Annotated in this window: 48 protein-coding genes (2 of these 48 running past the window's edge); 21 read left to right on the top strand and 27 right to left on the bottom strand. The window is 49.6% G+C overall.

Annotation, left to right across the window (positions count from 1 at the left end; genetic code table 11):
• From FPG75_RS00710 to FPG75_RS00745, 8 genes are all read left to right on the top strand, one after another.
• On the top strand, window positions 1-366 hold the final stretch of the coding sequence (locus tag FPG75_RS00710; protein WP_073078293.1) for a rod shape-determining protein. It extends 657 nt beyond the left edge of the window; 366 of the gene's 1,023 nt are visible here — the last part of the coding sequence; its start codon lies beyond the left edge, outside the window; it ends in the stop codon at window positions 364-366.
• A gap of 101 nt (window positions 367-467) precedes the next feature.
• Entirely contained in the window at window positions 468-1,355 is an 888-nt protein-coding gene (gene mreC, locus FPG75_RS00715; protein ID WP_161596619.1) for a rod shape-determining protein MreC, read from the top strand.
• The gene (locus FPG75_RS00720; RefSeq protein ID WP_143304579.1) at window positions 1,352-1,861 is read left to right on the top strand and encodes a rod shape-determining protein MreD; all 510 of its coding nucleotides are present in this window, start codon (window positions 1,352-1,354) and stop codon (window positions 1,859-1,861) included. The genes mreC and FPG75_RS00720 overlap by 4 nt, the downstream gene beginning before the upstream one ends.
• A gap of 60 nt (window positions 1,862-1,921) precedes the next feature.
• The gene (gene mrdA, locus FPG75_RS00725) at window positions 1,922-3,850 is read left to right on the top strand and encodes a penicillin-binding protein 2 (RefSeq protein WP_143304580.1); all 1,929 of its coding nucleotides are present in this window, start codon (window positions 1,922-1,924) and stop codon (window positions 3,848-3,850) included.
• Window positions 3,851-3,886: 36 nt separating this feature from the next.
• Window positions 3,887-5,173 carry a rod shape-determining protein RodA gene (gene rodA / locus FPG75_RS00730; protein WP_143304581.1) on the top strand — a complete coding sequence of 429 codons (1,287 nt, stop codon included), beginning with the start codon at window positions 3,887-3,889 and terminating at the stop codon, window positions 5,171-5,173.
• 16 nt (window positions 5,174-5,189) lie between these two features.
• Window positions 5,190-5,936: an MBL fold metallo-hydrolase gene (locus FPG75_RS00735; RefSeq protein ID WP_201747861.1), complete on the top strand. Its 747-nt coding sequence runs from the start codon at window positions 5,190-5,192 to the stop codon at window positions 5,934-5,936.
• A 12-nt stretch (window positions 5,937-5,948) separates the two neighbouring features.
• A complete protein-coding gene (locus FPG75_RS00740; RefSeq protein ID WP_143304582.1) occupies window positions 5,949-6,779 on the top strand; it encodes a helix-turn-helix domain-containing protein in 831 nt (276 codons plus the stop codon).
• Between the two features lie 52 nt (window positions 6,780-6,831).
• Complete coding sequence (locus FPG75_RS00745; RefSeq protein WP_143304583.1) at window positions 6,832-7,185, top strand: nuclear transport factor 2 family protein; 354 nt, start codon at window positions 6,832-6,834, stop codon at window positions 7,183-7,185.
• Between the two features lie 91 nt (window positions 7,186-7,276).
• Here FPG75_RS00745 and FPG75_RS00750 read toward each other — a convergent pair whose 3' ends face one another.
• The 8 genes from FPG75_RS00750 to FPG75_RS00785 form a co-directional block, all read right to left on the bottom strand.
• Window positions 7,277-7,762, bottom strand: a complete 486-nt coding sequence (locus tag FPG75_RS00750) for a hypothetical protein (protein WP_143304584.1) — start codon at window positions 7,760-7,762, stop codon at window positions 7,277-7,279.
• 3 nt (window positions 7,763-7,765) lie between these two features.
• A complete protein-coding gene (locus FPG75_RS00755; RefSeq protein WP_143304585.1) occupies window positions 7,766-8,485 on the bottom strand; it encodes a hypothetical protein in 720 nt (239 codons plus the stop codon).
• Window positions 8,486-8,588: 103 nt separating this feature from the next.
• Window positions 8,589-9,140 (bottom strand): RNA polymerase sigma factor, encoded by a 552-nt coding sequence (locus FPG75_RS00760; RefSeq protein WP_143304586.1) that lies wholly within the window; start codon window positions 9,138-9,140, stop codon window positions 8,589-8,591.
• A 132-nt stretch (window positions 9,141-9,272) separates the two neighbouring features.
• On the bottom strand, window positions 9,273-10,235 hold the full coding sequence (locus tag FPG75_RS00765) for a transketolase family protein (RefSeq protein WP_143304587.1): 963 nt from the start codon (window positions 10,233-10,235) through the stop codon (window positions 9,273-9,275).
• Window positions 10,236-10,288: 53 nt separating this feature from the next.
• Complete coding sequence (gene galE / locus FPG75_RS00770) at window positions 10,289-11,317, bottom strand: UDP-glucose 4-epimerase GalE (RefSeq protein WP_143304588.1); 1,029 nt, start codon at window positions 11,315-11,317, stop codon at window positions 10,289-10,291.
• A gap of 31 nt (window positions 11,318-11,348) precedes the next feature.
• On the bottom strand, window positions 11,349-12,221 hold the full coding sequence (gene rfbA / locus FPG75_RS00775) for a glucose-1-phosphate thymidylyltransferase RfbA (protein ID WP_143304589.1): 873 nt from the start codon (window positions 12,219-12,221) through the stop codon (window positions 11,349-11,351).
• Between the two features lie 123 nt (window positions 12,222-12,344).
• Window positions 12,345-13,346, bottom strand: coding sequence for an inorganic phosphate transporter (locus FPG75_RS00780; RefSeq protein WP_143304590.1), 1,002 nt, complete (start codon window positions 13,344-13,346; stop codon window positions 12,345-12,347).
• 41 nt (window positions 13,347-13,387) lie between these two features.
• Complete coding sequence (locus FPG75_RS00785) at window positions 13,388-14,038, bottom strand: DUF47 domain-containing protein (RefSeq protein ID WP_143304591.1); 651 nt, start codon at window positions 14,036-14,038, stop codon at window positions 13,388-13,390.
• Between the two features lie 183 nt (window positions 14,039-14,221).
• Between FPG75_RS00785 and FPG75_RS00790 the strand changes: the two genes are divergently transcribed.
• Together FPG75_RS00790 and FPG75_RS00795 are read left to right on the top strand one after the other, a co-directional pair.
• The gene (locus FPG75_RS00790; RefSeq protein WP_143304592.1) at window positions 14,222-15,043 is read left to right on the top strand and encodes a UDP-2,3-diacylglucosamine diphosphatase; all 822 of its coding nucleotides are present in this window, start codon (window positions 14,222-14,224) and stop codon (window positions 15,041-15,043) included.
• A 202-nt stretch (window positions 15,044-15,245) separates the two neighbouring features.
• A complete protein-coding gene (locus FPG75_RS00795; protein WP_143304593.1) occupies window positions 15,246-15,617 on the top strand; it encodes a hypothetical protein in 372 nt (123 codons plus the stop codon).
• 145 nt (window positions 15,618-15,762) lie between these two features.
• Here the strand turns inward: FPG75_RS00795 and FPG75_RS00800 are convergent, their stop codons facing one another.
• The 3 genes from FPG75_RS00800 to FPG75_RS00810 form a co-directional block, all read right to left on the bottom strand.
• Entirely contained in the window at window positions 15,763-16,038 is a 276-nt protein-coding gene (locus FPG75_RS00800; RefSeq protein WP_143304594.1) for a YHS domain-containing protein, read from the bottom strand.
• A gap of 25 nt (window positions 16,039-16,063) precedes the next feature.
• Window positions 16,064-16,279 carry a hypothetical protein gene (locus FPG75_RS00805; protein ID WP_143304595.1) on the bottom strand — a complete coding sequence of 72 codons (216 nt, stop codon included), beginning with the start codon at window positions 16,277-16,279 and terminating at the stop codon, window positions 16,064-16,066.
• Window positions 16,280-16,367: 88 nt separating this feature from the next.
• Complete coding sequence (locus FPG75_RS00810) at window positions 16,368-18,425, bottom strand: M13 family metallopeptidase (protein WP_201747862.1); 2,058 nt, start codon at window positions 18,423-18,425, stop codon at window positions 16,368-16,370.
• 155 nt (window positions 18,426-18,580) lie between these two features.
• Between FPG75_RS00810 and FPG75_RS00815 the strand changes: the two genes are divergently transcribed.
• The 3 genes from FPG75_RS00815 to FPG75_RS00825 are packed head-to-tail and all read left to right on the top strand — an operon-like array spanning window position 18,581 to window position 20,808.
• Window positions 18,581-19,102, top strand: coding sequence for a hypothetical protein (locus FPG75_RS00815; RefSeq protein WP_143304596.1), 522 nt, complete (start codon window positions 18,581-18,583; stop codon window positions 19,100-19,102).
• 11 nt (window positions 19,103-19,113) lie between these two features.
• Window positions 19,114-19,545: a group III truncated hemoglobin gene (locus FPG75_RS00820; RefSeq protein WP_143305364.1), complete on the top strand. Its 432-nt coding sequence runs from the start codon at window positions 19,114-19,116 to the stop codon at window positions 19,543-19,545.
• A 6-nt stretch (window positions 19,546-19,551) separates the two neighbouring features.
• Window positions 19,552-20,808 carry a replication-associated recombination protein A gene (locus FPG75_RS00825; RefSeq protein ID WP_143304597.1) on the top strand — a complete coding sequence of 419 codons (1,257 nt, stop codon included), beginning with the start codon at window positions 19,552-19,554 and terminating at the stop codon, window positions 20,806-20,808.
• On the opposite strand, the gene pbpC is transcribed toward FPG75_RS00825, so the two are convergent.
• The gene (pbpC, locus tag FPG75_RS00830) at window positions 20,805-23,210 is read right to left on the bottom strand and encodes a penicillin-binding protein 1C (protein WP_143304598.1); all 2,406 of its coding nucleotides are present in this window, start codon (window positions 23,208-23,210) and stop codon (window positions 20,805-20,807) included. The two genes, FPG75_RS00825 and pbpC, sit on opposite strands and share 4 nt — an antisense overlap.
• 174 nt (window positions 23,211-23,384) lie before the next feature.
• Between pbpC and FPG75_RS26290 the strand changes: the two genes are divergently transcribed.
• Window positions 23,385-24,452, top strand: a complete 1,068-nt coding sequence (locus FPG75_RS26290; protein WP_143304599.1) for a PDDEXK nuclease domain-containing protein — start codon at window positions 23,385-23,387, stop codon at window positions 24,450-24,452.
• Here FPG75_RS26290 and FPG75_RS00840 read toward each other — a convergent pair.
• Complete coding sequence (locus FPG75_RS00840) at window positions 24,444-25,307, bottom strand: AraC family transcriptional regulator (RefSeq protein WP_143304600.1); 864 nt, start codon at window positions 25,305-25,307, stop codon at window positions 24,444-24,446. The two genes, FPG75_RS26290 and FPG75_RS00840, sit on opposite strands and share 9 nt — an antisense overlap.
• 85 nt (window positions 25,308-25,392) lie before the next feature.
• Between FPG75_RS00840 and FPG75_RS00845 the strand changes: the two genes are divergently transcribed.
• Window positions 25,393-26,490 (top strand): alkene reductase, encoded by a 1,098-nt coding sequence (locus FPG75_RS00845; RefSeq protein ID WP_143304601.1) that lies wholly within the window; start codon window positions 25,393-25,395, stop codon window positions 26,488-26,490.
• Between the two features lie 149 nt (window positions 26,491-26,639).
• On the opposite strand, the gene FPG75_RS00850 is transcribed toward FPG75_RS00845, so the two are convergent.
• Window positions 26,640-32,120, bottom strand: a complete 5,481-nt coding sequence (locus tag FPG75_RS00850; RefSeq protein ID WP_236652688.1) for an alpha-2-macroglobulin family protein — start codon at window positions 32,118-32,120, stop codon at window positions 26,640-26,642.
• A 180-nt stretch (window positions 32,121-32,300) separates the two neighbouring features.
• On the bottom strand, window positions 32,301-33,803 hold the full coding sequence (locus FPG75_RS00855) for an ATP-binding cassette domain-containing protein (RefSeq protein ID WP_143304603.1): 1,503 nt from the start codon (window positions 33,801-33,803) through the stop codon (window positions 32,301-32,303).
• A gap of 92 nt (window positions 33,804-33,895) precedes the next feature.
• Here FPG75_RS00855 and FPG75_RS00860 point away from each other — a divergent pair, with 92 nt between their 5' ends.
• Window positions 33,896-35,245 carry a M28 family metallopeptidase gene (locus FPG75_RS00860; RefSeq protein WP_143304604.1) on the top strand — a complete coding sequence of 450 codons (1,350 nt, stop codon included), beginning with the start codon at window positions 33,896-33,898 and terminating at the stop codon, window positions 35,243-35,245.
• 10 nt (window positions 35,246-35,255) lie between these two features.
• Window positions 35,256-35,726, top strand: a complete 471-nt coding sequence (locus FPG75_RS00865) for a GNAT family N-acetyltransferase (RefSeq protein WP_143304605.1) — start codon at window positions 35,256-35,258, stop codon at window positions 35,724-35,726.
• A 146-nt stretch (window positions 35,727-35,872) separates the two neighbouring features.
• Here the strand turns inward: FPG75_RS00865 and FPG75_RS00870 are convergent, their stop codons facing one another.
• From FPG75_RS00870 to FPG75_RS00890, 5 genes are all read right to left on the bottom strand, one after another.
• Window positions 35,873-36,661 (bottom strand): DUF6048 family protein, encoded by a 789-nt coding sequence (locus FPG75_RS00870; RefSeq protein WP_143304606.1) that lies wholly within the window; start codon window positions 36,659-36,661, stop codon window positions 35,873-35,875.
• Window positions 36,624-37,100: a DUF6452 family protein gene (locus FPG75_RS00875; RefSeq protein ID WP_143304607.1), complete on the bottom strand. Its 477-nt coding sequence runs from the start codon at window positions 37,098-37,100 to the stop codon at window positions 36,624-36,626. Before FPG75_RS00875 ends, FPG75_RS00870 begins: the two co-directional genes overlap by 38 nt.
• A gap of 24 nt (window positions 37,101-37,124) precedes the next feature.
• Complete coding sequence (gene uvrA / locus FPG75_RS00880) at window positions 37,125-40,007, bottom strand: excinuclease ABC subunit UvrA (protein WP_143304608.1); 2,883 nt, start codon at window positions 40,005-40,007, stop codon at window positions 37,125-37,127.
• 182 nt (window positions 40,008-40,189) lie between these two features.
• Window positions 40,190-41,452 carry a beta-ketoacyl-ACP synthase II gene (gene fabF / locus FPG75_RS00885; protein WP_143304609.1) on the bottom strand — a complete coding sequence of 421 codons (1,263 nt, stop codon included), beginning with the start codon at window positions 41,450-41,452 and terminating at the stop codon, window positions 40,190-40,192.
• 194 nt (window positions 41,453-41,646) lie between these two features.
• On the bottom strand, window positions 41,647-42,717 hold the full coding sequence (locus tag FPG75_RS00890; protein WP_143304610.1) for a fatty acid desaturase family protein: 1,071 nt from the start codon (window positions 42,715-42,717) through the stop codon (window positions 41,647-41,649).
• A gap of 261 nt (window positions 42,718-42,978) precedes the next feature.
• Between FPG75_RS00890 and FPG75_RS00895 the strand changes: the two genes are divergently transcribed.
• From FPG75_RS00895 to FPG75_RS00910, 4 genes are all read left to right on the top strand, one after another.
• On the top strand, window positions 42,979-43,995 hold the full coding sequence (locus tag FPG75_RS00895) for a LacI family DNA-binding transcriptional regulator (RefSeq protein ID WP_143304611.1): 1,017 nt from the start codon (window positions 42,979-42,981) through the stop codon (window positions 43,993-43,995).
• Between the two features lie 171 nt (window positions 43,996-44,166).
• Window positions 44,167-46,458 carry a GH92 family glycosyl hydrolase gene (locus tag FPG75_RS00900; protein ID WP_143304612.1) on the top strand — a complete coding sequence of 764 codons (2,292 nt, stop codon included), beginning with the start codon at window positions 44,167-44,169 and terminating at the stop codon, window positions 46,456-46,458.
• Window positions 46,459-46,664: 206 nt separating this feature from the next.
• A complete protein-coding gene (locus FPG75_RS00905; RefSeq protein ID WP_143304613.1) occupies window positions 46,665-48,947 on the top strand; it encodes a GH92 family glycosyl hydrolase in 2,283 nt (760 codons plus the stop codon).
• Window positions 48,948-49,094: 147 nt separating this feature from the next.
• On the top strand, window positions 49,095-49,394 hold the full coding sequence (locus FPG75_RS00910; protein ID WP_143304614.1) for a hypothetical protein: 300 nt from the start codon (window positions 49,095-49,097) through the stop codon (window positions 49,392-49,394).
• A 106-nt stretch (window positions 49,395-49,500) separates the two neighbouring features.
• Here the strand turns inward: FPG75_RS00910 and FPG75_RS00915 are convergent, their stop codons facing one another.
• From FPG75_RS00915 to FPG75_RS00945, 7 genes are all read right to left on the bottom strand, one after another.
• Window positions 49,501-52,911 carry a ThuA domain-containing protein gene (locus FPG75_RS00915; RefSeq protein ID WP_143304615.1) on the bottom strand — a complete coding sequence of 1,137 codons (3,411 nt, stop codon included), beginning with the start codon at window positions 52,909-52,911 and terminating at the stop codon, window positions 49,501-49,503.
• A gap of 11 nt (window positions 52,912-52,922) precedes the next feature.
• Window positions 52,923-53,639: a ThuA domain-containing protein gene (locus FPG75_RS00920; RefSeq protein ID WP_143304616.1), complete on the bottom strand. Its 717-nt coding sequence runs from the start codon at window positions 53,637-53,639 to the stop codon at window positions 52,923-52,925.
• Window positions 53,640-53,729: 90 nt separating this feature from the next.
• Entirely contained in the window at window positions 53,730-54,446 is a 717-nt protein-coding gene (locus FPG75_RS00925) for a 3-keto-disaccharide hydrolase (RefSeq protein WP_143304617.1), read from the bottom strand.
• Window positions 54,447-54,473: 27 nt separating this feature from the next.
• The gene (locus FPG75_RS00930) at window positions 54,474-54,884 is read right to left on the bottom strand and encodes a c-type cytochrome (protein WP_143304618.1); all 411 of its coding nucleotides are present in this window, start codon (window positions 54,882-54,884) and stop codon (window positions 54,474-54,476) included.
• Between the two features lie 115 nt (window positions 54,885-54,999).
• Window positions 55,000-56,055, bottom strand: coding sequence for a sugar phosphate isomerase/epimerase family protein (locus tag FPG75_RS00935; protein ID WP_143304619.1), 1,056 nt, complete (start codon window positions 56,053-56,055; stop codon window positions 55,000-55,002).
• A 24-nt stretch (window positions 56,056-56,079) separates the two neighbouring features.
• Window positions 56,080-57,243 carry a Gfo/Idh/MocA family protein gene (locus FPG75_RS00940; RefSeq protein WP_143304620.1) on the bottom strand — a complete coding sequence of 388 codons (1,164 nt, stop codon included), beginning with the start codon at window positions 57,241-57,243 and terminating at the stop codon, window positions 56,080-56,082.
• 20 nt (window positions 57,244-57,263) lie between these two features.
• A protein-coding gene (locus tag FPG75_RS00945; RefSeq protein WP_143304621.1) for an MFS transporter crosses the window boundary here: on the bottom strand, window positions 57,264-57,671 show its final stretch. The gene runs 867 nt beyond the window's last position; 408 of the gene's 1,275 nt are visible here — the last part of the coding sequence; the start codon falls outside the window, past its right edge — the gene reads right to left on this strand; it ends in the stop codon at window positions 57,264-57,266.

A 57,671-nucleotide genomic window follows, 5' to 3' on the forward strand; every position in this document is an offset into this window, starting at 1 on the left:
CTGAAAGAACTCGACAACCCGCCAGATGATATCCCGGTAAATGGCCGTGACCTGGTAACCGGTATTCCGAAACAGATCATGGTATCCTACCAGGAGATCGCGGAAGCACTGGATAAATCCATCTTTAAAATCGAGGAAGCCATCCTGAAAGCGCTGGAAACAACGCCGCCGGAACTGGCATCGGATATCTACCGCAGAGGACTGTACCTGACCGGCGGCGGCGCCTTGCTCCGCGGTCTCGACAAACGCCTTGCCCAAAAGATCAAACTGCCCGTACATGTAGCGGACGACCCGCTGCGCGCCGTGGTAAGAGGTACTGGCATCGCCCTCAAGCATGTAGGTAAATATCCGTTCCTGATGCAATAAACCTATTTTGATTTTCGGATTTGTTGATTTACGGATTTAGGGATTTAAATCCGTAAATCAATAAATCCGAAAATCTAAAAATTTTAAATCATGCCGCGCTTGTGCGAAACCTGATCATTTTCTTAAGGCGATATTTCAACTTCTTCTTATTTCTGCTGCTGGAAGTGATTTGTATTGTGCTGGTTTTCCAGAATAATAACTACCAGCGTACCGCTTATCTTAACTCCGCCAACAACGTCAGCGGAAAACTCTACGACAAGTATAACAACGTACAATACTACTTTCACCTGAAAGCTACCAACGACAGTCTCGTCGCAGAAAATACACGCCTGCATAACGCGCTCCGTACCAGCTTCGATAGCATGGTTACCAGGAACGGCGTGAAAGTAGATACCATCCGCAGATACAGCGATGATACCGCCCGCAAGGTGACATCCACCGAAATCCGCCGCTATCAATACTTTGAGGCCAAAGTGATCAACAACTCACTCAACAAGCCGATGAACTATATCACCATCCACCGCGGCAGCCTGCAAGGCATACGCCCCAACATGGGCGTGATCAGCCCCAGCGGCGTAGTAGGCGTGGTGAGAAGCGTCAGCGAAAACTACTCGGTGATCCTCTCCATGCTCTCCAAATCCAACTCGGTATCTATCAGTGCCCGCCTCGGACAAGGAAAAGAAATGGGCTCCGTACACTGGGATGGCGATGACCCGGCCTATGCCACCCTCCGTGATATCCCGCGCAGCGCCAAAGTAATCAAAGGCGATACCGTGGTCACCAGCGGATTCTCCGCCCTCTTCCCGGAAAATATTCCGATCGGTTACGTAGATAAAGTGACCGTTAGCGATAAATCCAGCACCTCACTCAATATCCGGTTGAAACTGGCTACCAACTTCTTCAACCTGCAATATGTATATGTGATTGAGAACCTGCTGAAAGATGAACAACAACGATTGGAAGACTCGACGTATAAGCTGATTAAATGAGTATCTTATTAAGAAATATCATCCGCTTCGTGCTCCTGCTGCTGATACAGGTATTCGTGCTCAACGAGATCCTGATCCACCAGCTGATAAGCCCATATCTCTACATGCTGTTCATCCTGGCGCTCCCGTTTAACCTGCCTCGCCCCGTACTCATGCTACTGGGCCTGCTCACGGGCCTGTCGCTCGATATGTTCATGAACACCATGGGTATGCACGCCGCGGCCTGCGTATTCATCGCTTACCTCCGGCCTTTTGTGATCAACATCCTCTCGCCGCAAGGAGGCTTCGAAACCACACAAAAAACACCTTCCATGACCAGCATGGGCGTGTCGCAGTTCCTGATCTATGCAGCTATACTGGTATTTCTGCATCATACCGTTTACTTCATACTCGAAGTATTCGGCTTTGCCAACCCGCTTTACCTGCTGCTCAAGATCATCCTGTCAACGGCCGCCAGCCTGTTTCTGATCGTATTGTATGAATTACTTTTCTTCTCGAAGAAGTAATGCCTGCTTTGCGCTTTTTCTTGTAGGTTTGTAAATTAAAATATATCCGTCCTCAATAGCATGTCTGTATATAATCAGCCCAGGAGAAGAGTAATTCAGTTGATTATACTTGGGATGGTGATCATCATCGTTTCCAGGTTATTCTTTCTGCAGATCGTAGAGAAGAAATATGCCAAGCTCGCGGATGCCAATGCCGTGCTGAGGAAAGTCATATACCCCAGCCGTGGCATCATCTACGACCGCAAAGGCCGCAGCATCCTCGGCAACGACGTACTGTACGACCTCGTGGTAACACCCCGCAGCGTAAAAAATATCGATACCGCCTATCTCTGTAATATTCTTAAAATAGATAAAGAAGAATTTCTCAAGAAGATGGCAGATGCTGTGAGAAAGAACGGACCGGTAAGACAATCCGTTTTCTCCGCATTGCTGCCGGCAGAAGTGTTCGGACAATTGCAGGAAAGCATGTACCTTTTCCAGCCCGGGTTTGAACTCGTGCCCCGCCAGATCCGCTCCTATCCTTATGCCGCAGCCGCCAACATCCTCGGGTATATCGCGGAAATATCGCCCACCATGCTCAAAGACTCGGCCTACTTCTCCTATAACTCCGGCGACTACCTCGGTATGACCGGCCTGGAAAAGACCTACGAGCAAGTGCTGATGGGCCAGCGCGGTATCCAGTATCTCGTGAAAGATAACCTCAACAGGCCGCAAGGACCTTATGAGAACGGCGAGTTCGACAGTGCTGCCATCGCAGGTAAAAACCTGCGACTCTCACTGGACATCGACCTGCAAATGCTCGGCGAGAAACTGATGAAAGGAAAGATAGGCAGCATCGTGGCCATCGACCCGCAAACCGGCGGTATCCTCTGCATGGTGAGCGGCCCCAGCTTCGATCCCAACCTGCTCACCGGTTCTTACCGCAGTGCCAACTTCAGCAAATTATATGTAGATACCACCAAACCGCTCTTCAACCGCGCGATGCAGGCTACCTATCCGCCAGGATCTACCTTCAAGCCGATGATCGCGCTGGTAGGACTGGATGAAGGCGTGATCACGCCGAGCTTCGGCTATCCCTGCGGTGGCGCCTACTACGGCTGTAGCAGGCCTATCAAATGCGAGCACCACGATGCCGGCCACGCCGCCAACCTGCGCCTCGCATTGTCGCACTCCTGTAACTCTTACTTCTCCCACGTATACCGCCTCAGCGTGGATGCTGCCAAATTCGGCGGCATCCGGGTAGGCGGCATGCAGAAGTGGGCCGACTATATGAACAACTTCGGCTTCGGACACCGCGTAGGCGTGGATATCCCATCCGAAGCAAAAGGCCTCGTGCCCGATAAAAAATATTATGATGTGAGATACAAAGGCAGCTGGAACTCCTGTACCTCCGTGTTCCTCGGCATCGGCCAGGGGGAACTGCTGCTTACGCCGCTGCAAATGGCCAATGCCATGTGTATCGTGTCTAACCGCGGTTCCTATTATATCCCGCACTTCGTACAAAGCATCGATAACGACGATACCCGCCTGCTCGCCAAATACAAGGAAAAACACGTGGTGGCCAATATCTCCGATACGGCTTACAGCGCGGTGATCCACGGTATGACAGATGTGGTGGAAAGCGGTACCGGCCGCGTGGCCCAGATCGAAGGGATCACCATCGGCGGTAAAACCGGTACGGCAGAAAACTATGGTATTGTGAACGGCAAACGCACTAAATTGCAGAACCACGCATTGTTCGTGGCCTTCGCTCCGGCAGAAAAACCACGTATAGCCATCTCCGTTATTGTGGAAAACTCCGGCTTCGGCGCCAAATACGCCGCTCCCATCGCCAGCTTGATGATAGAACAATTCCTGAAGGATTCTATCTCCAGCAAACGCCAGCCTTTGCTGAAAACAGTGATGGAAACAGTTACTATCCCCGAAGCAATGAGGGCTAAATCCAAACTGGATTCACTGAACGGCAGCGCTATTCATAAAAGACCATAACAATTACCAATAAACGTATAAACCGAGAAACCAATAATGAACCGCTCGCAAGCCAAACTGACACAAGGGATCGACTGGCCAATCGTGGGGCTGTACCTGGCATTGGCGATCATAGGCATCTTGTCTATTTTTGCTGCGGAATACCGCGGAGATGACAACGTTTGGCAAAATATCATCCACCTCAACAAGAACTTCGCGAGGCAGATGATGTGGTTCGGTATATCGCTGGTACTGGCTTCCGTCATCTGGTTAATGGACAGCAAGGTGTTCACCGCCACGGCCAACCTGTTATATGCGGGCGGCCTGCTGCTATTGCTATTGGTATTGGGTATCGGTAAAGATGTTAAAGGATCGCACTCCTGGCTCGTGATCGGCGGCTTCCAATTCCAGCCGGCAGAACTCACGAAACTGTGTACCAACCTGGCTTTGGCCAAGTATCTATCCTCTCAGGAAACAGACTTCACCAAACTGCGATCGCGGTTGATCGCCGCCGCCATCGCCTTGATACCTGCCGGTATCATCATCCTGCAATCTGAAACAGGCCTGGCACTGGTATATTTTTCTTTCTTCCTCGTTATGTACAGGGAAGGCCTGCCCGGCGTATTGCTGGTGATCGCCTTTTCCGGCATCGTGCTGGTGCTATCTGCATTACTGGTAGATAAATATGTGTTATTGGGCATCTTCACAGCCATCACCGCGCTGGTCATCTATTTCAGCCGGCGGGAGATCAAGCGGAAGCGATCGCGGCTCGCGCTCATACTGGCGATATACGCATTCTGCTCCGTGTTCGTAATGGCCGTAGTACCTTTCGCATTCACCAAAGTGCTGAAAGATTACCAGGTGCGCCGTATCGAGGTGATGCTCGGTAAAGAAAATGATCCTAAAGCTACTTACAATACCCGTCAGAGTATGATCGCGATCGGCTCTGGTGGCTTCTGGGGAAAGGGTTACCTCAAAGGCACCCAAACCCGTTACGACTTTGTGCCAGAGCAAAGTACCGACTTCATCTTCTGTACCATTGGTGAAGATTTCGGCTTCTTCGGCAGTGTGATCTTCCTCGGCCTTTATGTGGCCCTGCTCTTCCGGATCATCTTTGTGGCGGAGCGACAGCGATCGACCTTCACCCGCGTGTATGCATATGGGGTAGCCAGCATTATCTTTTTCCACCTGGCCATCAATGTGTCTATGACCATCGGCTTGGCGCCGGTGATCGGTATCCCGCTGCCACTGATGAGCTATGGCGGCTCTTCCATGATCTCATTCACCATGCTCATCTTCATTATGCTCCGCCTGGATGCCGACAGGCAGATGGTGTTGCGCTAACAGTTATCTTTGCATAATGGCACGTATTATTCCATTATCAGAAGGTTCATTTACAGTAGACGGGACCAAGAAATTCACGCCGTTCCATATCGGCGCCGATAACCTGCAAGACAGGCCCCACGGCTCTTTGCTCGTGGAGATACAACCCTTCCTGGTGATCACAGACCGCGATTTTATCCTCTTTGATACCGGCCTCGGCTTCCGTAACAAAGACGGCGTATTACAGATACACCAGCACCTGATCGATCATGGCATCAATCCTATGGAGATCACCAAAGTGCTGATGAGCCACTTGCATAAAGACCACTCTGGTGGCGTATCTGCTGAAGATCCGATCACCGGCGAGCGTACCCTTACTTTCCCCAATGCCACCTACTATGTGAATAATGAGGAAATGTTGTATGCCATGGAGCATGCAGGCAAATCCTATCATTCAGAAGATATTGTTCTCCTCACCCAGCGCGATAATGTGGTATTCACTACCGGCAATGGTACCATCGATGATTATATCCATTACGAAGTAACAGGCGGGCATTGTCCGTATCACCAGGTGTTCCTGGTAGATGATGGTGCAGACAAAGTATTTTTTGGGGGAGATGTGGCGCCGCAGCTGTCGCAGATGAAGAGCCGTTTTGTAGCGAAGTATGATTATGATGGCAAGCGCAGTATGGAGCTCCGCCAGGAGTTCATGGAGCGCGGTCAGCGCGAGGGCTGGAACTTCCTTTTCTATCACGATACCAAAGAACCTGTAATCAAATTCTGATGTACGTATACCATGTACGCTTTGTATGATAATTTCTCGCTGAAAGGGCAATGCCATATCAGCACCTGGAGCCGGGATGGCCGCCAGTGGGCTGCTTTCAGCCGTTATCAACAACAAGCCGCACATGAACTATACCTGCCGCATACGGTGTTGAACCTGGTGCTGCGCGGACAGAAACGCATGTACGATGGTCGTCAGGTGTGTGAAATTCAGGCCGGCGATGTGCTGGTAATACCCGCAGGTACTTTCGTATGTTCAGAGATATTGCGACCCTCACAGGATTTCAGCAGCATCAATCTCGTTATCCCCGATGACATGCTGGCTGAAACGAAAACATCATTTTTATCGGCGCCGAAGGCTTTGGTAACATTGCCTGTAAATGCCGGCTGGCGCGGGTTTGCGAGCCAGCTGCTGCAACAGTTCCGGCAAGATGTGGCACCGCCTGATCAAGAAGCGGTGCTATCACAAGCCTGTGCATTATTGTCGCCGCACAGTTACCTGATGGGCATGTTGGCCAAATCCGTGAAGCATCCTATTACCGGTGTAATGGAAACCTTGCGTACCGGTCTGCACAAAGTACGGCGCCTGGAAGAAGTGGCGGCAGGCGGGCATATGAGCACGGCCACGCTGAAGCGGCGTTTCCGCGAGCTTTATCAGTGCAGTCCTATGCAGTGGATATGGGAACGTCGTTTGCAAAGGGCGGGTTTCCTCTTGCGCACCACTACCATGAGCATCCCTGAAGTGGCCTATAGCAGCGGTTTTGAGGATCTTACTCACTTTTATCGCCAGTTCCGGCGTTGTTACCAGCTTACGCCCGCGCAATGGCGGCAGGGCGAAAATTGATCTTCCTGGCAAATAAACTGCCGGGTATAGCGCCTAATTTTGTGTAAAAAAGATGGAAACAAAACAATCCTTTGGCCTCGCCTGGGTACATGCCTGGAACACGCATAATCTCCCCGAAATACTCTCTCACTATGCAGATGATATCGTGTTCTATTCTCCGTTCATTATGAAGATCAATAACGATCCGTCTGGCTGTCTCCGTGGAAAAGCGGCGCTGGAAGCCTATTTCAGCAAGGCGCTCGTTGCCTATCCGGATCTGCATTTTGAGCTGTATCACATATTGGAAGGCGTGGATTCAGTAGTGCTGTATTACAAAAGTGTGGGCAACAGGCTCAGTACGGAGTTGATGGTGCTGAATGAGCAGGGACTGGTAAAAGAGGTAAGGGCTCACTATAAAAATATTTGAGGATTTTTTGATTGACGGATTTCTTGATTTATAGCCGATTTCAAATTCGCCACAAATCAAGAAATCCGTCAATCAAAAAATCCTCAAATATTTAATGTTTGCCTCTCATCATCCCTTCCCGGCCTATCCTGTTGACACGCTGGTTATTGAGATGATTGATCATGATATTACGGAATTCCCTTTCGCTTTTGAATACGTTGCCGGCTTTGCGGGGAGGCAGTACGCGCTGGAATTCGTTGGTGTAGCGGGATTTGATGTCGAGCATTCTTTTTTCGTAGCCCAGTTCATCGTCCATTTTTTTACGGGCTACTTCATCTGAGTTCATACCTGTTTTATCTTGCTGTTTGCTCATGCGCCTTTCGGTGATGAGTTGCTCCACTTCACGGGTATAGCTATTGTAAACGGGCCAGAACTTTTGTGCTTCGTCCGGAGTCAGGTCCAGGGATTTGGCGAGGTACGCCACCTGGAGCGCTTTTATCTTTTCTGCGGCATCATCGTTGGGTTGCTGGGCGTGGACGTATTGTCCTCCGGCCAACATCAAAACGGTTATGATCCATATAATACTGTAACGTTTCATGTATCACTGATTAGGTAACACCTCTTTTGAGAACTCGGTTTGCTTCAGGTATTGTTCAATGGCTTCCGGCGACAGCTCTTCATTGAGTTGGCTCTGGATTACCGGTGCAGCATTGGTTTGGGCTGCCTGTGCAAAAATCGTTTCGTTATCAAAAGCATCTGTATGGGTTTGTAGATAATTCACAATGTCCTGGTTGCTCAGGGTGTTTAGCTGGGCTTCCATTTCGTTGCCGTGGCGGTTTTCGAGGAAAACCAGTGCGCTGGTGCCGAGGAAGGCGGTCAGGCAGGCGGCTACGGCCCATTTCATCCAGGCGCCGGTTAAGCGGCGGCGTTGGGCCTGGTGTAAAGGGATGACGGGCGTAGGTGCTGGCAACGGCAGGTTTCCAAAATAATCCTGGGGTACGGAAAAGGGCGTCTGGCGTGGCATGGCTGCCAGGAAGGGGGCTATTTCCTTCAGTTCTTCCTGTACCGGGTCAACGGCTTCCTGCCTGATCTTTTCCATGATCAGGGCGGGCAACTGTTCAAAATATCCTGTGGGGGTGGAAAAAGGAGCATCAGCGAAAACAAAGGAAGGAAGCTGGTTTTCCGCCTCCACTTTAGCGAGAATGGCCGCCGGGAGCTGCTCAAAATACCCTGCCGGTACCTTGAAAGGCGCTTCCACAGGCCATTTGACGCCGGGGGCGATCTGCTGTAATTCCTCTGCTATGTTAGTCCTTTGTTTCATAAACTTTTTCTTAGACCACAGCGTTTATCAATAGTTTAATGAGATTTTAATCTTTTACTAAGTTTATTTAAAGCTCGATGTGTTTAATATCTTTTCTAATATATCAACCGTTTTTAATAAACTCTTCAATTTTTTTAACGGCATGATGGTAAGAGGCTTTCAACGCGCCTTCTGATGTTTCGAGTACCCTGCTCATTTCTTCGTATGGCATCTCGTCATAATAGCGCAGGTTAAATACGATGCGCTGCTTTTCGGGTAGCATCAGGATGGCCTTTTGCAGCTTCCATTCCAGCTTGTTGGGATCGAACTGAGTATCGGCTTTGAGCTTGTTGCTCAGGCCCGACTCCACGTCTGAAAGGGATACCGACTGCTTGCGTTTCTGTTGTTCCAGAAAGGTGAGGCATTCGTTGGTAGCGATCTTGTAGAGCCAGGTATAGAGCTGGGCGTCTTCCCGGAAGCCTTCCAGGTTTTTCCATACCTTAATGAATACATTCTGCAATACATCATTGGCATCTTCATGATCGATCACCAGCCGCCGTATATGCCAGTAAAGTCTTTCCTGGTACTTGCGTATGATCAGCGTAAAGCCTTGCTCCCTGCTTTCAGGAAGGCGGTATAGTGCCAGTAATTCTTTATCGTCCTGTGAAACGGCCATAGGTTAAATGGTTCTGCAGGGTTAGATATAAGTAAAGCGGAAAGGTTTAAAATTACGAATTACGAATTAAGAATTACGGCCCACCCGGTAATCCTACCAGGTGGGCCGTAATTCTTAATTCGTAATTCGTAATTATTTCTTTTTGCGTTGTATCGCTTTTTCTGCAGCGGCTACGATATGGTCCGCATCCAGACCGTATTTGGTGAGGAGCTCCAGCGGTTTGCCGCTTTCACCGAAGGTATCGTTGGTGCCAACGTATTCGATGGGAACGGGCACGTGGCGGGCCGCTACCTGTGCGATGCTGTCGCCCAGGCCACCAAGTACATTGTGTTCTTCAGCTGTTACGGCGCAGCCGGTTTTGCTGAGAGATTTGATCACGGCTGCTTCATCCAGGGGTTTGATGGTGTGGATGTTGATCAGCTCTACGCTGTAGCCTTTTTCTTCGAGTATCTTGCCGGCCTGTACAGCGATCCATACGAGGTGGCCGCAAGCGAAGAGGGTGATATCAGTACCTTCATTCAGCACCTGTGCCTTGCCAATTTCGAATACCTGGTTTTCAGGTGTGAAATTAGGCCATTTCGGACGGCCAAAGCGCAGGTATACCGGGCCTTCATGATCGGCGATGGCCATGGTAGCGGCTTTGGTCTGGTTAAAATCACAAGGCACGATCACGGTCATACCGGGCAGCATTTTCATCATGCCGATATCTTCCAGTATCTGGTGGGTAGCGCCATCTTCCCCGAGGGTAAGGCCTGCGTGGGAAGCGCATATTTTTACATTCTTGCCGGAGTAGGCGATAGACTGACGGATCTGGTCGTACACCCTTCCGGTAGCGAAGTTGGCAAAAGTGGTAGCATATGGGATCTTTCCGCCGATAGTCATACCAGCAGCGATGCCCATCATGTTGGCCTCTGCGATACCTACCTGTACAAAGCGGTCAGGAAATTCTTTAATAAATGCATTCAGTTTCATTGAGCCGAGCAGATCGGCGGTGAGCGCAACTACATTGGGGTTTTTGCGGCCCACTTCCAGGATACCTTCACCAAATCCGGCGCGGGTCTCTTTTTCATTCAGCGGTTGAATATCTTTTACCATAGCGGTCTTATTTTAAAATTGAAGCGTAAATGTACACATTTAAAGCGATGATACTAATTGCTCAGCACTTTGTTGCGGAGGCTTACTTCCCACTGCCAGGCGGTGCGCATGGAGTCTTCGATACTGATCTCAGGTATCCAGCCCAGCTTTTCCTTGGCGCGTGAGTTGTTGGCGTAGATGGAGATCACATCTCCGGGACGGCGGGGACCCATTACGTAGTTGAGTTTTACGCCGGATATTTTTTCAAATGCCTTGATCGCTTCCAGTACGGTTACGCCATTGCCGGTGCCGAGGTTGAATATCTCGCAGTTGCTGGCATTTTTGTGTTCGATCAGGTATTGTAATGCTTTCGTATGTGCGTTGGCGATATCCATTACATGAATGTAGTCGCGCACGCAGGAGCCATCGCGGGTATCGTAATCAGCGCCGAAAACGGTCATCTTGGGGATTTTACCGATAGCGGTTTGAGTGATCACAGGTACGAGGTTATCCGGTTTGCCCAGCGGCAGTTCGCCGATCAGTGCAGACGGATGCGCGCCAACCGGATTGAAATAACGCAGGATAATGGATTGGGTATTGTTCACATGGCTGTAATCCTGTATCATCTGTTCACCCATCTGTTTAGTACGGGCATAAGGCGATTGTGCTTCGCCCAGCGGGGTTTCTTCAATCACCGGTAAGTCTTTGGTATTACCATACACAGAGCAGGAAGAAGAGAACACCAGGTTGGGGATATTAAATTCCTTGATGCATTTTAATACGTTGATGAGAGAAGTAAGGTTATTGTGAAAATACAGTAAAGGATCAGCAACAGATTCCGGAACGGTTTTCAGTGCCGCAAAGTGGATCACGCCAACGATATCCCTGTTTTCGTGGAATACAGCATGGGTATCTTCCAGATTGCAAAGGTCTACCTTGTAGTTACGCACTTTTTTCCCGGTAATTTTTTCCACTCCTTCCAGCAGCTGGGGAGTGCTCCTGATATTGCTGTCAACAGACACTACATCAAATCCATGATTGATAAGATCTACAATAGTATGGGCGCCAATATAGCCACAACCACCGGTAACAAGAACCTTCATGATGACTTCAGATTTACTTTTTTATGTTATTTCAGATCATTTTTTGTTTCAGCACTGATTCCAGGTATTGGCCGTAGCCGCTTTTCAGCAGCGGTTTTGCCAGTTTGCTAAGCTGTTCCGCATCGATAAAGCCTTTGCGGTAAGCGATTTCCTCGATACAGGCTATTTTGATGCCCTGGCGTTGTTCTATCACCTGCACAAACTGTGATGCCTGCATCAGTGAGTCGAACGTACCGGTATCGAGCCAGGCTGTTCCGCGTGGTAAGATAGAAACTTTTAATTTCCCGCGGCGTAAATATTCTTTGTTTACATCAGTGATCTCATATTCGCCACGCGGGCTGGGTTGGAGGTTTTTAGCGATCTCCACAACCTGGTTATCATAAAAGTATAATCCTGGCACTGCGAAGTTGGATTTGGGTTGCGCAGGTTTTTCCTCGATAGAGAGCACTTGCATATCCGGTGCAAACTCTACTACGCCATATCTTTCCGGGTCGGATACCTGGTACGCATATACGATACCGCCATCAGGTGTTACGTTGTTGGCCAGCTGGGTGCCGAGGCCGGCGCCGTAGAAGATATTGTCTCCCAGTACCAGCGCTACATTCTCTTTACCGATAAAAGATTCGCCGATCACGAATGCCTGTGCCAGGCCATTGGGTTGTGGTTGCTCGGCATAGCTGAGGTTCAGCCCGAACTGGCTGCCATCGCCGAAAAGCCGCTGGAATGCGGGCAGATCGTGAGGGGTGGAAATGATCAGGATGTCTTTTATGCCTGCCAGCATCAGCGTTGACAGTGGGTAATAGATCATGGGTTTATCATATACCGGCATTATTTGCTTGCTGATCGCATATGTGATGGGGTGCAAGCGGGTGCCGGAGCCACCGGCCAGGATAATTCCTTTCATGCTGGAACAGTTTTTTGGTTTCTCACTGTAAAATCGCACAAAAATAGGGTTTCTTGATTGATTATAAAACATCAAAGCACGACCCGCAGGTCGTGCTTTGATGTTTTATAAGTTGTGGTCATTTTAGATGAAGAGGCTGGCGATGGCATATACCATTGCTGCCAGCAGCCCGCTGATGGGAATGGTGAGTACCCATGCCCAAAGCAGACTAACGGTAACGCCCCAACGAACAGCAGATAATCTTTTGGTGGCGCCTACGCCCATGATAGCGCCGGTGATCACGTGTGTAGTACTGGCCGGGATACCCAGGTGTTCTGTGAGGAAGAGGGTAACGGCGCCGGCAGATTCTGCGGCTACGCCTTCCAGTGGCGTTACTTTGGTGATGCGGGTGCCCATAGTTTTAACGATCTTCCAGCCGCCGCTCATGGTACCGAGCGCGATGGCGGTGAAGCAGGCCAGCGGAATCCAGTCCGGCATGGCCTTGAGGTTGGGAATATATCCGGCAGATACCATCGCGGCAGCGATGATACCCATTACCTTTTGTGCGTCGTTACTACCGTGGCCAAGGCTCAAAGCCGCGCTGGACACCAGCTGCAGCCTTTTGAACCAGTTCTCTGCGCGGAAAGGGTTGGCCCTGCGGCAGATGTTCACAATGATCAGCGTGATCACGAAAGATACCACCATACCGATCAATGGCGCCAGTACGATGAAGTATACGATCGGCAATACTTTGTGGTAGTTGATCACATCCATGGTGCGGGCGCTGGTAACGGCCGCGCCGATGAAACCGCCGATCAGCGTATGTGAAGAGCTGGAAGGGATACCGAGCCACCAGGTGAAAAGGTTCCAGGTGATAGCGGCTACCAGGCCGCAAAAGATCACTTTCAGCGTAATGAATTGCTCGAATACAGAACTGGCTACAGAGTTGGCTACCTTAAATTCGCCGATGATATATTTGGCGATAAAAAAAGCCGCAAAGTTAAATACTGCGGCCCAGAGTACTGCCTGAAAAGGCGTTAGTACCTTGGTCGATACAATAGTGGCAATAGAGTTGGCTGCATCATGAAAACCATTGATATAGTCAAAGATGAATGCCAGTATGATGATGATAACTAGTAAAGTCATGGTGTTACTGGTATTATGCGTTCAGAACAAACATCGCTCCCTCAGGAGTATTTGATTATAATGGTTTCAATAACGTTGGCGCAGTCTTCGCACTTGTCTGTAGCGATTTCCAGGGCCTGGTATATTTCTCTCATTTTAATCAGTTCTGCCGCATTCTGTTCGGTGTCGAACAGTTCAGCAATGGCCATGTCATAGATATCATCTGCGTGGTTCTCGAGTGAGTTGATCTTTACGCAGGCATCGGTGATCACGCGCATGTTCTGCATGTTACGCAGTTCAGGGATGGCTTTGTGCAGCTCCAGTACACCCAGGTGAATGAGTTCAGCAAGTTTGCGGATGCTATCGTTTATATTCTGCACTTTGTAAATATCCATTCTCTTGGCGGAGCCGTGGATGTAGTCGGCCACGTCGTCCAGTGTGGCAGCCAGGTAGTGGATATCTTCACGGTCGAAAGGGGTGATGAAATTTTGTCCGAGTTCTACAAATATGCGGTGAGTGTAGTCGTCATTTTTGTGCTCCAGTCTTTCTATCAAATGCACTTTATCTTTTCTTACAGACATATCCGTCGTAGCTACCAGCTCATTCAGCACCTGCGACATTTCAACAAGATTGGAAGCCACGTCTTCGAACAAAGAATAAAATACCCGGTCTTTTGGCATGAACAATTTTACAAAAGAATTGAAGCCTCCCATACGTTTGAGTTTAAAAATTTGCCGCAAAAATAGCTTTCAGAACCCATTGGAGCCAAGAAAAAGCGCGAATTAATAATTCCTTAACACTGGATTAATATAAAAGTAATATAGCGATTTTTCCTTTGTATTGGAAATAATAATCATAACAAGGGAATAAACGACCTGTTCTCATACCTACAATTGATGTCAGATAAACGCCCATTAGATATCGCTGTGATCTCCGATGTACATCTCGGGATCTACGGTTGCCATGCGAAAGAACTGATCCAATACCTGGACAGTATTGATCCCCGGATACTCGTGCTGAATGGAGACATCATCGACATCTGGCAGTTCAGTAAGCGTTATTTTCCAAAGTCGCACACCAAGGTGATCAGGCGTATCCTGAAGATGATCGGGAAAGGCACACAGGTGTATTACCTCACCGGTAATCACGATGAAGCCCTGCGCAAGTACGCCGGCTTTGCCCTGGGCAATTTTACGATCGACAATAAACTCATCCTCGAAATAGACGGTAAAAAACATTGGTTCTTTCATGGCGACGTATACGACGTGACCATGAAAAACTCCAAATGGCTGGCGAAGCTGGGAGGGAAAGGCTATGACCTGCTCATCATCCTCAACCGTCTTGTCAATAATATCCTGGAAAGTATGGGGAGAGAGAAAATGTCTTTCTCCAAGAAAGTGAAGCATGGCGTAAAACAAGCCGTTAAATTCATTTCGGATTTTGAACAGACCGTAGCGGAAATTGCGGTAGATAAGGAATTTGATGTGGTATGCTGCGGGCACATACACCAGCCGCTGATCAAGGAAATGAGCGTAGGCAACAAAAAAGTGACCTATCTTAACTCCGGCGACTGGGTGGAAAGTCTGACCTCACTTGAATATACCAACCAGCAATGGTCCCTTTATCAACACCCTGTTACCCGCACTAAAATTGTTCTTCCCGAAGATGAAGACGATACGCAGCTCGATTGGGATGCTGCCAAGATCGTTGGTATCTGAGCTACTAAAAGATGATTTTCGTATTTTCAATATTCTAATATGTTTATATTTGAATATTATTTTCACAAAATCATAACAAGTGCTTAATATTAAATTAAAGGTAGGCTGTTAAGTTTGCCAGATTATTAATAAGTGTGACCATATTGGAACATTTGGAAATGAAGAACAACATGCGATGAAAGTTTTGAAGTTACATCCCTTAATGACTATCTCCCTATTGCAGATGCAGATCCAGCGTTTGCTGGCCTGCAACGTGGCTGTGTATACACGGCACTCCCTGGCCAATGGCTTCGATACCCTGCGCGAAGCGGGTTTTGATGAAGAAATGCTCGTTGAATTTCCGATCGATGAAACTCTCAGCCTGCGTGAATTCGAAGAAGAAGTAGAAGAGAAATTTCACTTCAGCCTGGAACTGTGTAACAAAGACAATAAACCTTTTACCAATAAAAGCCAGCACCTGTTCCAGCTTGCCCGCACGCAGGAAAAGAAAGAGGAACGGAACTATCAGCTCGACATCTCGCTGGATACATTATTGAATAACCGTCAGTCCCCACAGCAGAATATTTCTTTCTGATTTCCCCCTATGACAAATTATTCTTGTTAACCCCCTTTTATTTTTCTTCCATTTTTTCGTATAGCCCTTCACGTTACTTATATTTTCATAAGCTGTATTTAAAAACGCCGTCCCGGTTAGTCCGGGACGGATTTTTATTGGAAAGTTATTTGCCGAGTTTGGCCATATACTTCTCTGGCGCTTTCTGGAACACCTCTTTGCAGGTAACGGAGCAGAAGTGCAGGGTATCGCTTTTATACACGGCCCACTCATGGTAAGCGGTATCATAAGGCATCCCGCAAACGGGATCGGGCAATTGGCCGCTGGCAGCTACGGGAGCGGTTTCCGGCGCTGCGGGCATGGCATTCTTTTCAGCGGGCTTGTTGTTTTGCGCACATGAAAACAGCAGGAGCGCGCCGCATGCTATCAGTATATGTTTCATGACAGAATAATTTGCGGATGAAGAATTACTCCTGGCCAATGCGCATCACCAGTATACGGTAGTATACCTTGAGGCTCATACCGAGTACATAACCGGCCACAATGGCCATAATGATCATCCGTCCGGTGAAGGAAGCCATGAATGCGAGCGCCTGCGGCAGATAAGGCCAGGCGAGGAAAAGCAGCACCAGCAGCGCGATGTTCCTGCTTTCTGTTTTGTATTGACGAAGGATGTTGAGCATATGGTTTCTGTTTAAAGAGCAAAAGTAAAAAAGAATTGCGTCGGAAAACGGCGAAGCCGTCTCCCGACGCAATTCTTTTTTTATTTACTTACCAGATCACTACTCTCGCAGTGTCGGGCAGTACCATTTTATCTTTATCGGTGCAGCCCCATGCAGCCTGGAATTCTTTCAGGTGCGGGAGCGGGCCATTGATGCGGAATCTGGCCGGGGAGTGCGGATCGGTCTGGATCTGGTTGCGCAGGGCGGCATCCGTGATGTTGGAATGCCATACCTGAGCCCAGCCCAGGAAGAAGCGCTGCTGCCAGGTGTAGCCGTCGATCGGCTTGGGTTCCTTGCCCTGGAAGGATTTTTCCAGTGCATGGTAGGCCAGTGTGAGGCCGCCGAGGTCGGCCACGTTCTCGCCGATCGTGAGGGCGCCGTTGACATTGAAGCCAGGAGCCGCTTCCAGCTTGCTGAAGTAGGCGATATAGCGTTTGGTGAGCTTGTCGAAATTATCGCGGTCGGCTTTGGTCCACCAGTTCTTCAGGTTACCATCGGCATCGAATTGGGAGCCCTGGTCATCGAAACCGTGGGTGAACTCGTGGCCGATCACGGCGATGATGCCGCCATAGTTGATGGCATCGTCTGCATTCGGGTTGTAAAACGGCGGTTGCAGGATACCGGCAGGGAATACTACTTCGTTGTTAAGCGGGTTGTAGTAAGCGTTTACGGTTTGCGGTGTCATGCCCCATTCGGTTTTATCTACCGGCTTGCCGATCTTGTCAACGTTCTCTTTGTGCGCGTATAATTTCGCAGCGATCACGTTTTCTACCAGTTTAGCAGGATCGATCACGATAGAGGAATAGTCTTTCCACTTATCGGGATAACCGATCTTGTAAGTAAAGGACGCGAGTTTTTTATGCGCCATCAGTTTGGTGGAGTCGCCCATCCAGGTGAGCTTATCGATCCTTTCGCCATAAACTTTGCGAACGTTTTCGATCATCTCGGAAACTTTCTGTTTAGAGCTTTCAGGGAAATATTTTTTGGCGAACAGTTTACCCAGCGGCATACCGAGTGTACCGTCGGTAGAGCGGATGGCGCGTTCAGCGCGGGTTTTCTGTGCTTTTTTGCCGGTCATTACCGTACCGAAGAAATGGAAATGTTCGTTATCCAGCGGTTTGGAAAGATAGCTTGCAAAAGAAGACAGCAGCTGCCAGCGGGTATATGTTTTCAGCACATCCAGGGAAGTGGCCTTCAGCAGGGCGTTAGCGCCGGTGAGGTAAGGTTTGTTCTGGATGATGATCGTATCTGTTTTGATATCCTGCTTCTGTGCAAATCCGTCCCAGTCGAAGTCGGGAGCGAGTTTCTTCAGTTCGCTGAAAGCGGCTCTGTTGTAGGTTTTCACCGGGTCGCGGAGTTCTACGTTAGAGAGTTGCAGTTTGGCGAGTTTGGATTCGAAATCGAGGATGGTTTTACCTGGATTAGGATCTTTGAAGCCTGCGAGCAGGAACATGGTATCCACATGTTTCACGAATTCATCGCGCACATTTTTGGTGGGGGGATCCTGTCTTTCGTAATAGCTTTTTTCGCCGAGGGAAAGGCCATCCTGGCCTTGGTACAGCACATTCATTTTGCTGTTTTTCATATCGGCTTCAGCACCGAATCCGGCGAAGGTGGATACGCCTATTTTCTGGAGTTCACCAGTTACATTGGCGTAATCGGTCAATGATTTAATGCCTTCGATCTTGTCGAGATAGGGCTGTAAAGGAGTGATACCGCGTTTTTCAATGGTAGCGGTATCCAGGAAAGAGGTGTAAAAGTCGGCGATCTGTTGTTCTTCTGTGCCTTTCTTCAGGTCTTTTTTACCGGTGATCTCTTCGATAATACTTTTCAGACGTACTTCCTTGTTTTCCTTGTCAAGGATGTTGAAAGCGCCCCAGCGGCTCTCGGTAGAAGGGATGGGATTGTGTTTTTTCCAGTTACCATTAACGAAACTGTCAAAATCATCACAGGCTTTGAATGAGGAGTCGATATCACTCAGGTTGAATGCGGGCACCTTGGTAGTGTCTGCATTGGCGGCCTGCTGCGAGGAACTGTTGGAGTTACAGGCTGCCATGGTAACCATAGCCGCCAGCAACGGTAGTTTTACCGCATTAGCTTTATTCATATTAAAAACAGGTTTAGTGTTTAAAGTTATGGAAAACGCCGCATGTTACTTAAAATCTTTTACATGAGCGGCAAAGGTTTCGGCAAATCAATAAATCCGAAAATCCAAAAATCATAAATATTTAGGTAGGTTTGTGATGTGTAAAACGATACTTAATGGAATTCAGGTTTAGATTGTATAAAGTGCTTACCAGTGTGACAATGGTCATTTCGAGTTTTTTTGTGTTTACAGGGCTGATGTCATTGTTTGCACTCATACAGGCGCCATTGCAGCTGTTGTTGCTCACAATGGCCTGGGGAGCGTGTTTCATACATTCCATATTATCGTTGTTCCTGCAACGTAGTATACTGGTGCCCGAAGCGCCATTGCGGGCCAGTACGCCCGGCGGCATCCGCATCATGGGCGCATTGGTACTGATCTTTTCAGCAGTGCTGATCTATTCCAGCCTTCCGTTGTTATTTCCCACGCCGGAAATGATAAAGGAGATATTGAAGCAGGTGCCGGAAGGCAAGCAGGTAATGCTACAGCCAGGCATGCTGCGGGGAGTGGGCATTTTCTGCATGCTGATAGCAGTCGTATTTGCCATCAATGCCCTTCTTTCTTTCAGCTTTCTACGGCGGTGGTTGAAGCGCGAAGCAGAGCGCCCCACCCATATCGACGAGGATGAGGAATTATAAAACACTGGATGATGGAGAGGAGAGATATTATCAACAGAGAAGATATCATCCGCCTGGTCAATCGTTTCTATGAGCAGGTGAAGGAAGACGAGGTGATTGGCTTTATCTTCAATGAGGTGGCGCGTGTAGACTGGCAGAAACATCTGCCTATTATGTACGATTTCTGGGAGGGCTTGTTGCTGGACAGCAATGCATATACCCGCCGTGTGATGGAGCCGCATTTCCGGCTCAACCAGCAGCTGCCTCTGGAGCCGCCGCATTTTACGCGATGGCTGCAACTGTTTGAAAGCACCGTGAACGAATTATTTGAAGGCGAGAAAGCCAAGATAGCCATCACCCGTGCAAGGTCTATCAAGGGTATCATGGAATTTAAAATGAACGCCGCCCGTCATCCGCAAGAAAATAAAAATATTCCGCTCGTTAACCCGGGCAACAAAAAATAACCAGTTATGCAACCTTTAGCAGAACGGCTCCGGCCTTCCACGCTGGATGAACTGGTAGGACAAGAGCACCTGACCGGTAAAGACAGTATCCTCAGAAAAGCTATAGAACAGGGCCGCATACCATCCATGATCTTGTGGGGCCCTCCTGGTGTAGGAAAAACAACGATTGCCAACATTATCGCACATACGCTGAATGTTCCTTTTTATACGCTCAGCGCCATTTCCGCCGGGGTGAAGGAAGTGCGGGAGGTGATTGAGATGGCGAGAAGGCAACACCATGCGGTACTTTTCATCGATGAAATCCATCGTTTCAATAAATCGCAACAAGATGCGCTGCTGGGCGCCGTGGAAAAAGGCATCATTACGCTGATCGGCGCCACCACAGAAAATCCGTCTTTCGAGGTGAATGCGGCGGTGCTCTCGCGCAGCCAGGTGTATGTGCTCAAGCCATTAGGCCCGGATCAGTTGATGCAGCTGCTGCAACAGGCCATGGAGCGTGATGAGTGGATCAAGTCAAAAAATATTGAGCTGAAAGAAACCACCGCCCTTTTCAATATCTCCGGTGGAGATGCCCGCAAACTGCTCAATCTTTTTGAGCTGGTACTGGGTACCTTGCAGGAAGATCCCGTGGTGATCACGGACCAGAAAGTGATGGACATCGCGCAGCAGCGTGTAGCCATCTACGATAAGAGTGGTGAACAGCATTACGATATCATCTCCGCCTTTATCAAATCTATCCGCGGCAGCGACCCCAATGCAGCTGTATATTGGCTGGCGCGCATGATCGATGGCGGCGAAGACGTGAAGTTCATTGCACGCAGGCTGGTGATCCTTGCTTCAGAAGATATCGGCAATGCCAATCCCAATGCGCTTTTGCTGGCAACGAACTGCTTTCAGGCGGTGAACCTGATCGGTTATCCCGAGTCGAGGATCATCCTGTCGCAGTGCGTAACCTACCTGGCTTCCTCAGCCAAAAGCAATGCGGCCTATATGGCGATCAATGCTGCACAGGGGCTGGTGGCCAAAACCGGCGACCTGCCCGTACCGATGCATATCAGGAACGCCCCTACGAAATTGATGAAGGAAATGGGCTATAGCAAAGGCTACGCCTATGCGCACGATTACGAAAACAATTTTGTGTTGCAGGAATTTATGCCGGATGCCATTAAGGGCACCAAGCTGTACGACCCCGGCAACAACGCCCGGGAAGATGAGTTAAGAAGATATTTAAAACAACTCTGGAAAGACAAATACGGTTATTAATGTTGCTCCTGTTTACCTTTATCCAGGATGGTAAAAGGGCATTCAATTCTCTCCCCGTTCTCATCTACCAATGTGATCACATGATCACCGGCAGCAGGATGTAGCGCCATCTGATGAAATTCAGTGGTAGCGCCGATAAAATTATTATCCAGGTGCCAGAATATTTTGGCCGACGTATTCCGGTGCGTGGCGGTGAAGATCGTCTGGCCAGGCTTTCCGTCTATCTCAACGGGAACGTATATACGAGCATTGGGCCGTGGGTAGATCAGCTCCATCGGGGCTTTGTCTTGCCCGAGGGCTGCGAGGCATTCCGGTTTGTAGGGTGGCAAAGGTTGATAATAATTCTTGCTTCTGTAGTAAAATTCCTGTGATGGCGGTAATATAAACCAGGAACGGTGTTGCATGAACTGTGGTGATTCACAGGCTTCTGTTACGCGCCACTGGCCGGTTCTATCGAGATGTACCAGTTGATGATAGGGGCATACGCCTGCGCGGATGCCTGCTGCCGGCACCCAGATAGTATCTTTTTCATCACAGAGTTCACTGGCGCGGAAACCGCTTTTGGTACATACTTCTACTTTGCGCATCAGTGAATAGGGTGGCGTGAACCAGCTGCCAAGTTTCAGTTGCCGGAATACATCGAACAGGATGGGCGCCGCTGTGGATACGCCTATCAGGCCGGGGCGCCCTTCGCCGTCGGCATTGCCTACCCATACTCCTACTACATATTGCGGCGTTACGCCGATGGCCCATCCATCCCTGAAACCGAAGCTGGTACCTGTTTTCCAGGCAATGCGCTGGGTAGAGGAGAACTGTTGCCACAGCAGTTCTTCGCCGGGGCGCATCACTTCGGTCATGGCCTGAAATGCGCACCAGATGGCGCCTGCATCCAGTACGCCGTTCTTACTCAACCCATATTGCGATTTCCGCTGGATATTGAGTTGATAATTGGGCGGATGAATATCGTCCAGGTCATATTTCCCTTTGTATTGATCGAGATGTATCAGTGTGCGGGCCATACTGGCATACATGCCGCACATCTCCCACAGCGTGGTTTCGCCGCCGCCGAGGATGAGCGAGAGGCCGTAGTGGTCTGCCGGTTTGTTGAGGGTGGTGATGCCCATTTTTTGCAAGAGGGCATGAAAGCGTTCGTAGCGGTATTGCTGTAACATGCGCACAGCGGGGATATTGAGCGACCGCGCCAATGCGCGTGATGCGGGCACGGCGCCATCATAGCCGAGATCAAAGTTTTGCGGGGAGTAGCCTGCGATCTGTGTGGGAATATCCGGAATGAGGGTATTCGGCAGAATGAGCCCGTCGCTGAGCATGGCGGCATAGAGTACCGGCTTGAGGGTGCTGCCGGGGCTGCGCCTGGCCTGTATGATATCTACATGGCTTTCCAGTTCAGTATCTGCGGGGTTGTAGATGTTGCCTACATAGGCCAGGGTGTTGCCGGTTTCTACGTCGAGCACCAGTACGGCGGCATTGTTGATGCCGTTGGCTTTGTAGGTGTTGTGATATCTTTCCGCGATGGCGGCAACGTTGCGTTGTAAGGCGCCATCGACAGTGGATTTGATGCGGGTGGCGCCAGCGCTGTGTGATTGGAGGTAGTCGGCCCGGAATTTATCGAGCAAATGCGGCGCATATTGCGGCAGCGGCAAAGGCTGATCAGGTAAGGGTTCCAGGCTGGCGAGACTACAGGTGAGGCTGTCGATGGTTTTGTTGTGCCACAGTTTGCGCAGTAACTGGTTTCGTTTAGCCATCAGCGTTTGCCGGTTACGGCCGGGGTGTACGAGGGTTGGGCTGTTGGGCAGTACGGCCAGCGCGGCCATTTCGCCCCAGGAGAGCTGATCGGCCTTGCGGCCATAGTAGCGCCAGGCGGCGGCTTCCAGTCCTACTACATTGCCGCCGAAAGGTGCGTTGGCGGCATATAGCGCGATGATCTTTTTTTTAGAGGCGGCAAATTCGAGGCGGGTGGCTAATACGGCTTCCACCATTTTCTGCCAGATATTACGCGGCTTATTCCTCGATAGCCGGATGACCTGCATGGTAAGCGTACTGCCGCCACTCACCACTTTGCGGCCGCCGAGGTTCTGTTTCACCGCGCGGCCGATGGCCATCGGATCTACGCCCCAATGATACCAGAAGCGTTTATCTTCATAGGCGACGATGCATTTTACAAATTTTTCCGGCACATGCGCACTGTACGGAAACCGCCACTGGCCATCGTTTGCGATGCTGGCATTGAGCAGGTCGCCGTTATTATCTTCCAGCACAAAAGAAGTAGGGTTGGGAAATAATTGCGATGGCAAACAAAAGTAGTAAGCTGTTAGTAAAACAGTGGCCGCGATGAGCCACCATTTTCTTTTGATACACCACTGTTTGAATTTCTGCCGGGTCATGAATGTTGTGAGGATTAATTTTTTGGTGAAGGTATATAAAAAAGAATGCGGGGCGTTGATCTGTTCATTCTTATTCACATGCGGCGGAATGTGGAGTGAATGAAAATGAACAGGGATAAGCGTTTGCAGACATTTACATTTGCAGTTATTGTTAACCTTTAATGATCATTACTTATGTCGGAAAGAGATTTTCAGGAGTTATTCACACATATTCAGCAAACGCAGCATAACGTTTACAAAAGTATCAATGTTGAATTGATCAACCTTTATTGGCAAGTGGGTGAGTATATCAACAAGAAAATTGCACAGGCCTGCTGGGGAGAAAAGACGGTAAAAGAACTGGCGGATTATATTGCAAAGAAGAATGCCAGATTGAAAGGATTTAATGTACGAGGGCTTTACAGAATGAGGCTTTTTTATCAGACTTATACTAATGAATTAGGTAGTTATAAAGTTGAAAATTTTAATATATCATCTGATAATCAAGTGGATATATTTGTGTCAACACTGTTGACACAATTTACGGATATTCGTAATACATTATTGGTGAAGATTTCCTGGTCGCATCATTTGTTATTGTTGTCGATAAAGGAGTCAAAAGAAAGAAACTTTTATTTGCATCTCTGTATTAAAGAGGGATATACGGTCAGGGAATTGGAACGACAGATTCAAAGCAGCCTTTTTGAACGTGTAATGTTGGGAAAACAGCATATGCCGGAAGCGCTCAAACAGCAGGTGCCTGCTAGTCTTTCGCACGGATTCAAAGACAGTTATGTTTTTGAATTTCTCAATCTACCTGAAACCCATAGTGAAAAAGACCTTCAGAAAGCTTTGGTCAAAAAGATCAAAGCTTTCATCCTGGAACTTGGCAAGGATTTTATCTTTATGGGAGAAGAGTTCAGGATACAGGTAGGGAATAAGGATTTCTACATCGACCTCATATGCTACCACCGCCGATTACAGTGCCTGGTGGCTTTTGAGTTAAAAGCTACCGACTTTATGCCCGAATATCTTGGTAAACTTAATTTCTACCTGGAAGCACTCGACAGAGACGTGAAATTACAGAATGAGAACCCGAGCGTTGGCATACTGTTATGTAAAGAAAAAGATAATGAAGTAGTGGAATATGCACTCAACAGAAGCCTCTCGCCCACTATCATTTCTGAATACAAAACATTATTACCTGATAAACAACTGCTACAACAGAAACTCCACGAGCTCTTCGAAAACGAACTACACTAACGCCTTCGCACTCTTCCTATACTCCACCGGGCTCACACCACTATATTTCCTGAACTGGCGGCTCAAATGACTTTCGTCTGTAAAGCCCAACTCTCCTGCAATCTGGCTCACGGTGAGCGAGCTGAACGCCAACCGCTGCTGTACCAGTTTCATTTTGTAATGGGTGATGTATTGTTGCAGACTTTCACCGGTATATTTTCTGAAATATTCTCCAACATAGTTGGCAGAGAGATTAAAGCGCGCGGCGAGATAATCGATACGCAGCTTTTCCGGATCAGCGATATGCTGACGAACATGCAACAGCATTCTGTTGATAAGCGGGCCAGGCTCCGCTGCGGTAGCGGCTCCGGCGCCTTCTGATACATTTCTCGCGAGGATGTTGAGCACCAGGGTTACCAGGTGTTGCAAGTTCTCTTCGTGATAGCTTTGCTTGTGCTCATATTCCGTAATCATACTGTTGATGAGCGAAGTGATCATATTGCAGTCATCATCCCGCTTGATAAACACCTCCTGAAAACTGTTGTGCTGGAAGAAGATATGTTCCAGTTGCTTCAGCCATTGGGAGATACGCTCTTTGTCCTGCGGGCTTTTATATTGACCCAGAAAGAGTTCAGAGAAACGGATGGAACAGAAGCGGGTACGCGTTTTCACGTCAAAGCCGCGACAATCCAGCGGTGTAAACAGGAAGATGCTGCCCGTATGATAAGGGAACTCGTTGTTATTGGTGGTGCGCATACCCTCTCCTTCAAGTATCTGCACGATCTCGAAGAAATGATAAACCAAAGGCCGTTCATACCAGCAATCCATATCGGACACATATAGCTCGAAAGGCTGGTGTAGTTGTTTATGCTCCATAACCTCTTAAATTACATAACAAACCTTTTTTTGTCACTGTTCAACGGTGGTGGCCCGTAGTAATTTTGATCTCAAATTATCAATTATGGATCACAAAGAAAAATTGCTCGCACCTTTTCATACAACAGGACTTAGCTTACGTAACCGTGTGGTAATGGCGCCTATGAGCCGCCGACGCTCTCCGGCAGGCATCCCCAATGACGCTACCCGCATCTATTACGGACAACGTGCCAGCGCAGGGTTGATCATTACAGAGAACACCGTTGTTGCCCCTAATGGCACTGGTATATTACATACGCCCGGTATCTACAACGAAGCGCAAAAGGCTGGCTGGAAGGCCGTTACAGACGAAGTACATGCCAAAGGCGGGAAGATATTCATGCAACTGGTGCATGGTGGCCGCATCGGGCATGCCTTGAACAACGACGATGGATTACCGCTGGTGGCGCCTACCGCGATACAGGCCGCAGGTGTAGTCCGCATCGCAGGCGATCTGCGTGTGCCGATGTCAGTGCCGGAAGAATTGAGCACGGCTGATACAAAAAATCTGGTAACCGCTTTTATCAAAGCCGCAGAACGAGCCATCGAAGCGGGTATGGACGGCGTAGAGATACACGCTGCGCACGGATACCTGATAGAACAATTCCTGCATCCGCATACCAACCATAGAACAGACGAGTATGGCGGCAGTATCATTAACCGCAGCCGCTTCCTGCTGGAAATAGTAGCAGGCGTGGTGAAGGCCATCGGCAAAGAACGCACGGGCATCCGTTTATCGCCCTTCGCCACCTTGAACGATCAGCCTTCTTATGAAGAAGAAGAGGCTACACATCTCTATCTCGCGGATGCCTTACAGCAACTGGGTATCCTCTATGTACATATCTCCGATCAATCCAGCAATGGCCATCCTCCTGTTCCCGTCAGCTTTATTCAGGCCTTCCGCAAGCGTTTTCGCCACTTGATGATCCTGGCCGGCGGATATACAGCAGCATCGGCGGAAGCTGCCTTGCAGAGCGGTTTGGCTGACCTCATCGCTTTCGGCCGTCCCTTTATTGCCAACCCCGACCTGGTGGAACGCTTCCAGCTTAATGCACCGCTGGCAACAGGCGATGCCAGCACCTTCTACGAAGGCGGTAACGAAGGATATATCGATTATCCCACTTTACAATGTGCTACTGTCTGATAATTACAGATAGTGTTGTTGGATGATCCCCGGGCTAAGGCCCGGGGCGACAGCGTTATTCAACAACGCCATTACGGATTACGAATTAATAATTACGGCCCGAAGTGTTTGTACACTTCGGGCCGTAATTATTAATTCGTAATCCGTAATTATTTTACCACTTCAACCCACTTGCCTGGCAGGAAAGCGCGGATGGTATTGTCATACATCGCTTCTACCGAAGTGGCTGGAAGATAGTAACGGCCCAGGTATGCGGCATTGAGCAACACATTATAGGTGCGCGTTTTATTTTCTTCAATGTTGAAATAAGTATATACCCTGTCATCACGGATATCCATATACGTAGCGGGAGATGAACGGAAGGCACTGTCATTGTCCATCAGGCGGGTGTTGAGTATTTCCCAGCCGGATGGGAATATCTGCGACAATGCCATCTGTTCGTAATACCCGCGGCGACCCGGGTTGTGAATAGTAACCGTGGCCATGAAGTCGCTGCCCTGTTTGAGGGTGGCGGGATCGAGGGGCTTGCCCTCACGGGTACGGTAATCCACCTGCATGGTCAGTACCTCGGGATTGTTGCTGGCAGCGGGTTCCTGGCCTGCTTCCGGCTGGCCTCTCAGGATGAGGCGCGCGTACAGCACATTCTGGCCATTGTTCTGAACAGACACATTACCATTGCCACTGTTGACATTCACCGGTATCTGCGTAACATAGGATTGTCCGTTCACATTGCCTTTTACGCCATTGAGGTTGTAGCTGAAGTTCATCTTGCTGCCACCTTTGTTGTTGCCGCAGAATTTGGCGACGGCGATCAAGGCGTAAGCAGTGGTTTGTGTGCTGTACCACTGTTCCTGCGAAAGTTGCGCTGCTACTTGTTTCACCAATTCGTTGGCGCGACTGCGCTGCCCAAGGATGGTGAGCGTTTCGAGGATCATGGCTTTATCGCGCAGGTCGGAACCGAAGGTGCCACCCAATTGTGTGTATGGTTTCACTTCAGTGCCAAGGCCCTGGATAAGACTATTCGCTACCTCTGGCTGGCCGGTAAGCTTGTAAGCCGCTGCCAGTCGCCATTTGGCGGGTATGGATAGATATTTGAATTCCTTCAGCCTGTTCATGGCGCCGAGCTCTGGTTGTTTGGCCAATGCCAGCAGATAGAGGCGGTAAGCCTGTGTGAGATCGCCGCCATAGAAGTTAGTGGTGCTGGGCGCCCAGGCGCCGGCTTTGTTGCGTTGGTATTTTTTCCACTGATCCAGCAGGCCTGGCGGCAGCGTGTAACCTTGTGCCTGTGCTTCTATCAGGAAATGACCGCCGTAGTTGGTACCCCATTCGTCGGAGTTACCTTCACCGGGCCAGTAGCTGAAGCCGCCGTCAGTGGTCTGGAAGTTCTTCAGGCGGTTGATGCCTGCTTTCACGTTACGGTCTACTTCTGCGAGCTGTGATTCTTTCAGGTCCATCAGCTGGTTCAGCACCAGTTGCGGGAATACGCCCGATGTTGTTTGTTCAATACAGCCATGCGGATAACTGATAAGGAACTGCAAACGCTTGCCCAGGTTGAGTGAGGGGATAGTAGATACTTCCAGCACGCCGCTATTGGTGCCCGCCATGCCTACAAGACTGTAGGGAGAAGACCAGCTTTTACCGCCTTCCAGCGTGTATTCGATCACGTTAGTAATGTCGGGGTTCGGGTTGCGTACGTTCATCTCTACATTTTCTTCGGCGATCTCTTTGCCGCTGGTGGCCACTACTTTGAGTTTGCCCACACCTACCTGTGGTTTCACTTTTACATCGAAGTATACGAGTTGCTCGCCTGGTTGCGGGAAGGTGACGGTTTTGGTACGTTCGCCTACTACTTCCAGCAGGCCGTTGGTGCTGAGTGTTACGTTGGCGGAGCGCACATTGGGCTCAAGACCGAACACGGTCACCGGCAGCTGGATAGTTTCTGAAGGACCGAGCACACGTGGCGCTGTGGTGAGCAGCATCAGCGGTTTCTTCACTGCTACAGCTTTCTCTGCAAAACCGTAAGCGCCGTCCTGGCCCGCTACCACCATGGCTTTCACGGAACCGATATAAGGCGGCAGCTTGAAGGAATGCGTTTGTTTTTGTCCGCCTTTGAGGTAGAAAGGCCCCATATATTTCACCACAGGTTTGAAGCGGTTTGCTTTGGCGCTGCCGGCATTTTTATTCAGTCCTTCGTCGCCACCGATGCTGAGGATACGATCCATATCCGCGCCCCAGGCGCCGATCACGTAGTCAAAGAGGTCCCATGTTTTTACGCCCAGCGCTTCGCGTGCATAGAAAACGCTATGTGGATCGGGCGTTTTGAAACGGGTGAGATCCAGCAAGCCTTCATCCACGATGGCGATGGTATAGGTCATCGGTTTGCCATTGCTTTCGCTGACGGTGATGGCAGCCTCTGTTTCAGGCTTCAACTTGTCGGGCATGCTGATCACGGGTTTCAGGATGGTGCCCGGATCTTCGATGGAAACCGGAATGGTGCCATACATCCTGATGGGCAGGTCGTTGACCGTTTGTGCATGTGGTTGCAGCAGGGTAACGTTAACGTATATATTAGGCGCCATGTTTTTCTCTGCCTTGAACTTGAAGGTGGTTTGTCCCTGCTTGGTATTGATCCAATAGGTTTTGAGCACCTTGCTACCGGATTCGATGCTGATCAGCCCTCTGCCGCCTGCGCTGCTGGGGATGGTGAGGTTGATGTCTTCGCCGGTTTTGTATTGCTGTTTATCGGAGGTGAATACCAGCATGGCTGCTTCGGCAGGATTATCTTTCTGCATACGTTCTGCCCATCCGGGCCAGTCGATGTACACAGATTTACCAGCCGTATGGCCACTTTCAAGGTCTTTTACACGAACGAGGTAGCGGCCCCAGTCGGGGTAGTTGATGAGCAGGTCCCACTTACCTTTACCATTCTGCAGGGTCACGGTTTCCTTGCGCAGCAGCTGGTTGTAGCTGTCTTGCGTGAAGTTGGAATAATCGTCTTCTGCGCCATCATCCCACCACCATCTCCATTTGATCTTATACAACTCTACCTGTACCTGTCTGGTACCGCTGGTGAGATTGCCGTTGTCGTCTACATCTACGATATCGATGGTATGTGGTTTATCGGTGAGGAGCATGCCGGTGGTGCGGTCGCCCTGCGGGATGCGCAGGCCCGCATAGGAGGTGAACGGATTATAAGGCATGGAGAAGTGATCGATGCTGAAGTCGCCGCCGGGCTCGAACACTTTCACTTCGAAATTAGCTTTGAGCTGTCCGGGTGCGAGCTTGCCCAGCTGGATGTCGGCATTCACGGGGGCTGCGCCGTTATCGTTCAGCGGGCCTTCAAAGATGGTTTTATTTTCTGCTTCGAAATGTGTTACCGGATCATCGAAAGAGTAGCCGCTGAAATTTTTGAAGCTGGTATTTTGTTGTTGCAGGGAGATATCGACCTTGGCCTTGAGATGCTGTGCGGTAGCGCCGAAGAGCCACATGGCCGACAAGGTGCCCTGCGCGCCGCCATTTTTAGACAATGCGGTACGCGTACCAAAGTCCATTTTAATTTTCAGGCGGTTGGGCTTCACGGTTTCTATGCGCACATTTTTCTGGAAGGTGGCGCCGCCTACTTTCACTTTGGCTACCCAGCTGCCGGTAGGATCATCGGGCTGTGTGGCGGTAGCGAAGCTATAGAAACCATTCAGGCTGCTGTGTTGGTTGAGACGCTTGTACAGCTGGCCTTTGGGGTTATACAGCTCAAGGGTTACCGGGTGGTCCGGCGGCAGTTTTTTGTCTTTATCTTCCAGGATGAAGGTGAGGTATACGGAATCGCCGGGGCGCCATACGCCGCGCTCTCCATAGAGGAATCCTTTGATGCCGTTCTGCACTTCTTCTCCTTTCACATCAAAGCGGCTGAGTGGCAGGGAGCTGCCATCATCGAGTTTGAGGTAGCCTCTTTCATTGCCTTTCTTCGCGATAAGCAGGTAGGGCTTGCGTTTCAGCTCGAAGGTGGCCAGGCCGTCGCCATCACTTTTGGTTTTGAAGATCACCTGGCTTTGATAGTCGAGCAGCTCCAGTTCCACGCCCATCAAGGGTTTGGTATCGCGGATGTCGGTAACGGCTACCAGCATGCTGTTGTCGTTACCACGTTTGGCGATCAGGCCTATATTGGAGGAGATGATGTTGCGGGATGCCCATCTGTCCCTGCTGTAGTAGGAACCGGAGCAGGGATCGTTGCGTTCATTCCAGTTGTAAGCATAAGGATAATAGCTGTCGTAGCGTTGCCAGAAGCCATCATCTTCATCTATCTTCTCGCCATAATATCTGTCATCATCTCCTTCTTCAGTATTTTTTTCGTCTTTCTTATCATCGGCGGTATGACAGGCGGTGATCGCGTAGCTTTTCCTGAAGCCAATGGTGACGCGGTAAATAGCGCCAGGCTCGGTGCGCAGCAGTTTATCGAGATCGAGGAAGAAGCGGTTCTTTTTATGGAGATTCACAGATTTATCCACATCGAGGCGGATGGTTTTCTGTACAACGGGCTTGGCTACACGCCGTAATTCCTGATCGCCGTTGAGGTCGTTGCGTTGCAGGTATTGCGGTACATTGTTTTCGTATATCTTGATGATGGTGACATCCACCGCGTTCAGGTTCACGGCTTCAAAAGGCATCATGAGCTTGTTGCTTTCAGGTAGTATCACGCCTTTGCCGGGGATAGCCACAGAAGGTTGTGTATTTTCAAAATTGACGTTGGAGCTGAAAGTCTTACCCAGCTTCTTATCCGTGATATTGATCACGCCTTCGTTGATGAGTACATTATAACTGCCTTCGAGGCGTTGCGGTGCATATACTTTCACTTCACTGCCTTCGATGGTATAGCGCAGGTCGGTTTGTCCGCTGATGCCGATCAGGCCTTCCAGCGTTTGCGCCATGCTCACCGGATCGGAGAACTGCACCAGCAGGTGTTGTTCCGGGTCGGACATGGCTTTTACATCCAGTACCTTGAAATCGCCTACAGCAGGCACTTCTACGGTTTTCTTGCCTTCGTTGTCCACTTTCAGCGGGCTGCCCTTCCAATTGATCTCGAGGTTGCGTGCGGCATTGCTCCTTTGAATATTGGCGACGGTAAATTTCGACGTACGTTCGGCAGCGTTATGTTGCCAGGTTACCGGCAATGATTTGCCGGCATAAGTGGCGGTGATCACTTTTTCTATCGCTTGCGGGTCTTCCACGTCGGCGGTAGACAAGGCGCCGGTGAAGGTCATCCGGTCCAGCGTATTGTTATCGCTGGCTTTCAGTCCGAAGAGGTCCACGGAGAAAGATGGCTTGATCACTTTAAATTCAAAATCAAATTCTTTCAGGTCGCCGGGAACGTCCATCACTTTACCCAGCTTGAAAGTAGCCTGGTAGGTTTTTCCCGGTTGCAGGTTTTCATCGGGCCTGAACTCGATGGTGGTAGCATCTACCCAATATGATTTCCCTTTTATCGATGGCGAGAAATCGAATACCTGTTTTTCGAGGGGTTCATTTTGTGTGTGGGTAACATTTACCTGTCCGGCCAGGTGTACACGGATCGCGCTTTGCTTGGAGATGATGCCGGCAGTATAGGCCTCAATGTATTTCGCAAATGCGGGATTCATTTCTTTACGTGTGGTACGGCAACCACTGATCAATGACAGGGCTGCTATCAAGACGAATAGAGCAGCTACAGCGAATAACCGTTTTGTTGGGTGCATCAGGAGAGGATTATGGTGATTAACTATTACGTGGCGAATGTCGGAAATTTCCTGTAAAGATGCATAAGAAGGCTCACTGCCTGCTTATGCATCTTTACTGAAAACCTTTCCTTTGGCGAGGCGCAGGTATTTATTTACGCAGTTGGGCAGCTCTTCTTCATAGTGGGTAACATATACCAGGGTAATGGGCATGTGCAGGCAGAGTTGTTCTATCACTTGTTTGAAGTGTGATTTCTGTTGTGCATCAAGGCCCTGGCAGGGTTCATCGAAGATGAGCAGCGGCGGATTTTTGACGAGGGCACGCGCCAGCAAGGCCAGACGTTGTGCGCTTTCCGGCACCTGCTTGAAGGGATCTGCGGCATGCGCCGCAATGCCGAGTACTTCTATCCAGTCTTTGGCGATGGCCTGTTGTGCAGCAGTAGCGGGCCTTGTGCTGCCAATAACATCAGTAAAGCCGGAGCATACCACTTGCAGGCAGTTATCGCGGGAACCGAAATACTGATGCAGTTCAGGGGATACGAAGCCTATTTTTTTCTTGATATCCCAGATGCTTTCACCCGTGCCACGGCGGCGGTCGAACAGCCACAGCTTGTTGGCGTATGCCTGTGGATTGTCGCCATTCACGAGGCTTAGCAGCGTGGATTTGCCAGCGCCGTTATGGCCGAGCAGCGCCCATTTTTCATTGGGCAGCACGGTCCAGTTGATGCCATCCAGGATCAGGTGTTCCCCGTATTTGATACGTATATCTTCCATATGGATGATGCGCTCAAATGCAGGCGTGGACTGATTTCCAGCCAATGCGGCGATCTTTTCGGCTTCCATGGGCGGCAAGGTTACTTCAGGAGCTGCGGGTAAAGGCAGCTGTACAAACTCATTGCGTGTATACTTGCCCGTTATACGGCCGTTGTCAAGCGTGAGCACATGTGTGATGTGCTCCGGTATTTCATCGGGAGAAGTGACCAGCAGTACGGTGGCGCCATTGCGGATGATCTCATTGATCATCGCGCTGAAATCCTTGCGGGCCTGCACATCCAGCCCGATATAGGGATTATCGAGCATCAGCAGCTGCGGCTGTTGCAGCAGCGCTTTGGCGATCATGACGCGGCGGGTTTCGCCATTGGAAAGTTTGATCAGCCGCTTTTCCAGCAGGGGCGCGATCTGTAGCGGCTGCACCAGTGGCGGCACCGTGTTCACATCCAGGTATTCCTGCACGGTAGGCGAATTATCGGCATCCATGCTGTTGAAGCGTTGCTGATAATAGAAGTCTGTAGTGGTATTGGAAAGGTTCCGGAAAGTATGATGGTGGCCTACCATGGCCATCAGGTTGCGGTAGTTGAAATACGGGTCGGTGATGGTATGCCGGCTTCTCCATTCCTCATAAAAATGATAATGGATGCTGCCGTTGATGATATTGAATTTCCCCAGCAGGGTATTGAGCAGGGCGGTTTTACCCGCGCCACTGGGGCCGGTTACGGCCCATTGTTCTCCTTTATTAATCTGCCAGGAAAACTGGTCCAGCAGTGTTTTATCGAGGTACCTGGCGGTGATATGTTCCAATGAGAGGAACGGTTTGTAAGCGGCTTCCATGAATGATCCTGTTAGTCAAAGATGCATCTGTCGGGATAAAAATAGTAGTATTATTGGAAGCATCTATTAAATTTATAGCAAAGTTTACGCTTATGAAGAAAATCAGTTGCTTGCTCCTGTTCCTGGGGTGGGGATTATATAGTTATTCACAGCAGGTGGTACAGCGTGATCCGGTGATCGCCGGTATGGTATCCGAGGTGCGGGCCGACAGCCTGGAGCGCTATATTCATCAGCTGGTGGCTTTTGGCACCCGCAGCACCCTTAGCACGGTAACGGATAAACGCCGTGGCATCGGTGCAGCGCGTAATTGGGTACTGGAGCGTTTCAAATCCTGTATCCCCGCTTCCGGCGGCCGTCTCAGCGTGATGCTCGATACCGTTACCCTGCCGCCTGATGGTAAACGTATAGACGTTCCCGTTAACCTGGGCAATGTAATGGCCACCCTGCGCGGCGCCGATCCACAGGATAAACGCATCTATGTAGTGACGGGTCACCTCGACAGCCGCGCCACAGACGTAATGAACCGCGAGATAGCCGCTCCCGGCGCCAATGACGATGGCAGCGGCGTAGCCGCCCTCATCGAAATGGTACGGGTGATGAGCAAACAGGCATTTCCTGCTACCATTGTATTTGTAGCCGTGAGTGGCGAAGAGCAGGGCCTCAACGGCTCCGATCATCTCGCCGCCAAAGCCGCCGCTGAAAACTGGCAGGTAGATGCCATGCTCAACAACGATATGATCGGTCAAAATTCTTCCAGCGAAACTAACCTGCACGACAATACGAAAGTGCGCGTGTTCAGTGAAGGAATTCCCGCCACCGCTGATGAAAAGCAACTGGCATTCATCCGCCAGACGGGCATGGAAAACGACGGAAAGGCCCGCCAGCTGGCACGTTACATCAAAGAAACCGGCGAGCGTTATGTGGATAACCTCACTGTGATGCTCATTTACCGCAACGACCGTTTCCTGCGCGGCGGCGATCACACGCCCTTTGTGCGCCGCGGCATGACAGCCGTACGCATCACTGATATGTACGAAAACTACGATCACCAGCACCAGGATATCCGCAAAGAAAACGGCATCCAGTACGGCGACTTGCCCGAGTTCATGGACTTTGAATATCTCCGCAAGAACACAGCGCTGAACCTGTCGGTGCTGGCCAGTTTGGCCAGCGCGCCCTCCGTGCCGCAAGACGTGAAACTGGATGTAAAAGAGCTGACCAATAAAAGCCGCCTTTACTGGACAGCGCCGCAGAACGGCAAGCCTAAAGGTTACTATGTGCTGATCCGTGAAACCAGCAGCCCGGTATGGCAGCGCAAATTCTTCACCACCGCTACAGAACTGACCATTCCGTATTCAAAAGATAATTACCTTTTCGGTGTACAATCCGTTGGGGACAATGGCGCTGAAAGTCAGGCCATCTTCCCTGGTATCGGAAAATAAAATTTTTGCTATGCGTTGGGAAACAAAAGATTTTCAAACATTGAGCGTTACGGAACTCTACGCCATCCTGCATTTGCGCAGCGAGGTGTTTGTAGTGGAGCAAAACTGCGCCTATCAGGATATGGATAATTCAGACCAGAAAGCCCTCCACTTGTTGGGATATGACGAAGAAGGCCGCCTGGCCGCCTATACGCGTCTTTTCAAGGCGGGCATCAAATTTAAGGAGGCTTCTATCGGTCGTGTGGTGACGGCTCCCTTTGCCCGTGGCAAGGGCGCGGGCCGCGCACTGATGGTGCAATCCATTAATGTATTGCAAGCGCAATATGGCGTGCAGCCCATCCGGATCGGCGCACAGCAGTATTTGCAAAAGTTTTATGAATCCTTAGGGTTTGAACAGGTAAGCGATACTTATCTGGAAGATGGCATTCCGCATATCGAGATGCTGCGCGAAGGTGGTTTTACTCAGGATTATAATGATTAAAAGGATTACCAGGATTTTTTTTACAGGATTAAAAAAGGATTCGCGAAGATCGATTCGAATGATCTTCGCGAATCCTTTTTTAATCTTTATAAATCCTGTAAAAAAATCCTGGTAATCCTTTTAATCATTATAATCCTGAGTAAAATTTACCGCTTTGGAATCTTCTTCTTGGTATCGGGTGCGTGATAATGCTCTTTGATACGATAGAACGGTATTACATATGACACTGTATACTGCACATCAAACACAGAACGCTTGTTGCCGCGGCCAAAGCCGGGAATGGTGAGTGGTGTGATCTCGTCTGTTTTTACGGAGTTGAGCAGTATGCGTTCACGGATATTCCAGCCGAGGAAAAAGTTTTTCAGCACTTCTGTTTTGAGCCCTAGCACCAGTTCAATCCAGTGGGCATTGGCATTGGTTTTAGGGTAGCTGCCTTTGATTTTGTCGCCCCAATAAGAGTTGGAGATTGTATAGGTAGGTATCTCGTAGTTGAAATGAGAGAAGCCGTAGCGGATGCCGCCGAAGAACATGTTTTTTTCTGAGGGGTATTGCCTTTTCAGAAAATTGTAGTCGATGCCGAGGGTTACGAAAGCGCCATTACCTTTATAGGTGTAGCTGCTATCGCTGTAGGGCGTGGTGGCGTATCCGCCTTCGAAAGCGGCATATAGCCTGGGATTGAGGCGTGCGTCGGCTACTACCGTTATTTCTTTCCGGTAAGGATAGAAGATGGCGTTCACAACGCGACTAACGTCTACGCCTATACGCAATCCACCGGGGATATACCAGGAACTGTCTTTTACAGGCACAACAACCGGCACCTTCGGGTGTGAGGTGTCTGCCGGCCTGGCGGCGGGGGCAACAGGTTTTACCTGTGCCCTGGCGCTGAGTCCGAGCAGGCTACTCAGTAAAAAAGTATAGATAAAGATGCGTGTCATTACTGCTTGTTACTGACTTTTGAAGAATTTGTACCGAGTCCACTGTATGCCGGGTGGAGATGACGGTGTCGAGCATAAAATAGGTGCCGAAACCGCATCCCGGTGAGATGAAATGCGGTTGGCGTTTATACCTGAACGTTAGTGTGTCGGCCACGAGGGCGGAATCCACTTTCACCACAAAACGGGCCGTATCAGCTATGGGCGACAGTGGCAGAAAGATAGCGCTGGTACGCTGCACTTTCAGGATGGTATCCCTGTTAAGCGCCAGGGTGGTCACTTTGGGCATGGTGGTATCCCACACTTTCCCGAGACTGTCGCGCCGGAAAACGATATGTGTATCGGTACGCAGCGTCTGGTCGCATACCTTGGTTTCATTCTCACAGGCAATAAAGCCTGCCAGCAATGCCACGCTAAGAAGTATCTGATAAATGCTTTTCATGCCTTGGTTTCGGTTGGCAATATATTAAATTCCCAGCTCCTTTTTGAGGAATCGGGCGGTATGGCTATCCTTGCAGGCGCTCACCTGTTCCGGCGTGCCTGTGCAAAGGATGGTGCCGCCGCCTCCGCCGCCTTCAGGGCCGAGGTCCACGATGTAATCCGCCATCTTGATCACATCCAGGTTATGCTCTATGACCAGTACAGTATTGCCACGGTCCACCAATTTACCCAGTACGTTCATCAACAGTTGAATATCCTGGAAATGCAGACCTGTAGTAGGTTCATCGAGTATATAGATGGTTTTACCGGTATCTTTTTTAGACAGCTCCGTGGCCAGTTTCACACGCTGCGCTTCGCCACCGCTCAGCGTTACGGCCGACTGTCCCAGGGTGATATATCCCAAACCCACTTCCTGCAAGGTTTTGATCTTGCGGTAGATCCAAGGTACCGGTTGAAAAAATTCTACGGCTTCATCTACCGTCATATCCAATACATCGGAGATAGATTTGCCTTTGTAGCGTATTTCCAGCGTTTCACGATTGTAACGGCGGCCATTACATTTTTCGCAGTGCACATATACGTCCGGCAGGAAGTTCATTTCGATCACGCGCATACCACCACCTTCACAAACATCACAGCGGCCGGTTTTTACGTTGAAAGAAAAGCGGCCTGCGTTGTAGCCGCGGATCTTGGCTTCCGGCACCTGTGCAAACAGGGTGCGGATATCCGTAAAGAAGCCACAGTAAGTAGCCGGATTGCTGCGCGGCGTACGGCCGATGGGCGATTGATCGATCTCTATCACCTTGTCGATATGCTCCAGGCCTTTGATGCTTTTGTAGGGCATCGGCACCAGTTTGGAATCGTAGGCGTGTTTGGAAAGGATCGGATACAGTGTTTCGTTGATCAGCGTAGACTTGCCACTGCCGGAAACGCCGGTCACGCAAATGAAGGTGCCGAGCGGCAGTTTGATGCTCACATTCTTCAGATTGTTGCCGGTGGCGCCTTTCAGCTCAAGGAAGTTGCCATTGCCTTTGCGGCGTTCGGCTGGTATTTCCATGGCGCGCTGGCCATTGAGATAGCCCGCTGTGGGTGTATTGAGTTTCAGTATTTCTTCAGGAGTACCCTGCCCGATGATCTGGCCGCCGTGAATACCGGCGCCAGGGCCGATATCCACGAGATGATCTGCATGCAGCATGATGTCTTTGTCGTGCTCCACTACGATCACGGTATTACCCATCTCTTTCAGGTTGCGCAGCGCATCGATGAGTTGCATATTGTCGCGCTGATGCAGCCCGATGCTGGGCTCATCAAGGATATACGTAATGCCCATCAGCTGTGAGCCGATCTGCGTGGCGAGGCGGATACGTTGCGATTCGCCGCCGCTGAGCGTGCGGGTAGGCCTGTTCAGGGTGAGGTAGTTCAAACCCACGTTGAGCAGGAATCCCAGGCGTTCGCGGATTTCTTTCAGGATATCTTTCGCAATAACATTCTGTTTATTTTCAAGACGGTCTTCGATGTGGCTGAACCATTGGAACAGTTTGTCGAGGTCCATATTGCCCAGTTCCGCGATGTTCTTCTCATCTACTTTGAAGAAGAGGCTTTCTTTTTTCAGGCGGGCGCCGTTACATTCCGGGCAGGTGCTGAGTTTCATGAAACCTTCGGCCCAGCTGCGGACGTAGTCGGAAGAGCTGTCGTTGAAATAGCGGCGCACCATATTCACTACGCCCTCATATTCGGCGGATGGCGTTTCACCATTGCCATTGCTATCGGAGAAATCCATATCCACTTCCAGTTTGCCGTTCTCGTCGCCGAAGAGGAGCATGTTGAGGGCTTTCTGAGGGATATCGGAGATGGGCGCGGTAAGGGAGAATTTATATTTCTTCGAGAGTTGCTGTACCTGTTTGAAGGTGAAGGTATCGCGGGCTTCTCCAAGTGGTTTAAGGCCGCCATCGTTGAGGGATACGCTGTAATCGGGGATCACTTCATCCATATCGATCTGGTAGATGGTGCCAAGGCCCTTGCATCGCGGGCAGGCGCCATAGGGAGAGTTGAAGGAGAAGGTATTGGGCGATGGCTCTTCGTACGACAGGCCGGTATCTTCACACATCAACTGTTTACTGTACTGGCTGATCTTTCCGCTGTCGTTATCCATAATGAAGAGCAGCCCTTTGCCCATGGTGAGGGCTTTCTGGACGCTCTGGCTGATGCGCACGCGGGCATCTTCCTGCACCTGTATGCGGTCTATCACCAGTTCAATATCGTGTATCTTGTAACGATCTACCTGCATTCTTTCTTTCAGGTCGAGTATCTCGCCGTCTACACGAACTTTGAGATATCCCTGTTTGCGGACCTGTTCGAAGAGTTCGCGGTAATGCCCTTTACGGCCGCGGATAAGCGGCGCGAGCACCACAAGTTTTTTCTTGTTGTAATGTTTGAAGAGATGTTCGATGATCTCTTCTTCCGAGAAGCGCGTCATGCGCTTGTTGGTATTGTAGGAGTAGGCGATACCTATGCGCGCATATAGCAAGCGGAGGAAATCGTATATCTCCGTGATGGTGCCAACGGTAGACCGTGGATTTTTGTTGGTAGTTTTTTGTTCGATGGAGATGACGGGAGATAGTCCGGTGATCTTGTCCACGTCGGGCCTTTCCATATCGCCGATGAACTGGCGCGCGTAGGCGGAAAAGCTTTCCATATAGCGGCGCTGGCCTTCCGCGTAGATGGTATCGAATGCCAGCGATGATTTGCCGCTGCCGCTGATACCGGTAATTACCACCAGTTTATTCTTAGGTAATTGCAGGTCCAGGTTTTTCAGGTTATGCTCCCTGGCGCCAAATACAGCGATCTGATCGTCTGCCGGAAGCGTTTCTGCTGCAACAACGGGTACATTCTCTTTTTTCTTTGCCATAAGTCTTTACAGTCCACTAGCTACGTTCACGTGTTAAATGAATAGTTTCCAGGTTAGCAGCATCTTGAGAAACAGGTGAACGGTGAACAGGAATTAAGCTACTAAATTACGAATTACGGATTAAAAATTACGGCCCTCACGATATCGTGAGGGCCGTAATTTTATAAATAGCAATTATAACCTTATGCTTTATATTTTTTGAACACGACGATGGCGTTGTGGCCGCCGAAGCCGAAAGTGTTGCTCATGGCGATGTTCACCGGACGTTGCTGTGCTTTGCCGAGGGTGAGGTTCAGGTTGGTGGGGATACCTTCGCCGAGTTCTTTGGTATTGATAGTTGGCGGAACGATATCTTCCTGGGTTGCTTTAATACAGGCGATGGCTTCAATAGCGCCGGCAGCGCCCAGCAGGTGGCCTGTCATGGATTTGGTGCCGCTGATATTGAGTTTTTCCGCATGTTCGCCGAAGGCGGTTACGATGGCTTTCAGTTCGCTGATATCGCCAACAGGTGTGGAGGTGGTGTGGGTGTTGATGTAATCCACATCGGCAGTAGTGATGCCGGCATCTTCCAGTGCCTGCTCCATACCGAGTCTGGCGCCGAGGCCTTCCGGATGGGTAGCGGTGAGGTGATAGGCGTCGCAGGTCATGGCGCCGCCGATCATTTCACCATAGATGGTAGCACCTCTTTTTACAGCGTGCTCATATTCTTCGAGGATGATAGCGCCAGCGCCTTCGCCCATTACAAAACCATCACGGTCAGCATCGAAAGGACGGGAAGCGGTAGACGGATCATCATTGCGGGTAGACAATGCTTTGAGGGCGTTGAAGCCGGCGATGCCCGCACGGGTAACCGGAGCTTCGGAGCCGCCGGCCACAATTACGTTGGCTTTGCCCAGGCGGATGTAGTTGAAAGCGTCCACCAGTGCGCTGCTGGAAGAAGCGCAGGCAGAAACTGTACAGAAGTTGATACCCATGAAACCGTATTTCATCGCTATCTGTCCGGCAGCGATGTCAGAGATCAGTTTCGGAATAAAGAAAGGGTTGAATTTAGGCACAAAGTTGCTCTGTGTAAATTCCACGATCTGTTCTTCGAAGGTGAGCATGCCACCGTTGCCGGAAGCCCAGATCACGCCTATTTTTGTTTTGTCAATTCTTTCCTTGTCGAGGCCGGCATCTATCACCGCTTCATGCGCCGCTGCCATGGCATACTGCGTGAAGTTGTCCATTTTGCGGGCTTCTTTCTTCTCCATGTATTTCTCCACATCAAAATCCTTCACTTCACAGGCAAACTTGGTCTTGAATTCAGTTGTGTCGAACTTGGTGATCGGACCAGCGCCACTTACGCCAGCCTTCAAGTTGCTCCAAAAAGTATTTACATCATTCCCGATAGGAGTTAGTGCTCCCAGGCCGGTAACCACAACCCTTTTCAGTGTAACAGTACGCATATTTTTTACTTTAATAAAAAAAGTTAGAGCGCAAATTTAGTTACTTATTGTTATGAATAAGCATATTCATTAAGATAATATCACATAACTTTCAGCGAGATCGTTCGAAATGTAGTGTGGTGGCTGATTTGATCCGATTTTACGATGTTAAAAATAAAGGGCAGCCAATCTGGCTGCCCTTTATTTCAATTATGTTACGCCGCTGCCAGCGAGGGTTCCGGCGCCACGGCTATACGCTGTGTTCTCTTTTTCAGGAAAGAAATGATTTCTGCATCGGAAGAAAATTTATTCCCGATATCCACAAAATGTTTGGCCAGCAGGTCATAGCGTTTAGACATCAGCCATAGCCATACGTGCAGGAAGTGGATACCGTCGAATACAATGGCGTCATTATTTACATACTCTTGCAAGGTGTTGCGGAAAAATACCGGGTGCTCGGTCCAGTGCATAGACGGTTTTATGTGGTGGCTGATATGATAGCCATCATTCCAGCACTTGTGGTTATATTTTGTATTGATACAGGTGATGCTGTTCATGTACGGATTTTCCGGCGCTTCAGCGGAGATGAACGCATGTTGCGCCCAGTTGCCCACCATCATAATAATACGGGAGATGATGAAGGGGAGAATGAAAACCACGAAAGTAGCGGGGAAGTTGATGAACGACAACCCGATGCAACCTGCAATGAACAGGAGCTCGCCACGTACAGAGCGCATGAGCAAACGCTTCCGCTTCTTGCGCACGAAATACATCGCCAGGTGATAGATACCGGCAAAAATGAAACTGCCCAGGTAATGCAGGAAGCCACGCAGTGAATCACGCTGGTACGACATTGTGGAGCTTTCATCTTCCGGCATATTATTTTCGGGATGGTGCATCCCGATATGATGACTGTAATACGTCTCCGGCGTTTGCCCGAATAATGGGCCGATCACCCAGGGGAGGTAGTGGTTGAGCAGCTGGTACTTGCGGTCAAAGAAAACGCGGTGACTGGTGCAATGCAGCATCAAACCAAAAGGACCTTTGAATACCACATTATTAAAGTACTGGTAAGCGATAGCGGCTATCCACCATATCCATCCGTTCACATTGGGCAGGTACAGCAATATTGCCAAAGGCCATAAGGTAAAGGTGATCCTTAATGTCAGGTACACAAACGGAAGATCGCGTTCATCTTTGATAAAGCGCTTGAAAAAACGATCCATGACTGATTCCTGTTCTGGTTTCACATACACAGGGTCCGAAAGTTGCAAAAGTTGCTTCATAATATTACAGTGTAAGTTGGCTGCTCCAGTACTACCAGTTGTTACATGGCATGAAATCGCCGGTTTAAACTACGATAACGAACGCTCATCTCTCATTATTATCCAGCTATGGCTCAATATACGCATTTTAACAGGGGTTTAGCAGTTATTTCCCTTTATTTTGGTAATTTTCGCCGCAGCATACCGGAGTAATTCCGGGAAATGGCAACATATGCACGTGTCACGGTATGCAGTGAAATCAATCAAATCACTTTCAGGAACATGAAGAGACTGACCCTCAAAGATGTGGCTAAAATGGCCGGGGTAGCGCCTTCCACGGTATCGTTCGTGCTGAATGGCAAGGGAAAGCAGATGCGCATCCGCGATGAGGTATCCGCGAAGATCATGCAGGTAGTGGAGAAATCCGGCTACGAACCCCATCGTGTGGCAGTGAACCTGCGCACCGGCCAATCGAAAACTTTAGGCCTCATCGTAGAAAGTATTTCGGGCAGCTTTTTCGCCAGTCTTGCCAAGACCATCGAAACGGAAGCAGAGAAGATGGGCTACAACGTGGTGTATTGCAGCACGGAAAACAATGCTCAGAAAGGAGGAGAACTGATACGCATGCTGGGGCGCCAGATGGTAGACGGTTACCTGATCACGCCCGCTCCAGGTATGGAAAAGGAGATACAACAACTCGTTAACCAGCACAAGCCCGTTGTGCTGATGGATAGCTACTTTCCAGCCATTAAAGCGCCTTATGTGCTTGTCGATAATTTCAATGGCGTGATGCAGGGCATGGAACACCTGATCAAAAAAGGATTTAACAAGATCGCTTTTGTAACGGTAGATGTGAAGCTCATCCAGCTGGACGAGCGTCTGCGCGGCTATACGAGCGCCCTCAAAAAACATCATATCCCCTATAAAAAGAAATTCGTTCATCAGCTGCAATACCACCGCCAGCGCGAAGATTCATTGAAAGAGCTGCAAGCCTTTATCGAAAACAATCCCGAAATAGATGCGATCTTTTTCGCTACCAACTATCTCGGTATCCTCGGACTGGAAGCTATCGGCCATCTCGGGCTGCGCATGCCGCAGGACCTGTCGGTGATCTGTTTCGACGACCATGATATCTTCCGCCTGTACCCTCCCGGTATTTCGGTGATCGAACAACCCATAGAAGGGATCGCCCGCACCGCGATAGAACTGCTGATGCACCAGCTGGACAAACGCCGCGGGCCCGCCAAAAGCACGCAGGTGGCCCTTCCCGGCCGCTTTATTATCCGGGGATCTGCCTGAGCAGCTCTCCCCGGAAAAAATTTCCGGAATATTGACAAATGATCAGAAAATATTTATACTTTTAATTCCAGGCTTAGTGAGAGATAGTAATAGAAGGATTCTCAAGAATCTTTTTTTTAGATACCTATGCTAAATCGATTTTGTAAAAAGTTTTCCATTATAAAAGCAAGTATGAAAAAAGTTGGATTGTTAGCAGCCGCTTTATTAGGTTTGCATGCCGCCCAGGCACAAACCGTTAATAAGGTCACCGAACCGGTGGAATGGGTGAACACCCTGATGGGCACGGATTCTAAAGTGAGTTTATCGAACGGTAACACCTATCCCGCCATCGCCCTCCCCTGGGGCATGAATTGCTGGATGTCACAGACAAATGTAATGGGCAACGGATGGGCATATCAGTACACCGCCGACAAGATCAGAGGCTTCAAACAAACGCACCAACCTTCTCCCTGGATCAACGACTATGGCCAGTTTGCTGTAATGCCCGTAACAGGCAACGTGAAATATAATCAAAATGCGCGCGCCAGCTGGTTCTCCCATAAATCAGAAACAGCGAAACCTTACTATTACAGCGTATACCTCGCCGATCCGGATGTGACCACCGAGATCACTCCCACGGAAAGGGCCGCACAACTGCGTTTCACCTATCCCGCCACCGACAGCGCCTTCCTCGTGGTAGACGCTTTCGATAAAGGCTCTTATATCAAGATCATCCCGCAGGAAAAAAAGATCATCGGCTACACCACTAAAAACAGTGGCGGCGTACCATCTAACTTTAAAAATTATTTCGTCATCTATTTTGATAAACCATTCACGGTAGCCCGCACCTGGCACGACTCGGTGCTGTCGCTCAACAAACTGGAAGAGCAGGCCGACCACAGCGGCGCCGTAGTAGGCTTCCGCACCGCGAAAGGTGAAAAGGTAACCATCAAAACCGCTTCCTCTTTCATCAGCTTTGAACAGGCAGAACTGAACCTGCAACGCGAAATCGGCAACGATGCTTTTGATGTCACCCGTCAGAAAGCAAAAGATATATGGAACAAAGAGCTTGGCCGTCTTGCCATAGAAGGCGGCTCGCCCGAACAAGTGCGCACCTTCTATTCTTCACTGTACCGTGTATTGCTCTTCCCGCGCAAGTTCTATGAGCTGAATGCTAAAAATGAAGTGGTACATTACAGCCCTTATAACGGACAAACCCTGCCCGGCTATATGTTCACCGACAATGGCTTCTGGGACACCTTCCGTGCCGTACATCCTTTCTTTACACTGATGTATCCCAAGCTCAGCGCACACATCATGGAAGGACTGGCCAACGCCTATAAAGAAAGCGGCTGGCTGCCGGAATGGGCCAGCCCCGGCCATCGCGATTGCATGGTAGGTTCCAACTCCGCCTCCCTCATTGCCGATGCTTACCTGAAAGGCATCCGCGGGTATGATATCAACACGCTCTACGAAGCCATCCTGAAAAATACAGAAAACGAAGGCCCGCTCAGCTCTGTAGGCCGCCTCGGCGTAAAATACTATAACACCTTAGGCTATATTCCCTACGATGTGAACATCAACGAAAATGCCGCCCGTACACTGGAATATGCCTATGATGATTTCACCATCCTCCAGCTGGCCAAAGCCCTGAAACGCCCGCAGGCAGAGATCGAGCGCTTTACCAAACGCTCCCAGAATTTCCGCAATCTCTTCGATCCGGAAACAAAACTGATGCGAGGTAAAAATAAAGACGGCAAATTCGCCACACCTTTCAACCCCTTCAAATGGGGCGATGCCTTCACAGAAGGCAACGCCTGGCACTATACCTGGTCTGTATTCCACGATATTAATGCGCTGTCTGACCTGATGGGAGGCAAAGACCAGTTTGTGAAGATGCTGGATTCGGTTTTCAATATGCCACCCGTATTCGATGAAAGCTACTATGGCACCGTGATCCACGAGATCCGTGAAATGCAGATCATGAACATGGGCCAGTATGCGCACGGCAATCAGCCCATCCAGCACATGATCTATCTTTATAACTATGCCGGCCAACCCTGGAAAACACAATACTGGGTGCGCCAGGTAATGGAGAAATTGTACAAAGCTACACCTGATGGTTATTGCGGTGATGAAGATAATGGCCAAACTTCCGCCTGGTATGTGTTTTCAGCGATGGGCTTCTATCCTGTTTGTCCGGGTACGCAGCAATATGTGCTCGGCACGCCGCTCTTCTCCAAACTCACTCTCACGATGGAAGATGGTAAGAAGATGGTGATCTCTGCACCTGGCAATAGCGATAAAAACCTGTATGTGCAAAGTGCAGCGCTTAACGGTCAGGCATATACGAAAAACTGGATCGGCCACGATGATCTGCAAAAAGGAGGATCACTTGTTTTCAAAATGGGCGCTACCCCTGAAAAGACAAGAGGCACACAGCCTGCGGCCTATCCGTATTCTTATTCAACAGCCAATAAATAACGGCATAGAAATGGTCTCTAAACGATTTCATTGTTCACTGTAAATGATTCATCCCGATTCTTCGGGATGTAATTTTTCACGCAAAGCAGCGTAAGGAGCAAAGCAGCCAAGAGCGCGCGAAGCGCGCAGATAAAATAAGCAAGTGCGCCCTTTGCAGCTTTGCTCCTTACGCTGCTCTGCGTGAAATAAAACAAAAAACATTCAACATGAAAAAGGTATTGCTGCCTGTTCTCTTATTTGCCTTACATGCTGCTTCTGCACAGGAAAATGTATTGCAATATGTAAAACCGATCACCGGTACGCAACGCATGGGTCATACGTATCCCGGTGCTACTGTGCCTTTCGGCATGGTGCAGCTCAGCCCTGATACTGATACGATCCCCTACGAAATGAATGGCAAATACAATCCGGATGTGTATAAGTACTGCGCTGGCTATCAATATGAAGATAAAACCATCGTGGGTTTCAGTCATACGCATTTCAGCGGTACCGGTCATTCCGACCTGGGCGATTTCCTCATCATGCCTACCGTGGGCAAACTGCAACTCAATCCTGGTACGGCGGATCATCCGGAGAATGGCTACCGCTCTGTGTTTTCACATAGTACAGAAGTGGCGGAACCAGGATATTATAAGGTGAAGCTGGAAGATGATAACATCCTTGCAGAGCTGACCGCCAGCAACCGTGTGGGCTTTCATCAGTATACCTTCCCCGGTACCGGGCAGGCACATATCATCCTGGATATGATGGCCGGCATCTACAATTATGAAAATAAAAATGTCTGGTCTTTTATCCGCGTGGAGAATGATACGCTGGTAACGGGTTTCCGGCAAACTAACGGTTGGGCACGTACGAGAATTGAATACTTCGCAATGGTATTCTCCAAACCGATCAGGCATTACGGCCATCAGAACTACGCCAAAGATGTGTACAAAGGTTTCTGGCGTAAGTTCGACCAAACAAAGGATTTCCCGGAGATGGCCGGCAAACAGATACGCGCCTGGTTCGATTTCGATACCAAACCCGGTGAAAAGGTGCAGATCAAATTTGCATTGTCGCCCGTAAGCACGGAAGGCGCATTAAAGAACCTCGCCGTAGAAATTCCCGGCTGGAACTTCGAACAGGTAAAGCGCGATGCGCAGGCCCTCTGGACAAAAGAGCTCAACAAGATACACATCGAATCATCCAGTAAAGAAGAGAAAGAGAACTTCTACACCGCTATGTACCATGCTTTCATCAATCCTACTACTTATATGGATGTGGATGGCAATTATCGCGGGCTGGATATGAACATTCATAACGCCAAAGGATATACGAACTATACTACCTTTTCTTTATGGGATACCTATCGCGCGCTGCACCCCTTGTTCAATGTGGTGCAGCCGGCGCGAAACGCGGATATGATACAGTCGATGCTCCATCATTTTGATCAGAGCGCACAGCATATGCTGCCGGTATGGGCGCATTATGCCAATGAAAACTGGTGCATGATCGGCTACCACAGCGTGGCCGTGATCGCCGATGCGATCATGAAAGGCAACACGCCTTTTGATGTTAATAAAGCCCTTGATGCCTGCGTTACCACTGCCCGTCACCGCAACTACGACGGCCTCGGCTATTACATTGATGGCGGCTATGTGCCGGAAGATAAAAACGGTTCTTCCGTTTCCAAAACATTGGAGTACGCTTATGATGACTGGTGTATTGCGCAAGTGGCCAAAAAACTTGGCCGGAATGATATCTATGAAGAGTTTATCAAACGTTCGCTGAACTACAAAAATGTATATGATGCCACTACCGGCTTTATGCGGCCCAAGCTGAGCGACGGTACCTTCAAAAAAGATTTCGATGCGCTTCAAACCCACGACCAGGGCTTTATCGAAGGTAATGCCTGGAATTACAGTTTGTATGTGCCACAATATCCGGATGATATGGTAGCGATGATGGGAGGCAAGAAACAGTTTGCGCAACATCTCGATTCTTTATTCACCATGGAGTTGCCGGATAAATATTTTGCAGAAACGGAAGATATTACGAGAGATGGCATCATCGGCAATTACGTGCATGGGAATGAGCCTTCGCATCATGTGGTATATCTCTACAACAACACTGGTCAGCCCTGGAAAACACAGGAGCGCGTACGTATGATCCTGAAGAAGATGTATCACCCTGGTCCTGATGGCCTCGGTGGAAATGATGATTGCGGACAAATGAGCGCCTGGTATATTTTCTCTTCACTGGGCTTCTATCCCGTATGTCCCGGCTCTGACCGGTATGCGCTGGGCAGCCCGGCTGTAGACAAGGCTACGCTGCAATTGGAGAATGGACATACCTTCATTGTGGACGTAAAAAATCAAAGCGACAAGCATATATATGTACAGCAGGTGTTGTTGAATGGTACGCCATTGAACCGGCTATACCTTACTCACAGCGAGATTATGAACGGCGGCACGCTCACATTCCTGATGGGAGCGAAACCAAAAAAATAGCAACAGTGAATCAATCGTCAACAAAGAGGTTGCCCGGAAGGGCAGCCTTTTTTGTTTTAAGACACGATAAATTTCGTTAAAATAAAAAGAGGGAGGTGTGTTGTTTTATTTAAATTCAGGTATTGTTTAACCTGAAAATCCACCTTTATGAGAAAGTTGATTGTTTGTGCCCAGGCCGCCCTGGTAGCATGTTTGGTGCTGCTCGTTGTTTACGCAGGTAAAGAGGCCTATGCCACCAAGCCCGCGAGGGATTGTACCAATTGTTATGATGTTGACAGAAAATGCATCAATGGGCAATGCGTAATTGGCAGGAGGGTGAATACTTCCAGCACACGTCTTCCTGATGGAAGATATAAATGTGTGTATCACTATTTATTCCCGGACGGCTCAGTGAGCACTATCCTCACAGATTATAACGTAGCGCCTTGCCTTGTTGATGAGCCGTAATATTTAGCTATTTTATTATTTTGATATTTTGATATTTAGCCTCCAGGAATGTTTTCCCGGAGGCTAAATATCAAAATATCAAAATAAAAAATAGCTAAATAATCAACTATTTCAGTGTAAACGATACAATGCCCAGCCCTACTTTCTGTTCAGGCGATGTGGCCTTGAACTTGAAATAGAGTGCATGTTGTTTACCATCTGTGATGGGAGAGAAATTGATCGATGCCAGGTTAGGCGCTTTGGGCGCGGCTCCCGGACCGATGGTTACTTCGCCGAGTTTGGCGCCTTCGGCATTGTCGAGGAAGGCTTCCAGCACATAGCCCTGCTCTTGCGGTTCCTGCACCATGTACATCACTTCAATGCCACTTACATCGGTAAGGTCGAGTTTCTTATAGGCCACCCAGCCTTCGGCAGTGGCGGGTATCAGGAATTTCATGCCATTGGCATCAAACACAGCTACGCCATCAGCTTTGGCATAGACCGCCGCCGGCAGCTTGGGATTATGCAATTCTATTGTTGCAGTGCCTGTGATCGGCTTGATGCCCGGACCACCCTTATCGGTATAGCTGGCAAGTAAGTACAGCACGCCATTATCTTTCAACTCGTTGCCCAGGGTAGGATTCAGCGAGCCGCTAATCGGCAGGGAAGGCACTTTCGCCGTGGCGCCGCCAATGGAGTAAATGTATTCTACCAGCTGGCGCGCCTCGCCCATAGACAAGGTAGGATGAGCCGACATTGCCGTTTCTCCCCAAACACCGCCACCACCATTGATGATCTTTTTGGCCAGCGTTTCCGGAGCAGAAGGATCATTCTTATATTTTTCCGCTACTTGTTTGAAAGAAGGCCCGATGGATTTTTCATCCGGCTTATGACAGGTTTTACAATCGGAGGTTTCCATGATATTCTTTCCTGCAATGGCGCCGGTGATGATCTGGTGGCCTTGCTGCGGTACGGCGGCTTTGTCTGTACCCTGCACGTAGTCTGCCTTTACGAAGATGTTGTTCACATCCAGTTTGCCATCGGCGCTGTTACCATCTTCCTTGTCACTAACGGTAACGGCATAACGAACTTGTTTCCCCGGGAAATAAAACATCTGGTTGCCGCTGATATCAATTTTTACCTGCGGCGTTTCATTGCCGGCATACAGCGTAATTTCCTGGCTGCGTGTTTTCAGTCCTTTATCGTCGCTCACTTCTACAGACACCGTGTATTCACCAGCGGTAGTGTAGGTGTATTCTACCTGTGGCGTGGTGGTTTCTTTCTTGCTGCCATTGCCAAAATACCAGAGGTAGGTGAGCTTGTCGCCATCAGGGTCAACAGAACCTTCGGCGCTCAGTTTTACTTTGAAGGGCAGGCCGCCGGTGAGTTGATTTACGTGGATATTGGCTTTGGGCGCGCGGTTGCCGCCATTATAATCAATGCGGGAAAGAGCGGCGTCTATGTTTTTGCTGAACCAGCCGTTACCATATTCGAGTACATACAAACGGCCATCGGGGCCCATTTCCATATCGATAGGCGCATTAAGTTTAGTGCTGGGCATAAAGCGTTCCATCTTGGAGAAGTTCGCATCTTTGTCCATGGTAACCGCCATGATCCAGCCACGCATCCAGTCGTAGATGAACAGTTTGCCGTTATAATAATCCGGGAAACGGGTTTCTTTCGGATAGTATTCGCTGTAGTAAACCGGCCCTGCCTCTGCATTGCGGCCGCCGCTGCCTACGATCGGGAACTCGTCTGATTTGCCATAAGGATACCAGATGAAGGCCGGCACTGCGGGCGGCAATTGTTTCAGACCGGTGTTGTTGCGCGAATTGTTGATGGGCTTCGCGGGATCATAATACGGACCGCTTTCGCCGGTTTCGTAGTTATAGGCGCGATAAGGTTTGTTGTCGGCGATGAACAGCGGATAGCCGTAATAGCCGGGCTTCTTGGCCTGGTTCACTTCATCATAACCTCGTGGTCCGCGCAGGGAATCGTCGTTGTTGGCATCTGGCCCCACTTCTCCCCAATATACATATCCTGTTTTTCTATCTACAGAAATACGGTATGGATTACGCGTACCCATCGCAAATATTTCGGGTTTGGTATCCTTGGTGCCTTTCGGGAACAGGTTGCCGTCTGGAATGGTGTAGCTGCCATCAGCTTCTACTTTGATGCGCAGTATCTTTCCGCGGAGATCATTGGTGTTGGAGGAAGTACGGCGACCATCATATTGCAGGTGGCCGGGGCGGTCATCGGTAGGACCATAGCCTTTGCTCACATATTTCTGCCCGGGCTCGTCGAAAGGTGTGGTATTGTCGCCAGTAGAGAGGTACAACAGCTTATCTGGTCCGAAAGCAATAGAGCCGCCGGTATGACAGCAGATATTACGTTGAGAATAAAATTGCAGCACTATTTTTTCTGAAGACATATCCAGTTTGTCGTTCTCGAATTTAAAGCGGGATAACCTGTTTACAGAAGTATCTGCGGGAGAATAGAACAGGAACACATAGTGATTGTCTTTATAATCCGGATCAGCGGCCATACCGAGGAAACCCTCTTCAGCATTGACGTTGGGCACTTCTGTTTTGAAATATACTTTCAGGAATCCCACCTGCGATAATGACTTGGTGGCTTGTTTGTACAACATCAATTCGCCGCGGCGTTGCGCCACGAGGATATCGAGGTTGGGAAGGATGGTCATTTCTGTTGGTTCAAAGAACTGGCCGGAGGTGAGCACCGTTTTCGTGAAACGGTCTTCCGCAGGCACTCTCAGCGTAGTGGCTGCGCTGTAGTCGAGCACGCGGTTATCGCCGATGGCATATTTGATACCACCGAGGATATGTTTGAGGAAGAGGCTATCGGTATAGCATTCTTCTGTATGGCCCAGCGCTGTGTAGAAAGCGCGGCCGCCGTCGTATTCATGATACCAGCTCACGGGATGGTTGTTGTGCATGTTACCGCCTTCGTAGGTGGTTTCATCCACTTTCATCAGCACATGTGTGGTGGTGTCTACTTTTTTGAAATTGTACCATTCGTCGGTATGTTTCCAGTCTTCGGGAAGCCCTTTAGTGGCTTCGAAGTTTTTATCAATGATGTGAATGGTGGCGGGGTGTACGCCTGGCGGGTGGCTCTGGAAGTAGGCGCCGGCGAGGTGATTGTACCATCCCCAGTCGTATTCGGTATCGGTAGCGGCGTGTATGCCTGCATAGCCGCCGCCGGCCTGTATGTATCTTTCGAAATCAGCTTCCTGGTAATTGTTGAGCACATCGCCGGTGGTGTTGAGGAAGATCACGGCAGCATATTGAGCGAGGGTGTCTTCATTGAATTTATCGGCGTTCTCTGTGGTGTCAACGGCAAAGCCGTTGGCAGCGCCGAGTTTCTGGATGGCAGCGATGCCTGCGGGAATGGAGGCATGACGGAATCCCATGGTTTTGGTGAATACCAGTACCCTGGGTTTGCCGGTCCTTGATTTTTTACATCCTGCGCCGATGGCTACCAGCGCGGCTAAGAGCAATATCCTGATGGTATATTTCATATACAAACAATTTATTTGGTGATGCCTGCCGCATACTGGATACCACCAAGTATATGTTGCAGGTAAACGGGATCTTTATAGGACTCTTTGGTATGGCCCATTTCGGTATAGAATGAACGGCCGCCTTCAAACTCGTGATACCAGCACATCGGGTGGTTATCGCCGTTCTTGCCGCCTTCATAAGTGCTTTCATCTATCTTGATCAACACATGGATATCGGGGCTGATATCTTTAAAATTATACCATTCATCTTTACGTATCCATTCATCCGGCAGGTGCCTGGTAGCAGGATGATGATGGTCTATTACGCGCAATGTGGCTGTTTGCTGACGCGGATGACTGAGGAAATAAGCGCCCGACAGCTTGCCGTACCAGGGCCAGTCGTATTCCGTATCAGTGGCGGCGTGTATGCCCATGAAGCCGCCGCCTTTGTGGATAAAGGTTTGCAGGGCTACCTGTTGCGTGCTGTCGAGCACATCGCCGGTAGTGCAACTGAAGATCACCGCATCATATCTTTTCAGATTGGCGATGGTAAAGGCGCTGGCATCTTCTGTGGTATCTACCGCAAAACCATTGTCTTTGCCAAGCTGCATAATAGCTGCTTTGGCATCGGCAATACAATCATGGCGGAAGCCTTTGGTTTTGGAGAATACCAGCACACGGTACTTGTGTTTGGCATGCGCGCTGATAGCGGCTGCCAGTAATAAAAACGTGAGGAACTTTCTCATTTGTTTTAAACGTGGGAAGTTAAATATTAACAGCATTACGGTCCCGCGATGCCGCGGGACCGTAATGCCTGTTCTTGATACATATTGGCTTTACAGCGTCTTGATCTTGATGTCGCGGTACCATACTTTATCGCCATGGTCTTGCAGGGCGATGTGGCCTTTGGAATATTTGCCAAAGCCTTTCCAGGTTTTGAATTTGCTATTGGCTACCAGTTCATCCCACTCTGGCGTGCCCATCGTGGTTTCTACGGTTTTCACGCCATTGAGGATGAGGGTAAGATGACCATCTTTTTTGATGATCTTGGCGGTATTCCACTGGCCTACCGGCTTCACTGCTTTTTTAGCAGATTTTTTCAGATCATAGAGATCGCCTGCATTGTGTTTAACGATCTTTCCATCGGGATGTTTATCATCATCGAGCACCTGCATTTCAGGACCGGTGAGATAGGTAGCTTTGAACTCGGGATCTTCGTGTACGCTGAAGATGATACCACTGTTGCCGCCTTCAGAAATTTTCCATTGGAGGCTCAGTTCATAGTTTTCATATTCGTCGTTGGTAACGAGATCGCCGCCGGGAGCGCCTTTCTTTTTGGCTTCCTGGTCCAGTTCAAGCGCACCGTCTTTTACTTCCCATGCCGGGCTGGCGGTGGATTGAAGGTAGGTATGCCAGCCATTGGTGGTTTTGCCATCAAACAGCAGTTTCCAGCCTTCTTTTTTTTCTTTGGCAGTGAGGGCGTTGGGCTGCTGTGCAAATGCAGATGCACCTACAAAGGCCGCCAGCGCTGCCGTCATCATTATTTTTTTCATGCCGGTTTATTAACAGATGAACAATTGTTATTTGCCAACGGAGAGAATGTATCTCACCATTTCTTTTGCATCTTCTTTAGATACGTTGCTGTGCGGAAGCATGGCTACATCGCCCCAGTTGCCGGAGCCGCCTTTGATCACCTTATCTGCCAGCTTGTCAACATTCTCTTCTGTATTAGGATATTTACCTGCGATATCTTTCAGTGCAGGGCCTACCACTTTCATTTCTTCTTTGTGGCAGGTTTTGCAATCTGACTGATCCATCAGCAATTTGCCTTTGGCAGCGGGTTTGCCAGCATCTTTAGATACCATGGAGTTATCTGTAGCAGCGCTGTTTTCCTGGCCGCTGGTGGATGATTGTTCTTTCTTGTCTCCGCCTCCGCATGCTGCGAAGAATACTGCACTCAATATAAACGGCGCCAGATATCTCTTTTTCATTTTCGTATTTTTTTATTTTTTTATTTTTTGATTTGATTGGTCGTACTTCAATTAAATTCTCACATCCTCACATCCTTACATCCGTAAATTCTCACATCCTCACATCCGTAAATTCTCAAATCCCCAACACTCTTTTGTTGAAAGCGTCGTCTGTAGCGGCGCCGGCGAAATCGTCGAACGCCTTTTCTGTTACGCGGATGATGTGGCTCTTGATGAACGGAGCACCTTCGCGGGCGCCGTCTTCCGGATGTTTCAGGGCGCATTCCCATTCCATCACTGCCCATCCGGGGAAATCGTATTGGGTCAGTTTGCTGAATACGGATTTGAAATCCACCTGTCCATCACCGAGGGAACGGAACCTGCCGGGACGATCTACCCACGACTGATACCCGCCATAAACGCCGGAACGGCCGGTGGGATTGAATTCCGCGTCTTTTACGTGGAAGGCTTTTATCTTTTCGTGGTAGATATCGATGTATTCCAGGTAGTTGAGGCATTGCAGCACGAGGTGGCTGGGATCGTAGAGCAGGCAAGCGCGTTGATGGTGGCCGGTGGCTTCGAGGAAACGCTCGTAGCTGGCGCCATCATGCAGGTCTTCACCGGGATGGATCTCGTAGCATACATCTACGCCTTGCGCATCAAACTCATTGAGGATGGGCAGCCATCTTTTGGCGAGTTCGGCGAAGCCGGCTTCTACCAGTCCTGCAGGGCGTTGCGGCCATGGATACATGGCTGGCGCCCAGAGCAACGCACCGCTGAAAGTGGCGTGGGCGTTGAGTCCCAGGTTACGGCTTGCTTTGGCGGCATACTTCAGCTGCTCTACTGCCCAGGCTGTGCGTGCCTGTATATTATTGTGATATTGCGCCGGCGCAAAGCCGTCGAACATCTCTGTGAATGCCGGGTTAACGGCCACCAGCTGGCCTTGCAGATGGGTGCTCAGCTCCGTGATCTCCATCCCCGCTTCGTTTACGATGCCTTTGATCTCATCTGCATAGGTCTTGCTTTCCGCTGCCTTTTGCAGATCGATCAGGCGCGTATCCCAGCTGGGGATCTGTACGCCTTTGAAACCTAGTCCTGCCGCCCATTTACAGATAGCCGGCAAACTGTTGAAAGGCGCTGCATCACCCATGAACTGCGCCAGAAAAATACCAGGGCCTTTTATCGTTTTCATATAGTCGTGATAGTTAGTAGTGTATTAAATCTCGAAAGCGGTCCATTTGGTATCGCTTTGCGAAGACCGTACCACATTGTCGATGAATGCCATGCCGCGCACGCCATCATCTACGCTGGGGAAATCCAGTGATTCCGCTGCGGGGGCTACGCCGTCAATTTTGGCTGACAGTGTTTGTGCGAAGTTGCGGTAGAGGTTACCGAATGCTTCGAGATAGCCTTCCGGATGGCCTCCCGGCGTGCGGGTATTGTGGGTCATGTAGCTCGACTGGAACGAATATCCGCCGCCTGCGCGATAGATTTCGGTGGGTTTATCCAGCCATTTTACCAGCAGGGTATTGGGTTCGTGTTGTGCCCATTCGAGGCCGCCTTTCTCGCCATAGATGCGGATCTTCAGCGCATTCTCTTCGCCTGCGGCCACCTGCGATGCCATCAGCACACCGGCAGCGCCGTTGTCGAAACGCATCAGCACACCGCCATCATCATCGAGGGCGCGGCCTGGTACGAGCACATTGAGATCGGCACAAAGTTTTTCCACTTTAGCGCCGCTGATATATTCGGCAAGGTTAAAGGCATGTGTGCCGATATCGCCCATAGCGCCGGCTTTACCGGATTTTTTAGGATCTGTTCTCCAGGCTGCCTGTGCATTGCCTTCGCGTTCGCTCAGTTTGCTGAGCCATCCCTGCGGATATTCTACCCATACTTTGCGGATCTTGCCGAGGTCGCCGTTCTTCACCATCTGGCGTGCTTGTTTTACCATGGGATAACCCGTATAGGTATGTGTGAGCAACAGGGTGAGGCCGGTGGCTTCCACCTTTGCTTTCAGCTGTTTGGCTTCTTCCAGGGAGAAGGTGATCGGTTTTTCGATCACTACGTTGAAACCTTTGTCCAGCGCCATCATGGCGGGTTCAAAGTGAGCGAAGTTAGGCGTAACGATGGTGACGAAGTCGAGCCGTTTATCTGCCGGCATCGCTGCTTCTTTTTCCAGCATTACTTTAAAGTCGGTGTACGTACGTTCGGGATCGAGGAAAAGCATTTTGCCTGATTCCACGGCGATCTCGGGGTTTACGCTGAGAGCGCCTGCCACGAGTTCTATCAATCCGTCCATATTGGCGGCGATGCGGTGGATAGCGCCGATGAAAGCGTCTTTACCACCTCCGATCATTCCCATTCTTAGCTTGCGTGTCATAATATCAATGAGCTTTGGATTTATACGATTTGTACTTCAGGTTTTTTACGGTTGCGCATGTAGAAGAAAAGCACGGTGAAGGCCACGATCAGGATGAGAGGGATCACCAGCGTTACCTTGATGATCTCGGGGCCTGCCACTGCCTGCGCCTGGCCGAATGCCACTGCTTCCGGCGTGCCGGCGGCGGCGGTGCGGTAGGCGCCAAGGTTCGTGCCTGCGGGCAATTGCTTCGCGATGATAGAATCATAGAATCCGCCCATGAAGAACATGTAAACGGATACGGCAAACATACCGGCGCCGCCAACGAGGTTCATGCCGAGCGCGCCGGAAGCCGGGATGTTTTCAGATACGAAACCCAGCATGGTAGGCCAGAAATAAGTGACGCCGATACCGAAGATAAAGGCGGCAACAAATATCATGCTGCCGGA

The sequence above is a fragment of the Chitinophaga vietnamensis genome (genome assembly GCF_902167635.1).
GTDB lineage: Bacteria > Bacteroidota > Bacteroidia > Chitinophagales > Chitinophagaceae > Chitinophaga > Chitinophaga vietnamensis.

Excerpts from the sequence above, each read along its gene's own strand:
- FPG75_RS00720 (WP_143304579.1), top strand. The coding sequence starts at position 1,352 with ATGAGTATCTTATTAAGAAATATCATCCGCTTCGTGCTCCTGCTGCTG.
- mrdA (WP_143304580.1), top strand. The coding sequence starts at position 1,922 with ATGTCTGTATATAATCAGCCCAGGAGAAGAGTAATTCAGTTGATTATA.
- rodA (WP_143304581.1), top strand. The coding sequence starts at position 3,887 with ATGAACCGCTCGCAAGCCAAACTGACACAAGGGATCGACTGGCCAATC.
- FPG75_RS00735 (WP_201747861.1), top strand. The coding sequence starts at position 5,190 with ATGGCACGTATTATTCCATTATCAGAAGGTTCATTTACAGTAGACGGG.
- FPG75_RS00740 (WP_143304582.1), top strand. The coding sequence starts at position 5,949 with ATGTACGCTTTGTATGATAATTTCTCGCTGAAAGGGCAATGCCATATC.
- FPG75_RS00745 (WP_143304583.1), top strand. The coding sequence starts at position 6,832 with ATGGAAACAAAACAATCCTTTGGCCTCGCCTGGGTACATGCCTGGAAC.
- FPG75_RS00750 (WP_143304584.1), bottom strand. The coding sequence starts at position 7,762 with ATGAAACGTTACAGTATTATATGGATCATAACCGTTTTGATGTTGGCC.
- FPG75_RS00755 (WP_143304585.1), bottom strand. The coding sequence starts at position 8,485 with ATGAAACAAAGGACTAACATAGCAGAGGAATTACAGCAGATCGCCCCC.
- FPG75_RS00760 (WP_143304586.1), bottom strand. The coding sequence starts at position 9,140 with ATGGCCGTTTCACAGGACGATAAAGAATTACTGGCACTATACCGCCTT.
- FPG75_RS00765 (WP_143304587.1), bottom strand. The coding sequence starts at position 10,235 with ATGGTAAAAGATATTCAACCGCTGAATGAAAAAGAGACCCGCGCCGGA.
- galE (WP_143304588.1), bottom strand. The coding sequence starts at position 11,317 with ATGAAGGTTCTTGTTACCGGTGGTTGTGGCTATATTGGCGCCCATACT.
- rfbA (WP_143304589.1), bottom strand. The coding sequence starts at position 12,221 with ATGAAAGGAATTATCCTGGCCGGTGGCTCCGGCACCCGCTTGCACCCC.
- FPG75_RS00780 (WP_143304590.1), bottom strand. The coding sequence starts at position 13,346 with ATGACTTTACTAGTTATCATCATCATACTGGCATTCATCTTTGACTAT.
- FPG75_RS00785 (WP_143304591.1), bottom strand. The coding sequence starts at position 14,038 with ATGGGAGGCTTCAATTCTTTTGTAAAATTGTTCATGCCAAAAGACCGG.
- FPG75_RS00790 (WP_143304592.1), top strand. The coding sequence starts at position 14,222 with ATGTCAGATAAACGCCCATTAGATATCGCTGTGATCTCCGATGTACAT.
- FPG75_RS00795 (WP_143304593.1), top strand. The coding sequence starts at position 15,246 with ATGACTATCTCCCTATTGCAGATGCAGATCCAGCGTTTGCTGGCCTGC.
- FPG75_RS00800 (WP_143304594.1), bottom strand. The coding sequence starts at position 16,038 with ATGAAACATATACTGATAGCATGCGGCGCGCTCCTGCTGTTTTCATGT.
- FPG75_RS00805 (WP_143304595.1), bottom strand. The coding sequence starts at position 16,279 with ATGCTCAACATCCTTCGTCAATACAAAACAGAAAGCAGGAACATCGCG.
- FPG75_RS00810 (WP_201747862.1), bottom strand. The coding sequence starts at position 18,425 with ATGAATAAAGCTAATGCGGTAAAACTACCGTTGCTGGCGGCTATGGTT.
- FPG75_RS00815 (WP_143304596.1), top strand. The coding sequence starts at position 18,581 with ATGGAATTCAGGTTTAGATTGTATAAAGTGCTTACCAGTGTGACAATG.
- FPG75_RS00820 (WP_143305364.1), top strand. The coding sequence starts at position 19,114 with ATGGAGAGGAGAGATATTATCAACAGAGAAGATATCATCCGCCTGGTC.
- FPG75_RS00825 (WP_143304597.1), top strand. The coding sequence starts at position 19,552 with ATGCAACCTTTAGCAGAACGGCTCCGGCCTTCCACGCTGGATGAACTG.
- pbpC (WP_143304598.1), bottom strand. The coding sequence starts at position 23,210 with ATGACCCGGCAGAAATTCAAACAGTGGTGTATCAAAAGAAAATGGTGG.
- FPG75_RS26290 (WP_143304599.1), top strand. The coding sequence starts at position 23,385 with ATGTCGGAAAGAGATTTTCAGGAGTTATTCACACATATTCAGCAAACG.
- FPG75_RS00840 (WP_143304600.1), bottom strand. The coding sequence starts at position 25,307 with ATGGAGCATAAACAACTACACCAGCCTTTCGAGCTATATGTGTCCGAT.
- FPG75_RS00845 (WP_143304601.1), top strand. The coding sequence starts at position 25,393 with ATGGATCACAAAGAAAAATTGCTCGCACCTTTTCATACAACAGGACTT.
- FPG75_RS00850 (WP_236652688.1), bottom strand. The coding sequence starts at position 32,120 with ATGAATCCCGCATTTGCGAAATACATTGAGGCCTATACTGCCGGCATC.
- FPG75_RS00855 (WP_143304603.1), bottom strand. The coding sequence starts at position 33,803 with ATGGAAGCCGCTTACAAACCGTTCCTCTCATTGGAACATATCACCGCC.
- FPG75_RS00860 (WP_143304604.1), top strand. The coding sequence starts at position 33,896 with ATGAAGAAAATCAGTTGCTTGCTCCTGTTCCTGGGGTGGGGATTATAT.
- FPG75_RS00865 (WP_143304605.1), top strand. The coding sequence starts at position 35,256 with ATGCGTTGGGAAACAAAAGATTTTCAAACATTGAGCGTTACGGAACTC.
- FPG75_RS00870 (WP_143304606.1), bottom strand. The coding sequence starts at position 36,661 with ATGACACGCATCTTTATCTATACTTTTTTACTGAGTAGCCTGCTCGGA.
- FPG75_RS00875 (WP_143304607.1), bottom strand. The coding sequence starts at position 37,100 with ATGAAAAGCATTTATCAGATACTTCTTAGCGTGGCATTGCTGGCAGGC.
- uvrA (WP_143304608.1), bottom strand. The coding sequence starts at position 40,007 with ATGGCAAAGAAAAAAGAGAATGTACCCGTTGTTGCAGCAGAAACGCTT.
- fabF (WP_143304609.1), bottom strand. The coding sequence starts at position 41,452 with ATGCGTACTGTTACACTGAAAAGGGTTGTGGTTACCGGCCTGGGAGCA.
- FPG75_RS00890 (WP_143304610.1), bottom strand. The coding sequence starts at position 42,717 with ATGAAGCAACTTTTGCAACTTTCGGACCCTGTGTATGTGAAACCAGAA.
- FPG75_RS00895 (WP_143304611.1), top strand. The coding sequence starts at position 42,979 with ATGAAGAGACTGACCCTCAAAGATGTGGCTAAAATGGCCGGGGTAGCG.
- FPG75_RS00900 (WP_143304612.1), top strand. The coding sequence starts at position 44,167 with ATGAAAAAAGTTGGATTGTTAGCAGCCGCTTTATTAGGTTTGCATGCC.
- FPG75_RS00905 (WP_143304613.1), top strand. The coding sequence starts at position 46,665 with ATGAAAAAGGTATTGCTGCCTGTTCTCTTATTTGCCTTACATGCTGCT.
- FPG75_RS00910 (WP_143304614.1), top strand. The coding sequence starts at position 49,095 with ATGAGAAAGTTGATTGTTTGTGCCCAGGCCGCCCTGGTAGCATGTTTG.
- FPG75_RS00915 (WP_143304615.1), bottom strand. The coding sequence starts at position 52,911 with ATGAAATATACCATCAGGATATTGCTCTTAGCCGCGCTGGTAGCCATC.
- FPG75_RS00920 (WP_143304616.1), bottom strand. The coding sequence starts at position 53,639 with ATGAGAAAGTTCCTCACGTTTTTATTACTGGCAGCCGCTATCAGCGCG.
- FPG75_RS00925 (WP_143304617.1), bottom strand. The coding sequence starts at position 54,446 with ATGAAAAAAATAATGATGACGGCAGCGCTGGCGGCCTTTGTAGGTGCA.
- FPG75_RS00930 (WP_143304618.1), bottom strand. The coding sequence starts at position 54,884 with ATGAAAAAGAGATATCTGGCGCCGTTTATATTGAGTGCAGTATTCTTC.
- FPG75_RS00935 (WP_143304619.1), bottom strand. The coding sequence starts at position 56,055 with ATGAAAACGATAAAAGGCCCTGGTATTTTTCTGGCGCAGTTCATGGGT.
- FPG75_RS00940 (WP_143304620.1), bottom strand. The coding sequence starts at position 57,243 with ATGACACGCAAGCTAAGAATGGGAATGATCGGAGGTGGTAAAGACGCT.